Below are 54,688 nucleotides of genomic sequence, written 5' to 3'. Positions count from 1 at the left end.
TGCTTGGTGAAATCGATGCCGATCGCGGCCAGCGAGCCAAGATACAGCTCCTGCAGGTCGGGCGGGCTCGGCTTCAGGATCACCTGGTACTGGTAATAATGCTGGAGCCGGTTGGGGTTCTCGCCATAGCGGCCGTCGGTCGGGCGGCGGCAGGGCTGGACGAAGGCGGCGTTCCACGGCTCCGGCCCCAGCGCGCGCAGCGTGGTGGCGGGGTGGAAAGTACCGGCGCCCATGCGCATGTCATAGGGCTGCAGGATCAGGCAGCCGCGCGTGCTCCAATAGTCATGGAGCGTCAGGATCATGCGCTGGAAGCTGAGAGGTTCGGACAAGTTGGTCACCCTGTAAGGTTTGGAGAGCGCTTTGGCGCAGGGCGCCGAGGGGGTCAACCGGGAGGGGAAGCTGGCCGCTTCCCCGCAGCCGTCGTCACCCTACCTCTCCACTGTCATCCCAGCGCAAGCCTCCTTCGTCATCCCGGCGAAAGCCGGGATCCATTGGGGTCGCCAGTTCGGCTCCATCTTCAATGGAGTGGCGAATGGATCCCGACTTTCGTCGGGATGACGGCTTAAGGGATCGGGATGTCGACGTATTGGAGCCGTAGCGCCCCGTTGACTTCCCCGCCCTCGCGCCGCCAAGCCGCGCCCATGTTCCGCGCGCTCCTCCTCGCTACCCTGTTCCTCCTCGGTAGCTGCGGCGCCGCGCCGCGCGAGGCCAAGCCGGCGCTGTGGGCGTTGCGCGACGGCGACACCACCGTCTATCTGTTCGGCACCGTCCATTTGCTCCGCCCGGAGCTGCGCTGGTTCGACGGCCCGGTGCGCTCCGCCTTCGATGCCAGCGACACGCTCGTCCTCGAACTGGTGATGCCGCCGGAGGCCCAGACCCAGGCGCTGCTCGACAAGCTCGGCCGCACGCCGGGCGACCCGACCGTCGCCGCCCTGCCCGCGCCCGAACATGCGAAGCTCGAAGGCGCGCTCCGCCAGGCAGGGCTCTCGCCGCAGTCGCTCGACCGCGACGAGCCGTGGCTGGCCGCGCTCACCCTGTCGCTGCTGCCGCTCCAGAAGCTCGGCTATGACGATGCGAACGGCGTCGAGCAGGTGCTGCAGACCGCCGCGACGAAGGCGGGCAAGCAGGTGACGGGGCTGGAGACCGCCGAGGAGCAGTTCGGCTATTTCGACCATCTCTCCGCCGCCGCGCAAGGCCGCCTGCTCGGCGACACGCTGACCGGGCTGCCAGAAACCGGCGCGAATATCGATGCGGCGGTCGCCGCCTGGAGCAAGGGGGATGCCGATGCGCTGGCCCGCCTGCTCAACGCCGACCTCGCGCCCAATCCGGAGCTGCGCGACACGCTGCTGCTTCGCCGCAACCAGCGCTGGGCGGCGTGGGTCCAGGGCCGCATGCAGCGCCCCGGCACGGTGTTCGTCGCGGTAGGCGCAGGCCATCTCGCCGGCAGCGAGAGCGTGCTGGCGATGCTCGCCAAGGCCGGGCTAAAGGTCGAGCGGCTCCAGTAAGCAGCCGCCCGCCTGCTATTCAGTCCTGGCGCTCAGTCCTGCGGCGCGTCGATCACCACGATGCGGGTTAGCGAGGTCAGGAAGTCGATCCCGTCCCAGATCGCGTTGAAGTTCAGCGCGTGGCCGAACGGCACGATCCGGTCGATCCCCTGCGGCTGGGCGTTCAGCAGGAACGCCTGCCAGTCGCCCTTGGGCACGCCGAAGCTGGCGACCGTCTGCCAGTTGCGGCGCGCGCTGACCCCGAGTTCCTCCAGCGCCTCGACATGGAATTCGCGGAAGAAGCCGCCACCGGTGCCGTTGGGTTCGCCGAGCAGCGAAATCGGGCAGCGGACGACGCTGATGAAGTTGGTCTCCAGCGGCACCACGCTGGCGTGGACGCTGACCGCATTGTCCTGCTCGGCGAGCAGCTTGGCGACCGCACCGGCATCTTCCCAGCCCAGATTCGCCTCGCGCGCGCCGGCTTCGACATGGTGCCAGAAATCGGTGCTCGCCGCCGCGATATCGTCGGCAGACCCGCGCCACACCAGCGCGCGCGGGCTCGAACACGCCATCTGGCCGAACCACAGCGAGTCGTTGACGAAGTCGCGGGCAACCGGCGTCTTGGTATCGCTGGCCAGCCAGGCCTTGGCGTCGACCACTGCGAGCGAATATTTGTTCGGGAAGGTGAGTTCGGTGCCTCCCGGCGAGAGCGGGCTCTTGCGGATCAGTTCCACCGTGCCGTCGCCGCCCCAGACGACGCGGACGTCGCAGTGGCGCGAAAAGGCATCGGTGATCGACTGGTCATGCTCGTAGCGGACGATGCCGATGATCCCGCGCAGCCGCTCGCTCGACGCCTCGACCACCTGCTTGAGGATGTCGTTGAGCAGGTCCGACTGCTGCGCCGCGCGCGACGACATGCGTACCAGGTTCACATTGCCGGCAAGCATCGACAGCAGCAGCGAATAGACGAAGATCGTGTCGACGTTGGACGGCGCGATGTGGAACGCGAGGCCCCGGGCGAGCCGAAGCGCGTCCGGATATTGCGCGTCGAACCGGTCCTTCATTCGCTTGATGTTGGCGCCGCGCGCCCAGAAGCCGAGCGCGACCAGCTCCGGATGGCGGCGGGCCTGCGGGCTGGCCATCAGCGCCTTGCCCAGCCGCTCGATGAACTCGATCACAGCCGGATCGAACGGGGCGAGCGGGCGCTGCGCCAGCAAAGCGTCGATGTTCGCGCCCTCGGGGACGACGAACCGCACCTTGTCGAGACTGTTCATAGCTTGGCACTCACTCGCATGGTTCGATCGGGTCACTGGTTGCTGGCGAAGGTGTCGCTGCAGCCGCGCACTTCGGCCTTGGGCAGACGGCCATGGACCGCGAAATACTTGCCCTTGCGGCCGCAGGCGCAATCGTCCTCGCCGAGCAGCGTGCCCTGGTCCTCGGTCAGCAGCGAATGGCCGGGATAGCTGCGCGGCAGTACCGACACGACCTGGATCACCCCGGTCTCGCCGATGTCGCACTCGCTCCAGTCGACCGGGCGGCGGATCACCACGTCGGCGAACACCGGGGCGTGGAGATGCCCCGCCTCACACTCGACGAAGATCGAGCCGGTCTGCTCGACCATGCCGTAGAAATTATGGACGCGGCCGAAGCCGGCCAGGTCGCTGGCGCGCTGCTTGAAATGCTCGTTGGAGACCTTCTCGGCCTCCAGCTTCTTCCAGCCGCCCGAATGGATCAGGATCGCATTGTCGAACGGCAGCTTGCGGCCCGACTGCTCGAGCTGCTGAATGAAATAGCGCCACACCATGAAGGTGAAGCCGAAGGCGAAGATCGGCTGGCCGGCATTGGCCGCGGCGAAGGTCTCCAGCGCCTCCCAGTCGAGCTCCATCGTCTCGTCCTTCAGCGCGAAGACGTGCTGGCGGCCGAAGGTCATCATGCCGAGGATGCCGGCGCCGCGCGCGCTGAAGGTGCGGCGGTCCTTCACCACGCTGGGATGATCGATGATCAACATCGGCAGCCGCTTGGGGCCGATGAACGAGGTCATGATCTTGGTCAGCGCGCGGGTCTGCAGCCGGGCGGTGTCGGCGTCGAGGAAGATGCGCGACGGGCGCTGGCCGGTGGTGCCCGACGAGGTCATCGTCTTGAACACCTGGTCCTGCGGCACCGAGGACAGGTCGTGCAGCTTGAACATGCTGACCGGGATCAGCGGCGCGTCGGCCCCGCCCGGCAGGTCGCCCGGGCCATAGGCATCGAGGATCGCGCGATAGCCTTCGCATTCGGTGCCGTGGAACGCCGTCAGCTCGCGCAGCTCGGCCTGGAGCATTGCGTGCTTCTCCGCCTTGGGCAGATCGTAGACGGGAACCTCGAAAAAGGATTCAATCATCGCTTCAACTCCTTTTTCCGCGCCGACAACGCTATCGGCCCCGGCACCCGGCCGATATCTGGCATCGGCCAGGGCTGTTCAAGTCACGCAGGCTTGGAGGCCTGCTCCCACGCCGCCTGCAGCGCCGCCGCCGTCACCTTGCCGGAGGCGGTGCGCTCGACCGGACCGCCGCTGCGCACCTCGATGCCGCGCGGGGGCAGCGAGAAGGCATCGACGATCGCCTTGCGCACTTCGACCGGATCGAGGCTGCCATGGATCAGCACCTGCAACTTGTCGTCGGCGCCGAAGCAGAACACCTCAGCCTCGGGCGTGGCGATGCGGCGCTCGACCTCGTCGAGGTTCACGCGCAGGCCGAATACCTTGAGGATCCGCGAGCTGCGCCCGACGATGCGCAACAGCCCGTCCTCGCCCAGCTGCGCCAGGTCGCCGGTGGACAGCGTGCCGCCCAGTTCGTCGCCCTTGGCGAGATCGGCGCGCTCCAGCGCATAGCCCATCATCACCGCAGGGCTGTGGATCCGCATCTCGCCGGTCTCACCCGGTGCAGCCGAGGTGCCGTCCTCCTTGACCAGCGCGATCGTCACGCCCGGAATCGCGACGCCGATCGCGTCCGGATGCGCCGCGGCATGCTCGGGCGGCAGATAGGCGACGCGCGGGCCGGCCTCGGTCTGGCCGTACATCACGAAGAACTTGCGATCGGTCCGCGCCGCCCAGTCGCCGAAGAAGGAGACGATGCGCGGATCGAGCCGCCCGCCCGCCTGGGTGAGCGTCTTGAGGCTCGGCAGGCTCAGCTTGTCCTCGCCGAAGCGGCGGAGCGTCGTATAGTGGAACGGCACCCCGGCGATCGAGGTCGCGGCGTGCTGGCGCAGATCGTCCCAATAGCCCGGCTCCATCACCGTCTTGCGGGTGACGCAGATGCACGCGCCCACCGCGAGGTGCGAATGGATCACCGACAAGCCGTAGGAATAGCTCATCGGCAGATGGAGCAGCGGCCGCTCGTCGGCGGTCAGCGCCAGATACTCGGCGATGCTCTCGGCATTGGCGGTAATGCCGGCGAGGCGCTGGCGCACCAGCTTGGGCGAGCCGGTGCTGCCCGAGGTGGTGAGCAGCAGCGCCAGATCGCCATGGAGTTCGGCCGGAGGCGCATCGGTGACGGTCACGCTGCCCGCCACCGGATCGACGATCGCGTTGGGCTGATAGGCGGCATAGAGCTGCTCCGAGAGCAGCTCGGACAGATCGGCTTCCAGGAGCAGCGGCACATGGCCTGCCTGCAGCAGCGCCACATAGGCGGCGATCGATTCGGCCGAGACGCTGCACCGAAGAACGACCAGCGACCGCGTCGCCGGCAGGCCGGCGATCAGCCGCTGCCCGAGCGCCAGCGTGTCGGCATAGCTCAGCACCCGATCGCCATCGGCGATGCAGGGGTTGCTGGCGAATTCCTGGAAGACCCGGTCGAACATCCGCTTAGACCATCATCCCGCCGTCGACGCCGATCACCTGGCCGGTGATGTAGCTGGCGGTATCGCTGGCGAGGAAGACGCTGAGCCCGGCAACGTCCTCGGGGGTGCCGAGGCGACCCATGCCGATCGACGACACGGTTTCCTGCCGCTTCTCCTCCGACAGCCCCTCGATCAGCGCCGTGTCGATCGCGCCCGGCGCGATGGCATTGACGCGGATCTGGCGGGCGGCGAATTCCTTGGCGAGGCTCTTGGTCACGCCGATCACGCCGGCCTTGCTGGCAGCATAGACCGCCTGTCCGGCAAAGCCCTGCGCGCCCATGATCGAGGTCAGGTTGATGATCGACCCGCCGCCGTTCCGCGCCATCAGCCGCGCCGCATATTGCGAAGCGACCAGCACCGAACGCAGGTTCACCTGATAGGTCTCGTCCATCATCTCGACCGAGGCCATCTCGATCATCGACGCCTTCAGGATGCCGGCATTGTTGACCAGCACGTCGAGGCGACGATCGGCCTTCTGGATGGTCCCGAAAGCCTGCTTGATCGCCGCCGGATCGGCGACGTCGAAGTAGAGCGCGCGCGCTTCCCCCGCGCCGAGCGCGTTGAGCGTGGCGAGGGTCGCGTCCAGCGATCCTTCGGTCCGCGCGGCGAGCCAGACGGTGGCGCCGGCCTCGACCAGCCCCTTGGCGATCGCCGCACCGATGCCGCGCGACGCCCCGGTTACCAGGGCGACGCGGCCGGCGAGAAGGTCAGGCCTCGACATCATACTTCTTGAGGAGTTCGCGGATCGTGCCGACGCTCGACATCGCGACGATGTCGTCGGTGTCCAGCATCACGTCATAGGCAGCTTCCAGCTCGGCGATCAGCGCCATGTGCGCGACCGAATCCCATTCGGGGATCGAGTTGTACTTCAGATCGTCCGTGATGGCGGAACGATCGAGCATGAGGGCGCGCGCTACGATTTCGTGCAGGTCTTCGGCCATGTGTAGATCCTTGATGGGGAGAGAAAGAGATTATGCCGCGTCGGCGGGCGTGGAGGCGGCAGCCGGCGCTGCCGCAGCAGCCGCCGCCGCATCGGCGCTGGCGCGCGAAAGAATGAGGCCCCACTGCCCGGTGACGATGCCCTTTTCCATCACGCGCGCGGGGTTGCCGCCAGCGAGGCAGCCATCGGGAATGTCGCGCATCACCACGCTGCCGGCGGCGATGATGCAGCTGTCGCCGATCTTCACGCCCGGAAAGATGATCGAATGCGCGCCGATCTGGCAGCGTTCGCCGATGATCGTCTTCAGGTGCATCCGGCGCACATAGTCGTGCGTCAGGATGGCCGCGCCGAAGCTGACCGCCGTGTCCTTGCCGATCCAGACGCCGTCCGGGTGTGCCTTGTCCAGCTTCGAAGAGAGCGAGATGGCGCAACCTTCGGCGATATGCATGCCCCAGAACCTGTTGAGATACTGCCGATAGATCTCAACCGCATAGCGCCTGAGCTTCCGCCGGATGAGAGCCGCAGCTCCGAATTTCGCCATCTTAATCCCCCGAGCGCAATTTCAACCAATCAATACTTCGTTTCCGCCGATCGATTAGCTCAGACCACTACATCACCGTTCAAGCCGCCCCCTACGCCATAACGCACATGCACAAGGGCCACAGGATACCGCGCTTCGTCGTCCTTTTAGTCGGCGATCTTCCACCGCCGCAAGCGTCGATGTTCATCAATTATTATCTAATTGCACCGCCTACCCTCGGAATGCGGCCGTTCGTCGTCGACAATCGGCGCAATGCCGGAAGACCGGGCAGCGGCGAGGTATAACACTCGAAACCGGCTTCGGCTCCCAAAAAAATGTTGCGTCGCACCATGCTGGCCAACGGGGCAGTGCGCGTCTTGCGATTTCGCGGCGCTTCGGCTATAGGCGCGCGCTTGCCGTGGCAGGGTCATCCCTGGAGGCCTGCCGCTGCATGCACGTTGAAACATTTAGCGCATTGGAAATCGACACATGAGCGACACGCTTACGCTGTCGGCCGAAACGCGCGACCGGGCTGGCAAGGGAGCCTCCCGGGCGCTGCGTCGTGAAGGCCGCGTCCCCGCCGTGATCTATGGCAACAAGCAGGATCCGCAGAGCATCCACCTCAACGAGCGTGAGCTGCAGAAGCTGCTGAACACCGGCCACTTCTTCAACTCGGTGATCATGGTCAACGGCGAGCGCACGCTGGCCAAGGACGTCGCTTTCGACGTCGTGACCGAGCGTCCGCTGCACGTCGACTTCCTGCGCATCTCCGAGCACGCGACGGTCCACGTCGAAGTGCCGATCGTGTTCGTCGACGAAGAGCTGGCCCCCGGCCTGAAGCGCGGCGGCGTGCTCAACATCGTCCGCCACGAGCTGGAGCTGGTGGTCGACGCAGCCGAGATCCCCGAGCAGATCGAAATCTCGCTCGAGGGCCTCGAAGTCGGCGATTCGCTGCACATCTCGGCCGTGACCCTGCCCAAGGGCGCGACCCCTGCGATCACCGATCGCGACTTCACCATCGCCACGGTCGTCGCACCGTCGGCGCTGAAGTCGGCGGACGGCGAAGCGGAAGCCGAGTCGGCCGAGGGCTGATCGGCCTTCCCTTCACGGGTTCAAAAGATCGCCTCCGCACCCTAGGTGCGGGGGCGATTTTCTTTTCGGGAGTGTTAGGTGATGCAGCTATGGGTGGGTCTCGGCAATCCGGGGCCGCAATATGCGATGCACCGCCACAATGTCGGGTTCATGGTCCTGGATGCGCTGGCCGAGGTGCACGGCTTCTCCGCGCCCAAGAAGCAGTTCCAGGGCTGGACCCAGGAAGGCCGCATCGGCACCGAGAAGATCGTGCTGCTCAAGCCCGGCACCTTCATGAACGAGAGCGGCCGCGCCGTGCGCGCCGCGATGGACTTCTACAAGCTCAGCCCGGAGGACGTGACCGTCTTCCACGACGAGCTCGACCTGCTGCCGATGAAGGTGAAGGTGAAGCGCGGCGGCGGCACGGCGGGGCATAACGGCCTGCGCTCCACCGACGCGCATCTGGGGCCGGAGTTCCGCCGGGTGCGGCTGGGCATCGGCCATCCCGGGCACAAGGATCGGGTGACCGGCTATGTGCTGGGCAATTACGCCAAGACCGAGATCGAGCCGCTCAGCGACATGCTCGGCGCGATCGCGGCCGAGGCCTCCTGGCTGGCAGCGGGGGACGACGTCCGCTTCATGAACGAGGTGGCGCGGCGGATGCAGGACTGAGCGCCGGCCAGATTTCTCTGCACGTTCAGCGCCGTACCGCTTGCTACGGGCGACAGTCGTGGCATCCTGCCCGTCGACCTCGATGAAGGGATGCCCGATGCGCCTCGCCCTGCCCGCCCTGCTCGCTCTCCTGCCGCTCGCCGCACCCGCTTTGGCACAGACCGCCACCGCCCAGGCGCCGCAGCCGGTCTATGAGCTGCGCATCTATTATCCTGCCCCAGGCAAGGCCGAAGCGCTCAATGCCCGCTTCCGCAACCACACGCTCAAGCTATTCGCCAGGCACGGCATGCACAATGTCGCCTATTGGAACGAGCTGCCCCGCCCGGACGCGCCGGAGGGCCGGGTGGTCTACATCCTCTCCTACCCCAGCCGCGAGGCGCGCGAGGCGGACTGGAAGGCGTTCGGCGCCGATCCCGAATGGCAGAAAGTGGTCGCCGAGTCCGAGGCGAACGGCAAGATCGTCACCAAGGTCGAGAGCATCTTCATGACGATGACCGACTATTCGCCCGCACTCGCACCGGTCCGGTAAGCGGCAGGCGCTGAAGAAGGGCATCGGCTGCCTGCTCGTGCTCGGCCTGATCGCCTTGCCGTTCCTGCTCCTGCTCCGCTGACCGTCCAAAGAAAAAGGGGCCCGGTTGCCCGAGCCCCTTTCTTCATCTCTGCGGGCGAAGCGCGTTACTGCTTCAGGCCGACCAACTCGCCGACGATGCGGGTATCCGCGCCGTTGATCGTGCCGACCGCACCGAACACGATGCCGATGTTCACGCCCTTCGAGCCATAGAAGCTGCCGGCGATCGTGCCGGTCGCCGGGCTGCCGCTGGCGAAGCTGCCGGTGAACTGGTTGCCGGAGATCGGCAGTGCGCCCTGGGCGTTCAGCGTCACATACGGCGTCTCGGCACCGCTCGTCGGCACCGTCGTCATGTTGAGCGCGGTGGTAACCAGGCCGGTGGCGAAGTTCACCGTCACCGTCGCGGTGCCGCCCACGCGGTTGATCGTCGTCGCATTGTTGGCGACGCCCACCGCGCGGCCGACGATGCGGGCGTTGTAAGTGGCGGTGCCCGTAAGCGGCATGTCGTACGTAGCCGTCTGGTAGCCCCAGATCGAATAGGTCAGCCGCTTCTGGCCGGTGGTGGAATCGCCGCGCCACCAGTTGGCATAGCTCAACACGCTCAGCTTGCCGAGCAGGCTGTCCGTGGTCTCCAGGCTCGCTGCGGTGATGTTGTTGAGCACTTCCAGCTGGCTGAAATTGCCCGGCAGCGCGCCGGTGGCGGTGCTGACCAACCGGTACACGAACTCGTTGACCGTGGGTGCCGCGGTGACCGTCACGTTGGTGCCGGTGAAGCGCGATTCCTCGCTGCCCTCGTCGATGACGAAAATGCCGTTGGTCAGGTCCGCGGTGGCGGCGAGGTTGACGCGCGCACCGATCGTCTCGGTCGTGGTCAGGCCCAGCGTGACGGCACCGGCCGTGTCGTCGCCGGTATAGTTGGTCGTCGCGTCCAGCGTGTTGAAGTTCGCCGCCGCGGCCAGCGGGAACGCGGTGTAGGTCGCGCTGGGCGTCGGGGTGGGAGTCGCCGAGCCGGACGCCGTCGGCGTCGGCGTCGGGGTGGACGAGGAGCTTCCGCCACCGCAGCTGGCCAGCGCCGCCGCGGCCGCAGCCGTGCCCAGAATGACGATACGGCGAATCATACGAAAACTCCTCGTGAACCTGCGCCTGCAGGAAAGACCTTGCGGCCCCTGTACCCCAGATGAACGGCCCCACGTCAAGGCTAGACGCAAGGCGCACGCGTCGCACTGGAAAAAGCCGCGGCATGCGCCTATCGAGCGGGCAACCTTGCCGGCGCCTCCGCCGGCCCTTCATCACAGGATTGAACACCCATGGGTTTCCGTTGCGGCATCGTCGGCCTGCCCAATGTCGGCAAGTCCACGCTTTTCAACGCGCTGACCGAGACGGCCGCAGCGCAGGCAGCCAATTATCCGTTCTGCACGATCGAGCCGAACGTCGGCAACGTCGCGGTCCCCGATCCGCGGCTGAACAAGCTGGCCGAGATTGCCGGCTCGCAGAAGATCATCGAGACGCAGCTCGGCTTCGTCGACATCGCTGGTCTGGTGCGCGGCGCCAGCAAGGGCGAAGGCCTGGGCAACCAGTTCCTCGGCAACATCCGCGAGGTGGACGCGGTCGTCCACGTGCTGCGCTGCTTCGAGAATGACGACATCCAGCATGTCGACAACCGCGTCGATCCGATCGCCGATGCCGAGACGGTCGAGACCGAGCTGATGCTCTCCGACCTCGAGAGCCTGGAGAAGCGCGTGCCGAACCTCGCCAAGAAGGCGGCGCAGGGCGACAAGGAGGCCAAGGCCGCCGCATCGGTGCTCGGCCAGGCGCTGGACCTGCTGCGCGACGGCAAGCCCGCGCGTCTCACCCAGCCCAAGGACGAGGACGAGGCCCGCCACCTGCGCCTCGCCCAGCTGCTCACCGCCAAGCCGGTGCTCTACGTCTGCAACGTCAACGAGGAAGACGCGGCGAACGGCAACGAGCTCTCGGCCAAGGTCTTCGCTAAGGCGGCGGCCGAAGGCGCGCAGGCGGTGGTCGTCTCGGCGGCGATCGAGGCCGAGATCGCGACCATGCCGATCGAGGAGCGCGGCGAGTTCCTCGGCGAGCTGGGGCTGGAGGAAACCGGCCTCGCCCGCGTGATCCGCGCCGGCTACACGCTGCTCGACCTGCTGACCTTCTTCACCGTCGGCCCCAAAGAAGCACGTGCCTGGACCGTCCATCGCGGCGCCACCGCGCCCAATGCGGCCGGCGAGATCCACAGCGATTTCGAAAAGGGCTTCATCCGCGCCGAAACCATCGCGTTCGACGATTTTGTCGCGCTGGGCGGCGAAGCCAAGGCGCGCGAGGCCGGCAAGCTGCGCGCGGAAGGCAAGGCGTACATCGTCAACGACGGCGACGTGATGCACTTCCTGCACAGCTGAGCTTCTAAGCCCCTCTCCTTCAGGCGCATCAGGTCGGCGCTGCCCCCGGCAGCGCCTGAACAGCGCGGGGCGCTGTTCACCTGATGCGGGGTTGGGGTGGCGCAGTGTCTCACCGAGACCAACTTGCGTTCTGGAATCCCTCCACTTCCAACCCCTCCTCCCAGGAGGAGGGGCTTAAGAATTTACCCGCACGCCTTCACGATCAGCGCCGCGAGATGCTCGCGCAGGAACGGCTTGGCCAGCACAGGGCGCTCGCGATAGGCACCCTCCAGTCCCAGCGCGCCATAGCCGGTGGCGAAGGCATAGGGGATCGCGCGTTCGGCGAGGATGTCCGCGACCGGAAACGAGCGATGGCCGTCGAGATTGACGTCGAGGATAGCCAGGTCCGCCTCCACGCGCCGCGCCGCTTCCAGCGCCTCCGGCAGCCGCATCGCGATCTCCACCACTTCATGGCCGAGATCGGTGAGCATGTCCTCGATGAGGAAAGCGATCGTCATCTCATCTTCGACGATCAGGACACGCACGGCAACAATCCTACTCTACGGTCACAGCGGCGAGCGGCGCCTCGACGGTGCAGCGCAACCCCTCGGGCTCGAAGTAAAGCGTCACCTTGCCGCCAAGTTCCCCCGCCAGGCCACGTTCGATCAGCCGCGATCCGAACCCGCGCCGCGCCGGCGCCGCTACAATCGGCCCATCGCGTTCGCGCCATTCGAGCAGCAATTGGCCATTTGCCACCGACCAGGCGACCGCCACCCGGCCCGTTTCGTTCGACCAGGCACCATATTTCACTGCGTTGGTGGAAAGTTCGTGCATCGCCAGCGCCAGCGCCAGCGCGGTCTTGGGCGAGATGCGCACGTCCGGCCCCTGCAGCGTGCAACGCGCGGGATCATGCTGGTGCGGCCGCACCGCCTGGCCGATCGCCTCCTTCAGCGACGCGCCGGCCCAGCGCTCGCCGGTGAGCAGGTCGTTGGCCTGGGCGAGCGCAACCAGCCGCGCGGCGAACTGCTCCTGCGCCGCCGCCAGATCGGGTGCATCGCGGAAGGTGCGCATCGCGATCGCCTGCACCATCGCCAGCGTGTTCTTCACGCGGTGGTTGAGCTCGTTGATCACCAGCCGGAGATGCTCGTTGGTCCGCCGCTGCTCGGTGATGTCGGACGCGGCGCCGAACCATTCGACCAGATTACCCGCCTCATCGGTGAGCGGCACCGCGCGCGACGCCACCCAGCCGACGCTGCCATCCGCCTGGCGGACGCGGTGTTCGAGTTCGAGCGGCTGGCGGGTCGCCACCGCGGCGTCGATCGCCGCCTGCACGCGGTCTCGATCCTCGGGGTGGAGATAGGTTTGCACCCAGTCCGGCATCGCGGCATCGGTATCGGTAAGGAACGTGCCGCCGTCCATGTGAAGAAGTTCGGACCAGTCCGGGCTCATGCGATAGATCGCGTCCGACGTCGCCTCGACAAAGGCGCGCAGGCGGCGCTCACTTTCGCGCAGCTGGCGCTGGGCCAGCACCTTCTGGGTGGTTTCCACCACGATCGCGATCACGCCCGCCGGCGTGCCGGTCTCGTCGAGCACCGGCGAGTAATCCAGGTCCATCCACACCGGCTCCAGCTTGCCCCGCCGCTGCAGCGCCAGCTCCTGATCACGATAGGCCAGCGTGCCGCCGCCCAGGCCCACGCGCATCACGTTGTCGTTGAAATCGGCGACCTCCGCCCAGCCCTCCCGGACCTTGGAGCCCAGCAACGCCGGGTGCCGGCTGCCGGCGAATTCGGAATAGGCGTCGTTGTAGATCATCACGCCGTCCTCGCCCCACAGCAGCACGATCGGCACCGGCGAAAGCAGCAGCATCTGGGTGACGGACTTGAGGCTCTGCGGCCACTGCGACAATGGGCCGATCGCGGTGGCGGCCCAGTCGAAATCCCGGATCAACTGCCCTAGCTGCCCCCCGCCGATCGGGTAGCCTTCGTCGCCCATCCTAATCCCTCCCTGCAGCACACGCACCTTGCCCCGGTGGCGAGCACAATGTCTCTGCTCCGCAATCGTTCAATCCCTGATCCGGCGGCGCTAATTTGGGTCAGGCGCTCGGGCGGCAGCGCCATGCCGTACCGCGGCGTTCGGCAGGCTGGCAACAAATCTTCGCGTCGGTCGGCAACGCGCGAGAAATGTTTCTACAATGGGCCTGGGTCGGGGGACCTGCCGATCAAGGGGATCACATGACGATTACCGCGCGAGTTCGCAGCGGCGCGATTGCGCTCATCCTGCTTTTGGCCGTCGCCTTCGCGGTTTCGGCCTGGCGAATCCACGCCATCCGGATGGGCGGGCCGATGCACCGCGCGTCGATGGAAATCGCCGACCTCAACGCCGACATCCTGCCGCCGCCCGAATATATCATCGAGCCCTATCTGGAAGCGACGCTGCTGCTGGATCACCCCGAGCGGGTCGACGCCACCCGCACCCGCCTCGCCGAACTGCGCAAGGCCTATGACGAGCGCCACGCGGTATGGGAGCAATCGGAACTGCCCGATCGGCTGAAGCGCGCGATCCTGGCCGACACGCACACCCCGGCGATGCGGTTCTGGCAGGAGGCGCAAGGCGCGTTCCTCGACGCCATTGCCGCGAAAGACATGGTCACCGCCCGCGCCCGCTATGCCGTGCTCACGCAAGCCTATGAAGCCCACCGCAAGGCGATCGATGCGCTGGTCCGCGCCACCGCCGAAGAACAGGCCGCGTTCGGCGATCGCTCCGCCCAGTCGCTGGGCGTCTCGATCGGCGTGCTGACGCTGCTCGCGCTGGCGCTGTTCGGCACAATCGGCTGGTTTGCCTGGTGGCTCACCCGCCGCGTCGCCCAGCCGCTGGCCCAGGTCGCCCAGGCGACCACCACGCTGTCGCGCGGGCAGGACACCGCCATTCCCTATCGCGACCGCACCGACGAGCTGGGCGACATCGCCCAGGCCGTGGCCCGCTTCCACGCCGCTGCGCGCAGCCGCGCCGAGATGGACGCCGCACACCTCGCCGAACAGGAAAATGTCGGAGAGATGCTGGGCGCCGCGCTCGCCGCGCTCGAAAAGGGCGATCTGCGCCACCGCATCACCACCGCCTTCCCCGGCATCTACGAACCCGTTCGCCTGAATTTCAATCGCGCCGCCGCCGCGCTTTCGGAGATGCTGCGCACGGCGATCCACAGCGCGCGCAACATCGGCACCGGCTCCAGCGAGATCGCCACCGCCTCGGAGGACTTGGCACGCCGCACCGAAATGACCGCGAACACGCTGCAGGAAACCAGCGCCGCGATCCAGCTGATCGAAAACCGGCTGAAGAGCAGCAGCCTCTCGGCCGAGACCACGATGGAGCGCGCAGAGCATGCCGGCGCGATGGTCCATTCGGGCCGCAGCACCGCGCGGAACGCGGCGATGGCCATGAACAGCGTCTCCGAACGCGCCAATGCGATCGACACGGTGGTGGAAGGCCTGGACAAGATCGCATTCCAGACGCGCGTCCTGGCGATGAACGCCGCCGTGGAGGCCGGGCGCGCCGGTGAGGCCGGGCGCGGTTTCGCAGTGGTCGCCGATCTCGTCTCGGCACTCGCACTGCGTTCGGAGGAAGAGGCCAAGCGCGGCCGCGATCTGATCAACGAGACGCAGGTGGACGTCGCCACCGCCGCCAGCGAGGTCCGCGCGGTCGATACGGCGCTGGGCGAGATCGTCGAGAATTTCGACAGCGTGCAGGCGCTGCTCCAGGCGCTGCGCGAGGACAATCGCTCCCAGGCCAGCGCGATCTCCGGCATCACCCGCTCGGTGGTCGAGATGGAGACGGCCACCCAGCAGAACGCCGCGATGGTGGAACAGACCTCGGCGGCTGCCCGCTCGCTCGATCGCGAAGCAGCCACGCTGCTTGGCAATGCCGAGGCGTTCCGCGTGGTGGAGGAGGAGGCCCCCGCCTACCGCCATGCCGCCGCCGAACCCGCCTACGCGATGCTGGATTGAGCGGAGTCCCGGCCCGACACGCACGGCGGGCGTAGGGCGGCGGGGCCACCCCGCCCTTCCCCCCGCAACGAATCCGGCGCAAGGAGCCGCCATGCGCTGGACCAGCAGAATCGCCGCCGCCGCCCTCCTCGCGGTCCTTCAGGCCTGTGCCACCCCAGCGGCACCTACCCCGCCCCCGCCAGCCGCGCGCAACGAAGCTCGGCCGCCGGTGACGATCCTGATCTCGATCGACGGTTTCCGCGCCGATTATCTCCAGCGCGGCGTAACGCCCAACCTCACCCGCCTCGCCGCGCAGGGCATTACCGGGCCGATGCGGCCGAGCTTTCCGAGCAAGACCTTCCCCAATCACTGGACGCTCGTCACGGGCATGGTGCCGGACCATCACGGCATCGTCGGCAACCGGATGGAAGATGCTGCCCACCCGAACGAGACCTTCACCACCGCCAGCGACGCCCCCTATTGGTGGAACGCCGCCGCGCCGATCTGGGTGGAAGCGGAAGAGGCCGGCATCCGTTCCGGCACCGTGTTCTGGCCGGGCGCGAACGTCGCTTGGGGCAGCCTGGTCACCAAGCCCGATCACGGCGACTATGCCGGCGGCATCCGCCCGCGCGACTGGCTCCAGTACAACCAGGCGGTGAACGACACCCAGCGCGTCGATACCGTGCTCGACTGGCTGCGTCGCCCCGCCGCCAGCCGCCCGCGCTTCGTCACCCTCTATTTCGACCGCGTCGACGTGGTCGGCCACGAACATGGGCCGGACTCGCCCGAGGTCACCCGGGCCGCCGCCGCGGTCGACACGCAGATCGGCGCGCTGGTCGCGGGGCTCGCCGCGCTCCACCAGCCGGCCAACCTGGTCGTGGTCTCCGATCATGGCATGTCGGAGACCAGCGACACCCGCGTCATTCCGCTGGGTCTGCCCAAGGACAGCTACCACCTGATCGAAGCCGGCCCGTTCGCCGCGCTCAATCCCCTGTCCGGCAAGGAAAGGGAGGTCGAACAGGCATTGCTTCGCCCCCATCCGCACATGGAATGCTGGCGCAAGGCGGAGATTCCGGCGCGCTTCCACTACGGCAGCAACCCGCGGATCGCCGCGCTCTTCTGCCTCGCCGAACCGCGCTGGTTGATCGTCGAGAAGCTGCCCGACGCGCCCTTCACCCACGGCGAGCATGGCTATGACAATCAGGCGGCGGACATGGCCGCGCTGTTCATCGCCGCCGGCCCCGCCTTCCGCCACGGCAACGTGTCGGCGTTCGACAATGTCGACATCACCCCGCTGCTCCGCGACTTGCTCGGCCTGCCGCCGAAGTCGGCTCTCGACGGCGACGACGCGCCCTTCCGCGCGCTGCTCCAGCCCCGCTGAATCCGCTTGCCACCCTCCAGTTTCTGATTGAAACTCGTCGCCATGCGCTATTTCGACGATATCCAGCCCGGCGACCGCGCAAGCTTCGGTCGCTACGCCGTCACCCGCGAGGAAGTGCTCGCCTTCGCGCAAAAATATGATCCGCAGCCCTTCCACCTCTCCGACGAGGCGGCAGCGAAGACCCATTTCGGCCGGCTCGCGGCGAGCGGTTGGCACACCAGCGCGATGACGATGGCGATGCTGGTCGCGCACTATGAAGAGAACCCGATCGCCAGCCTAGGCGCGGCCGGCGTCGACGAATTGCGCTGGCTGAAGCCGGTCTATCCGGGCGACGTGCTGCGTTGCGAGACCGAGGTGCTGGAGGCCCGCGCCTCGCAGAGCCGCCCAACCATGGGCATCGTCCGCAGCCGGCTGACGACGTTCAACCAGCAGGACGAACCAGTACTCACCTTCATCGCCAACGCCCTGATCGCGCGCCGCACGACGGGGTGACCGAGCCGTCAGGCAACGGCAAACATGGGTGGAAAAATGCCGCTCCCGGGCGGCCGCCCGCGACCGAAGTTGTGGAAGTTTAGGCGTGCGCGCAATTCAGCGCGTTTCTCGATGCGCAGGCGCGGGTACGCTAAGTTTAGGAAGTTTAGGCTCGTGAACATTCGGCGTGTGCCGCGCGCCGAGACAGCAGATCGCAAAAAGCGCATCGCCTCGCCTCGCGCAGGAAAGCAGTACCAGCGGGGTCAAAGAGCCACCCGCCTAAAAGCGGGTTAGTACATATAGGGAACATTGCCGATGCTGCAAGACGTTCTTGCAGCGTTCGGGGTACGACCGATTATGGTGGGAAGCTGCCATTCGTCATCTCGCAGAGCGTGATCACCGAAAGGTCATGGCAGCGGCGAGATAGGCAAGGTGCAAAATCCCTACCAATAAAGACCACCCGTAACGCTTCGTTCGGAATAGGTAGACCACAACGGACGGAACGACAATCATCGCTACAATTTTCAAAATTATGAAGATTGCGTTAGGTTCTTCCAATATGAAGACGTTGAATACGGCCAATACGAGCAAGGCATAAGCTGCTAAAATGACATTTGCCAACGTCGATACGTTAGCTAAAACGAATAGGATGCGAGCCCTCATACCGCTCTTCAAACGTCAAACCGAACGAGCAACTCTTCACGTTGGGGCGATGCAACGATGCTAGTTCCAGTCCTGAGGGCGGAGCTTGGGCACATGGTGCCAGTGATCCAGGCAACCAGAGGCGCCGACGTTAGCGAACCGTGCTTCATGGAAGGCATCTTGAGCGAAATCGCGAAACGTCCGCAAGTGGGGCGATAGCGGACGTTCGGCCAATTGAAATTTCGTAAGCCGCATTGGCAAATGCGGCCGTTTTGAAGCGTGTTGCGCGAACCTCCGCGATGATCGGCACCGCGATCTTCCCAGGCGTGGGCACGGTGGTCGGGGGCCTGCTGAGGTGCATCGGCGGCGCGCTGGGCCGCGACAAGCTGGCGGGCGGTGCCTTTGATATGGTCAAAAGCCCATTCTGAGCCTGACGGCGCGCGCCCAGATGCGATAGGGTCCCGGCATGACAGGTTTGTGGAACAAGCTGCGCGGCAAGGGCGCGGAGTCGCAGGACGGCGCGGCGGCGCTGCAGCGCCGCTGCTCGCCCCTGGGACCGACGGCGCCGCAGCGGCGGCCGCGATCGATGGCTGGCTGAGCAGCACGCTGCCCCGCCGCAGCTTCTCACCGGTTTCGGGCGATCCGCAGCCGAACCCGGACTAGCGTGACTTTCGCGTCAGCGCGCGCACGGGCGCGGATCGCTACTATGCCTTTCTCGACGATCTCGGCTTGCTGGAAACCGAAGCGATCCGCCGCCGCGACCCCCGCTTTACCTGGACGGTCATCCGCTTGCCCGCGCTGGACGGGGACGGCCGCATCTGCCTGATCAAGCCCGGCACGACAGGCTGGGCACCGCTGGCGCTGGACATCGCGGCGCATCTGCTGACGGTCTGCCACGCCAGGATGGCGCCGGGCGGAGATAGCACCGGCCACCATTTAGGCGAACTGCTGGCCGCATCTCGCCGCGGCGACTTCGATCCCCGCGGCGTGGCAGGGTTGAGCATGCCGCTGCCGGTGCGCTGAGGGCTGGGCGCAGCGCAGCCGGACGCCGTCGCTCAGGCAGCCTCCAGCATCGCCGCGCGCCGCTTCGCCGCCCCGCGCTCGAGCTTGAAGGCACCGGTCTGGCCGCTCAGCACTTCCACTTCGCGGAGGAGGTGCGTCGTCGCCGCCGAGGTTTCCTCCACCATCGCGGCGTTCTGCTGGATGCCCGCTTCGATCGAGCCGAGCGCGCCGGAGACCGCCTTGGTGGCATCCGCCTGTTCGCGGCTGGCGCGGGCGATTTCGTCGGCGCGCCGCGCGCTGTCCTCGGTCGAGGTTTCGATCGTTCGGAACGCCTCATCGATCAGCCCGACCGCAGCCACGGCGGTGCCGATCTCGTCGCGCGCGCGGGTCAGCTGATCCTTGGCGCTGGCCGATTCGGTCTCGGCCCGCAGCGCGAGCGCGCTCACCAGATCGGCGACGACCGCAAAGCCACGGCCTGCCTCGCCGGCGCGCCCCGCCTCGACCGCGGCGTTCATCGCGAGCACCCGCGTCTGGAAGGCGATCTTCTCGAGGCCTTCGATCACCCCGTCGATTGCCGCCGAGCTTTCGGTCACCGCCTCCATCGCAACGGTGGCGGCGGTAGTGCGGTTTCGGCCCTCGGTCACTGCCGAGCGCGCCGAGTGGCTGGCGGCAAGCGACTGGTCGGCCGCGGCCGCCGTCTCGCGCACGCTGCCGGTAATCTGCTTCACGGCAACCGCAGTGTGGCTCAATTCGGCCGAAGCCTGTTCGGTCCGGCGGGCAAGGTTGCCCGAGGCCTGGGCGATCTCGCGGCTGCCGGTCTCGATCGACTGGGTACTGTCCATCAGTGCGTCGATCAGGTCGCGCAGCCGGTCGATCGCGCCGTTATAGCCGTCCTTGAGGTTGCTGAATTCTTCGGGATAGTGTTCGCCGATCTTGGCGCTGAGGTCGCCGTCGGAGAGCCGCTGGAAATAGACGCCCATGCCGCGGACCACCGCCGCATGTTCCTTGGCGAGCAGATTCTGCGCGATCTGCTCCTCGGCGGCCTGCTTGAAGCTGGCCATGGCGCGGGTGAGCCGCCCGACGCAATCGGTGAACTCGGTATAGCCGATCGGGCTTTGGAGATCCCCCGCCGCGAGCGCCTCCATGCGGACCACCGTGGTAACATAGGGTATCGCGATCGCCTCGCGCAGCCACCAGGCGGATACGATGGCAGCCAAGGTCAGTGCGGCATCGATTTCGAGCGACAGGGCCCAGGGCAGAATTGCGTCCACGGCAGTAACCACCAGCATGAACCCGACGAACAGCCCAAAGGCAATCAGCAGCTTCAGCCGAATCGGCGCGTTTGCCTTGAACCACCGCATACCCGCACACCTATTCCTTGATTTACGTCAAACCCATCATAGACGGATTAGCAGCAGCATCATGTGTCGGGGGCGCAAGTGGAAATTACGTATACCCCGGTGGGATGTCATTGTTCTCTCGAAACATTCTGGCGCTCGCGAAGTCGCGGCGCGGCCTTCCCGGGCGCCTTGACTTGCCCTCGTCTCATCAACTTTGACAGATGAAAACTACTTGCTGGATGCATACCAGCGCCGCTTGACCGCGCTTTCTCGGTTGCCACGGGATCACGCGGTCGCTTGCCGACGAATTGCAGGGGGTGCTTAGAGGCGCGCCGGTCAGCGCCGGCGCCATCCGCCCGGACGCACCCGGAAATCGCGCCAGTTGTTGCGCCAGCGCTGTTCGCCCCGCCAACCGCCGCGGCGCTGCTCCCAATAGGCGCGCTGACCATCGTTCCAGGCGTGACGATGCCGGTAGCGGTCGTACACATAGACGCCGGTGCCGGGATAATAATAGTCGTCGTACCAGCCCCAGTAGGGGCTGCCATAGCCCGCGCCATAGCCGACCGCGACACGCGATCCGCCATAGCCATAGCCGTCATCCATGCAGCCGCCGAGCGCCGCCGCCCCACCGAGCAGAGCTGCGCCGAGAATGGATTTCAAACCGATATGCATGGGTCACGCTCCTCTACCGGAGGCGCGCGGTGGGGCGATGCCCCATGGCCGCGCCCCTCGGGCGGAGAAGCGCACAACTGCCGGCCGGAGTTCCGTCAGTGCCCTTCGAACGCGACGAGCGACGCGACCTGGATGCCGTCGCCGCGCAGCGCATCGGCGCCGCCCAGATCCGGCAGGTCGACGACGAACGAGGCCTGGACGACCTCGGCCCCCGCCTTGCGCAGCAGCCGCACCGCCGCGCGCGCCGTGCCGCCGGTGGCGACCAGGTCGTCGACCAGCAGCACGCGGGCGCCGGGCACCAGCGCATCGGCATGGATGGCGATCCGGTCGGTGCCATATTCGAGGGCATAATCCTCGGCGATCGTCGCGCCCGGCAGCTTGCCGTCCTTGCGGATCAGCAGCACGCCGGTACCGAGCCGCACCGCCAACGCCGCGCCGAACACGAAGCCGCGTGCCTCGACGCCGGCGACAAGGTCGATCTTGCCGTCGACCTGCGCCGCCATCTTCTCGATCGTCAGCCGCAGCCCCTCGGGATCGAGCAGCAGCGTGGTAATGTCGCGAAACAGGATCCCCGGCTTCGGAAAGTCGGGGATCGTGCGAATGCGACTACGGATGTCTTCGTTCTGCTGGGTGTCCATCAATGCTTCATGCCGCGCCAAACCGTGAGGTACGCGCCATAGGCGAGCCCGGTGGCAAACAGCAAGAAGATCACGACCGCCACGCCCGCCTGGTGGCGCGTCTGCAGCGTCGGTTCGGCGGTCCAGACGAGGAAGGCGGAGACGTCCTTCGCCATCTGGTCGACGGTGGCGAGCTTGCCGTCGTCATACTGGACCTGCCCGTCGCTCACCAGCGGCGGCGGCATCGCGATGTTGAGATTGGCGAAATAGGGGTTGAAGTGCATGCCCTCGGGCGTCTTCATCGCCTCCGGGAAGCGCGCCGCCACTGCAGGATCGGGCTTCTCGCCATAGCCGGTCAGCAGCGAATGGACATAGGCTGCGCCGTCATGCCGCGCCTTGGTGATCAGGCTGAGGTCCGGCGGGTTGCCGGTGCCGGCATAATAGACCTTGGGGATGCGATCCGACGGAATGTTGTCGCGCTCGCCCCAGGTGCCGGCCTTCTCGTCGAACACCGGCTGCTTGTTCGCCCATTCCTTGGCGATCTTCTTCACCTGGGCATCGCTGTACCCCAGGTCCTTGAGGTTGCGGAAGGCGATCATGTGCAGCGAGTGGCACGCCGCGCAGACTTCCTTGTACACCTTGAAGCCGCGCTGGAGTTGCGCCGTATCGAACTTGCCGAGCGGCCCGTTCGAGGGGAGGCTCAGTTCCTTCGGATGCTTGTGCAGCGCCTGCTCGGCGGTTTCCTTCGCCGGCTCCTTGATCACGCCGGTGATGCTGCCGATCAGGGCGAGCAGCAGCACGAAGACGAAGCCGGCACCGATCAGGAACTTGATCGAGCGGAAAAAGATCGACGTCATGGTCCCCGGCCCCCTTATGCCGTCGCCGCGGTGGCGGTGATGCGCGATCCGCCTTCATTCCCGAGCACCGCTTCGGTGATCGAGTTGGGCAGCGGGCGCGGCGTCTCGATCCGCGAGATGATCGGCACGATGATCAGGAAGTGCGCGAAATAATAGGCAGCGGCGATCTGGCTGATGATCACATACTTCGCCTCCGCCGGAGACCCGCCGCACCAGCCGAGGATCAGCACGTCGGCGACCAGCACCCAGAAGGCGATGCGGTACATCGGCCGGTAATTGGCCGAGCGCACCGGCGAGCGATCGAGCCAGGGCAGGAAGAACAGCAGCAGGATCGAGCCGAACATCGCCAGCACGCCCCACAGCTTCGCCGGCAGGATGAAGTCCGCGGTGAAGGCACGCAGGATCGCGTAGAAGGGCCAGAAATACCATTCGGGCACGATATGCGCCGGGGTCGAGAGCGGGTTGGCGACGATGTAGTTGTCCGGGTGGCCCAGATAATCCGGATAGAAGAAGATCAGGATCGAGAACAGGATCAGGAACACGCCCACCCCGAACCCGTCCTTGGCGGTGTAATAGGGGTGGAACGGGATCGTGTCCTGCTCGCCCTTCACCTCCACCCCGGTCGGGTTGTTCGAACCCGGGATGTGCAGCGCCCAGATGTGCAGGATGATCACGCCCGCGATCACGAAGGGCAGCAGATAGTGGAGCGAGAAGAAGCGGTTGAGCGTCGCATCGTCCGGCGCATAGCCGCCGAGCAGCCACACGCGGATCCAGTCGCCGACCACCGGGATCGCCGAGAAGAAGCCGGTGATCACCTGCGCCCCCCAGAAGCTCATCTGCCCCCAGGGGAGCACATAGCCCATGAAGGCGGTGGCCATCATCAGCAGGAAGATCACCACACCGAGCAGCCACACCATCTCGCGCGGCGCCTTGTACGAACCGTAGTGCAGGCCGCGGAAGATGTGGATGTACACCACGATGAAGAACATGCTGGCGCCGTTGGCGTGGGCGAAGCGCAGGAACCAGCCCGCGTTCACGTCCCGCATGATCGTGCCGTTCACCGATTCGAAGGCGCCGGCGGCCGAGCTGTGAAAGTGCATCGCCAGCACGATGCCGGTGACGATCTGGATTACTAGCGAAAGCCCGGCAAGGATGCCGAAATTCCAGAAGTAATTCAGGTTGCGCGGCACCGGATAGCCGGCGCCGATCGCGTTATAGACGAACCGCGGCAGCGGCAGCCGATCGTCCACCCATTTCATCACCGGGTTTTTCGGCTCGTAATGGCGCGCCCAGGGAAAGCTCATCCAGGTCTCTCCTCACCCGACTGTGACAACCGTGTCGGACGTGAAATTATATTTTGGTACTTCGAGATTCTTCGGTGCCGGCCCCTGGCGGATACGGCCGGCGGTATCATAGGCCGAGCCGTGGCACGGGCAGAAATAGCCGCCGAACGGTCCGCGATTCTCGCCCTCGCCCGCGCCCAGCGGCACGCAGCCGAGATGGGTGCACACGCCGAGCGTGATCAGCCAGTTCTTGTGGCCTTCCTTGGTGCGCTGGTCGAGCGTCTGCGGGTCGCGCAGGCTCGAGACCGGCACCGCATCCGCCTCGGCGATTTCCTTCGGGGTGAGGTTGCGCACGAACAGCGGCTGCTTGCGGAAGCTGGCCTTGATCGCCTGGCCGGGTTCGATCGCGGCGAGATTCACCTCGGTGGTCGACTGCGCCAGCACGTCGGCCGACGGATTCATCGAATTGACGAGCGGGAGCACCACCACGCCTGCGCCAACGGCCGCGACGGCCGGGGCGGCGTACAGCAGATAATCGCGACGGCGGGGATTCTCGAGGATTTCGCCGCCTGGGCCTACGGTCTGATCGGGAGTAACGCCTTCTTCAAACGTTGCCATGCTCTAGCCCTTGCACTTCGGGAACTCTTCCGCGCGAAAAACCGCGGAGAGGAACGCGGACGAAACGAAGCTCAGTGCCGGCCGGATTTCCGGTGGCGTTACAAGTTTGATAGACGGCACACTGCAGCTTTGCCAACAGGGTTTTTCATCTTCTCGTCTGCAAGGCCTTAATGTTGCACTGCAAAATGACTTCGCCTTCCACAATTCGCGTTGCGTTGTTCCAGCCTGAAATGGCTGGAAATGTCGGCACTATCTTGCGGCTGGCGGCATGCATGGGGGTGGCGGTGGACCTGATCGAACCTATGGGTTTTCCCTGGGGCGATCGCGCCCGCAAGCGCGCGGCGATGGACTATGAACCCGATACGGTCCGTCATGCCGACTGGAGCGCGTTCGCGGCGCGAATCCCCGGCCGGCTGGTGCTGTTCACCACCCGCGGCGGCACGCGCCTGCCCGAGGCGCGGTTCGCGCCCGGCGACACGCTGCTGTTCGGCGCCGAGAGCAGCGGCGTACCCGATTTCGTGCACGACCGCGCCGATACTACAGTGCGGATACCGCTCCGACCCGAACTCCGCTCCTTGAACCTCGCCGTCGCAACGGGCATCGGGCTGGCCGAGGCGCTACGCCAGACGGAGGGATTCCCGCAGTGATTGAGCTCGACGAACAGCAGCAGCGCGCCCGAACCTGGTTCGAAGGCCTGCGCGATTCGATCTGCGCCGAGTTCGAGGCGATCGAACGCGAGGCCGGCTCCGATGCGTCGTTCGAATACCTCGCCTGGGACCGCGTCGACGCGAGCGGCGCCCCCGGCGGCGGCGGCGTGCGCGGGGTGATGAAGGGTCGCGTGTTCGAGAAGGTGGGCGTCAACGTCTCCACCGTCGGCGGCGCCTTCGAGGGCGATTTCGCCAAGACTATCCACGGCGCGGGCGAGGACCCCAGCTTTTTCGCCACCGGCATCAGCCTGGTCGCGCACATGGCCAATCCGCATGTGCCCGCGGTCCATATGAACACGCGCTTCCTAACAACCACCAAGCGCTGGTTCGGCGGCGGCGCCGATCTCAATCCGCCCTTGCCCTACGACGAAGACACTGCCGACTTCCACGCCCGGCTGCAGGCCGCCTGCGACGCGCACGACCCTGCTTATTATCCGCGCTTCAAGGCTTGGGCCGACGACTATTTCTACATCCCCCACCGCAAGGTGCATCGCGGCGTGGGCGGCATCTTCTACGATCACCTCGAAGGCGATTGGGAGGCGGATTTCGCCTTTACCCAGGATGTCGGCCGCGCGTTCCTCGACATCTACCCCGCGCTGGTGCGGCGGCGGATGGACCAGCCGTTCGACGATGCCGATCGCCAGCGCCAGCTCGAATGGCGCGGCCGCTATGCCGAGTTCAACCTGATCTACGATCGCGGCACGCTGTTCGGCCTCAAGACCGGCGGCAATGTCGACGCGATCCTGATGAGCCTGCCGCCGATGGCCGCCTGGAGCTGACCCCATGGGCCTGCTGCCCGTCGCGAACGACCACCTCGCCACCATCGTCACCACGCTGGAGATGTGCGAACGGCCCAAGCCCGGGCCGGTGCCGCCCTCTCCGTTCCGGCTGGTCCATTGGCCGGCACCCGAGAGCGAGAAATATCGCGCGCTGTTCCGCCGGGTGGGTGGGCCGTGGCTGTGGTTCTCGCGGCTGGTGATGGACGAGGCGCGGCTGCGGTCGATTCTCGACGATCCGCAGGTCGCGGTCTACGCGGTGGTGGATCGCGCGGGCGTCGAGGTCGGCATGCTGGAGCTCGATTTCCGTGACAAGGCCACCTGCGAGCTTTCCTATGTCGGACTGGTGCCGGAGATCACCGGCAAGGGCCATGGCAGCTGGCTGATGGCGCAGGCGCTGGCCTTTGCCTGGCGCAAGGACGTGACCCGCGTCTGGGTGCACACCTGCACGCTGGACCACCCCGCCGCGCTCGGCTTCTACCGCCGCCACGGCTTCGTGCCGACCAAGCGCACGATCGAGACCTTTCCCGATCCGCGCCTGCTCGGCGCGCTACCCGCGGAGGCGGCGCCTCACATCCCCTGCCTCGGCTCGGTCGCGCGATAGGCGGCGACGCGCAGGATCACCAGCGCCGTCCACACGCCCGCGCCGATCACCGACAACAGTAGATAGCCGAGGAACTCCGGCACCGCGCCGCCGCCCGCCGCGGTCGCGAGCAGCCCGGTGAAGACGCTTACAACCGCCATCGCGCCAATGCCCCCGGCAAAGACCATCGCCGCGACCAGCAGGAAGAGCAGCCCGGCAAGGCCGCTGCTGCGCACCCAACCCTGCTTGAACGCCTCGCCCAGCCCCGCCTCGGGCTTGGCGGCATAGGCCGGCGCCGCCAGCCAGGTTCGCGCGAACAGGAAGAGCCCCGGCGCGACAAACAACGAGAAGCCGAGCTGGAAGCCGATGCTCACTGCCACTTCCAGCACCAGGAACGGGAACAGCCGCCGCAGCGCCGCCTTCATCACTTGCCCCAGCGTCTGCCCCTGCCCGCGCAGATAGAGGCTGAACAGCGCCAGGATGCCGTAATCGACCGCCAGATAGGCCAGCGCGATCGGCACGATATTGGCCTCGACGAACTTCTGGTAGAAGGCGAGCAGCACCGCCTGATCGGAAAGCGACTCCAGATCGGGTGCGCCCTGCACCATCAGCAGCAGGATGCCGAGGCTCGGCAGCAGGAAGAACAGCCCCGCGACCGGCAGCACCAGCGTCCGCTCACGCTGCCAGAGGGTCTTTGCATCGGCGAACAGGCCGGCCAGGCGCAGCGTCATGCCGCCCACACCGAATCACGCGTCGTCAGCGCGACGTAGAGCCGGCCCTGGAATGCCGCGAGCAGCAGCATCACCACGGCCTGCACGCTGGCGGTAACGATGGTGGTGAGCACCATCGCGGTGGTGAGGCCCGGCGCATTGCCGAAGAACAGGGCAAAGACGCTGCCGAACACCAGCTTCGCGGCGAGCTGCGCGACCCCGCCGATCAGCGCGAACAGCAGCAACAGGCCGAAGATCCGCCAGCCATGCCCGCGGGTGAGCGCCCAGGAACGACCGATCGCGCCGAACAGCGCGCCCTCGCGCAGCACCACCGTGCTGACCAGCAACAGCCGCGTGAACAGGAAAAAGAAGGCAAGGATCAGCACCAGCCCCCATAGCGCGACCATGCTCGAGGTCTGCGGGTCGACGACGATGTTCGCCCCCTGCCCCGCGGCGATCGCCAACACGTTATAGCCACGCGCGGCGAGGATCAGCGGCACGGGCAGCGTGGCAATCGCCGCGGCAATACCGATCACGATCGCGACAAGCAGCGCCGCCGGCAAGCGCCGCGCCGCCACCCGCCCCGCATCCGCCAGGCTCCCCGCGCCGGTCGCCAGCGCGATCACGGTGAGCGAGCCCCAGAAGGAGAGGATCGACAGCAGGACGGCCAGCGCCCCGGCCGAGAGGCGCACGCCCGGGCTCGCCGTCACGGCTGCGGCGGAGGCGCAGCTGCTGAGCACGCTCGGCACGACGAACGCCGCCAGCGCCAGCGGCACCAGCGCGCCGAGATGCTCCCCGACGAACGCCGTCGTTCGATCCCAGACGATGCTCATTTTTGCCATGCGGCGAAGTCCTTGCGTGAGGGACCCGGGGTGTTAGCCGGGGGGCACCGCCTTGCCAATGCTTGCCTTGGGGCACGGAAGGGCGCAAGCGGCGGCGATCATGCACGAAACCATCGAATGGCGGGTCGAGCCCCGGCCGATCGACTATGCCGAAGCCCATGCCGCAATGGAGGCGCGCGCCGCCGCCGTAACCGCGCACACGGCGCCGGAACTGGTCTGGCTGCTCGAGCATCCGCCCGTCTACACCGCCGGCACCAGCGCCGATCCCGCCGAGATGCTGGATCCGCGCTTCCCGGTCCACCGCACCGGACGCGGCGGCCGCTACACCTATCACGGCCCCGGCCAGCGCATCGGCTATGTCGTGCTCGATCTGCGCGAGCGGCTGCGCGACGTGCGCAACTATGTCCATGCGATCGAAGGATGGGTAATCGCGGCGCTCGGCGAATGCGACATCGAGGCGTTCCGCGCGCCCGGGCGGATCGGCATCTGGACGCTCGATCGCGGGGTGGAGGCAAAGATCGGGGCGATCGGCGTGCGAATCCGCCAGTGGGTGACCCTGCACGGATTCGCGATCAACCTCGATCCCGATCTGACCCACTTTACCGGCATCGTACCCTGCGGAATCGCCGAATTCCCGGTCACCAGCGCCGCCAAACTGGGCAAACCGATTGCGACGGACCGCTTCGATCAGGCCCTACAGGCCACATTTTTGCCATTTTTGGACGCTCTGGATCGCGCGGGATAAATTCGAGTCTTGAGGGTGTCCCCCGAACCGTCTAATGTCCAGCACGGTTTGGGTATTAACGGCGCACAAGCGTCGTCCAAATCCATTATCTAGGGAGCTATTACATGCGTGCAGTCCTTTCGAAGATCGTTGCTGGCTCGATGATCGCCGGCGCGGCCCTCCTGGCTTCGGCTTGCAGCAGCAACACCGAGACCAACGTCAACAACACCACCGAAGTCGTGGCTCCGGAAAACACCACCGACGCTTCGGTCACCAACGTTGACGTCGCTGCTCCGGCTGACAACGGCGCGATGGTCGACAACGGCACGATGAACGCTTCGAACGCGATGTAATCATCGCGCTTCGGCGTACGTTACGAAAGGGCCGCCCGGGCAACCGGGCGGCCCTTCTCGTTTCGGCGCCGGCCCCGCCCTGCACCCCACGGATCGTCGTGTTTGGAAAAAAGGGGCTTGGGCGACGAATCGAAACGCCCTAACGAACATCTCTCATAGCGGTATCAAGAGGATGGGATGCTCGGTCGGCGTATCACTTTGGGCATGGCTGCCCTCGCGGCAATGTGCGTTTCGGCGCCTGCTTCGGCGCAATTCTTCTTCAAACCGGTGGACCTGTCCGGTCCGCCCGTAACCGGCGCCGAGCCCGGCATGATCGCCCAGGCACTGCCCGGCGCCACGCCTGCGGAATATCGGGCGGCGTTGGTGTGGAGCCTCCGCGCCGCGCTCAACGTTGCTGCACTGCAATGCAAGTTCGAGCCGACGCTGCTTGCGGACGACAACTATGTCGCAGCCCGCAAAGATCACGAGGAAGAGTTCAATAAAGCATATGATACGCTTGAGAAATATTTCCTAAAAACGACGAAGACGAAAAAGGCCGCACAGAACGCGCTCGACGTGTTTTCAACCCGCGTCTATTCGAGCTTTTCGACTGTCTCCGGACAGCTGTCTTTCTGCCAGACGACTGCCTCAATCGGCCAAGACGTGGTGTTCGCGCCGCGCGGCACCGTGGGCGACGTGGCGGTGAAGCGGATGCGCGAGCTGCGCGAGAGCCTCAAGGCTTGGGGCGAGCAGCATTTCCGCACCCGCCGCGTGGTCTTCGTCTGGCCGGTCCTGCGCCCGCTGCCGCAGTTCGGCAACGAGAAATGTTGGCGCAAGGGCGAGTATCAGGCCCGCAAATGCGGTTCCTTGGGCTGAATCAATCCTCAACGGATTTAAATGACGAGGGGTGGCCGCCGCGCCACCCCTTCTTTTTTGCTCAGCGCAGGCCGAGCAGCTTGTGCGTCTGGAGGGTGAGCCGCCAGCGCGGCCGCTCCATCGCCACCGCGATCGCGGCGCGGGTGTTCGCCTCCGCCTCGGCGCTGTCCATCGGCTGGATCAGGAAATGGGCGAAGTCCCAGCCTTCGATCGCCTCCAGGTCGGTACCCGCCTGCGGCCAGACCAGCTTGAGCTCGTCGCCGCGTCGCTGGACGACTTCGCTACCGGCCTTGGGGCTGATGCACACCCAGTCGATGCCGGGATGCACCGGCAGCGTGCCGTTGCTCTCGATCGCGATGCGGAAGCCGCGGGCATGCAGCGCCTCGACCAGCGCATCGTCGATCTGGAGCATCGGCTCCCCACCGGTCAGCACCACGAAGCGCTTGTCGTGGCCGGGTCCCCAATGGCCCTCGACTGCCGACACCAGCGCCCCGGCATCCGCGAAGCGCCCGCCGCCAAGCCCATCGATCCCGACGAAATCGGTGTCGCAGAAGCGGCACACCGCCGTCGCGCGATCCTCCTCGCGGCCGGACCAGAGGTTGCAGCCGGCGAAGCGGACGAACACCGCCCGCGCGCCGGCATTGACGCCCTCTCCCTGCAGGGTGAGGAACATCTCCTTGACGGCATAGCTCATGGGTGGGTGGCGTAGCGGGTCGGATCGGGCAGCCCGGCTTCCTCGAACCCGCGCGAGCGCAGCCGGCAACTGTCGCACAGCCCGCAGTGCAGCCCCTCGGGCGTCGGATCGTAGCAGGACCAGCTGAGCCCGGCATCGAGCCCCAGCCGCGCCGCCTCGCGAACGATATCGGCCTTGCTCATGTTCTGGAGCGGCGCCTGGATGCGGAAGGGCTCGCCCTCCACGCCCGCCTTGGTCGCCAGCTCGGCCAGTTTCTCGAAGCCGGCGATGAATTCGGGCCGGCAGTCCGGATAGCCCGAATAGTCGAGCGCGTTGACGCCGATATACAGGTCGCGCGCCCCCGCCGCCTCGGCCCAGCCGAGCGCGAGGCTGAGGAAGATCGTGTTGCGCGCCGGCACATAGGTGACCGGGATGTCGCTGCCGACACCGGTTTTGGGCACGTCGATATCGGCGGTGAGCGCCGAACCGCCGAACGCGCGCAGGTCCAGCGGCAGCACGACATGGCGCTCGGCGCCGAGCAGCGCGGCGATCTTGGCAGCGGCTTCCAGCTCGACCTTGTGGCGCTGGTTATAGTCGATCGACAGGGCGAGCAGGCGGTGGCCGTCCTCGCGGGCACGCGCGGCGGAGACCATGGAATCGAGTCCGCCCGATACCAGGGCGATGGCAATGCTTTGAGTCATCGGCGGCATGTAGGCGCTTTCGCCGGCAAAAAAATGGCCGCCCCCGAAGGGACGGCCGGAAAGGATAGAAATGGGAAAACCAAACCAGGGAGAGACACCTCCCTGGGGACCTCATCTTTCTATCCGCAACCGGTTAACGAATGGTAACCAAGCCGATCAGGAACAGTCCCCGATACGCTTGGCGTCATAGGTTTCCGCAAAGGGCTGGCCGTCGATCACGCCCTGCATCTCCACGGTCACCTGGCGCGGCGTGTCGGTAGTGATGCGGGTGAGCATCGTGCCATGGCCGGTGCAGACGCTGCGCACCGTCGCGCGGCTGGCAGCGCTTTCCATCACCACATTCTGGCACGGCGTGGTGACCTTTTCGGGGCGGAGAATCTGATACGGATCGCGCACGCACATCACGCGCTCGCTACCCTCGCTATCGCGCACCGCCCATTTGCCTTTCTGGATGAGGTTGATAGCCGGCACGTCCACCGGCCGCGCCGTCGCCCCGGCCCCCGGCCGCTGCTGGGCCGACGCACCCGTCGTCACCAGCGCCAACCCGGCCACCGCCATCCACACCACGCGTTTGTTCACCCGTTTCAACTCCCGTTCGGGGACGTCACCGCTCCCGCGGCACCGTCCACCGATTGCCATATCATAGGAGGATTACGGCTTTACAACGACGGCGGAACGAAATCGGCGAGCGCCACCGGGAACTGCTTGGAGCAGAAGGCGCAGTCGACCTTGATCACGCCGCCGTCGTCGGCCATCGCCGCGCGCTCTTCCTCGGGGAATTTGGCGAGCACCTGCTGGATATAGTCCGCCCCGCAGCGGCAGCCGCGCGACAGATCATGCCCGGCGAGCATGCGCACCTCGCTCTCCTCGTTGAACAGGCGCCACACCAGCCCTTCCAGCGAAATCGCCGGATCGGCCAGTTCGTCGGCGCCCATCGTGCCGCCCAGCGCCTCGACATGCTGCCATTCGGGATGGTCGAGCCGCACGTGCAGCCGCTCGCGCCCCACCTCGCCTTCGGGCAGATGCTGGAGGAACAGGCCGCCGGCGACGATCTTGCCGGTTTCCTTGTCCTTGTGCACGCCCAGGCGCACCAGCGTCGGGATCTGTTCGGACTGAAGGAAGTAGCTTTGTGCCGCCTCGGCGATCGAGGTGCCTTCCAGCGGGACGATGCCCTGATAGCGTTCGTTGGTGAGCGCCTGGTCGAAGGTCACCGCCAGATAGCCGCCGTTGAACAGCGCGCTGAGCGACGGGTTCTTGCCGAGCCGGCTCAGCCGCGTGGCATCGAACTGCACATAGCCGCGCAGCTCGCCATTCTTGTAGTCGCACACCATCAGGCTGACGATGCCGCGCTGGGTCTGCGCCTGCAGCGTCATCTGCCCCTCGGCATCCTTGAGCGTGCTGCCGAGTAGCGCGGTGAGGGTCAGCGCCTCGGCCAGCAGCTTCTCGATCGGCGCGGGATAGGCGTGGGCCGAGAGGATCTCGTTCAGCACCGGCCCCAGCCGCGTGACGCGGCCGCGGACATGGCGCTCTGGGATGGCAAAGCCGGTCACGCGATCGAGATCGGCGGCGGGAACGGGGTGAGTCACGATACGTCTCCGGCATTCGTTTGCGGCCGCGAGAAGTCCGGGTGACTCCGCGCGTTCCGACGAACGCATTTTCTGGGTTCGGAGGTGTAAATAGGGGTTTGGCGGCCGGAAACAATGTGGGCCGTGCCGGCAGGCCGTCGCCGCAGCGAGGCCGCGCGCGGGCGACGCGCAGCAAAGGGTTGCGCGCATCGCTGGATACGACAAGGGGAACGCCTGCGCGCTCCCCTGTTCGTCAGGACTTCAGCGTGGTCATCTCGACCGGCTTGCCCTTGGTGCTGGGATTGGACGCGTTCTGCTTCGGTGCCTTTTCGGCCTTCGGCTTGCGCGCTTCCTTGTTCGACTTCTTCTGGCTCTTGGCCATAGCTACTCCTGTGGCTTGCGCCGTCGCGACCCTAGGGCCGCGATCGGATCAGCGGGCGCGCTTGTTGGCCTTGCGGGCTGCGTAGCGCGCATCGCGTGCCGCCTTGCGATCCGCCTCGGTGGGTGCCGGGACGGCGGCCGCGGCTTCTAGCGCGCGGATCGCTTCCGCCTTGCTCTCGCGCTTGGCAGCAGCGAGGGCCTCGCGCTCGGCGAGGGCCGCTGCGCGCTTTTCGGCGTTGGCCATTTCGGCCGCCAGACGACGCTCCTTGGCTGCTGCCAGGGCATCGGCATCGGCGACGGGCCTTGCCCGCAGCATCGCCAGCGCCCGGCTCTTCGCCGTAGCCGACGCGCTCGCGCGCTCCTGAAATCCTGGTGCTGTGTATGCTACCATGGTCTTACAGACTCCCCATACGCGTCGGCACGCGAACGACGGCGCCGGTGATCACCTTGCGGCCATAGGCCTTGGCGATGATCGCCGTATCGGCGGCGCTGTTCATCACAACGCGCGTGCCGCCGGACTGCAGCGTCTCGATCGCGCTGATGACGATGCTGCGCTTGGCGCAGGTCGCGACGACATGCTCTTTCGCGGCGCTGACGTTGATTGCTCTGGACATGACGTCCTCCATTTCCTGAAGCAGGGGGTTCCCGCTCGATCCAAATGGAAACGGGCGAGCATGTGCATGCCCGCCCGATCCGCGGTGCTTCAGGCCGACTGAAGATTGACGGCCGAGGTCTTGCCCCGACGGTCCGTCTCCAGCTCGTAGGAAACGCGCTGGTCCTTATCGAGCGTGTGCATGCCTGCGCGCTCGACGGCCGAGATGTGAACGAAGGCGTCGCCGCCGCCGGTTTCCGGCGCGATAAAGCCATAGCCCTTGTCGTTATTGAAGAATTTTACGGTTCCGGTGATCATATGGGCATCCTTTGTCCCAGGCATGACGGGCATGCGCCAACAGCGGCGCATCCCGGCTTCGGTGAGGCTAGAAAGGGACAAAGGGAGGAGCCTAAGCGGCCCAATATCCGTCGCATGCGACGTCAGCGCTATTCATATGGGGTGCCCGACAAGGATTGTTAGGGTCTGCACCACATTTTTTGCAGGACCCCGTCGATTATTTGGCAGTTCGAGCGGATACGGGCGGCTGCGCCGTTCATCTCGACATCCGGCGCGCGCCAATATTTGAAGATTTACGTAGTTTAACGGCTGCGTGCGAACCACGGCGCGCATCTCCTTCTATGAAGGGAAGATGAAGCTCCCTGCCGTCTCCTTCTCCGCCCTGGCGTCGATGGCGCCGCCGCGCAGCACCGGCGCCGGCGCCCCGACCGGCGCCTCGGCCGATACAGTCTCTTCCAAGCAGGAGGAGATGGCCGCGCGCAAGTTGCAGCAGGCGAAGGACGCCGTCGCAACCCTCAAGGCGGTCAAGACCAAGACGGACGACGACCAGAAAGCGCGCGCGGCGCAGAAGGTGAAGGAGCTGAAGGCGCGGCTCCAAGCGCTGAAAATGATCTACGCGGGCGACCCCAAGAAGCTGGCCCGCGCCGCCGCGCAGATCGCGCGCGAACTGGCCGGGGCGGTGAAGAGCTATACCAGCGCCGGCGGCAGCCCCGCAGAGCTGGGCGGCACGGACTCGGGCGATGCTTCGTCCGCCGGGGCGGCGCCGGCAGGCGAGACCAAGGCGGAAGGCGCGGATGCCGGCGAAGCGACGCCCGCTGTCGAGACCGCCGAGAAGGACAAGGCGGCGGCCGACGGCGACGCGGCCAAGCCCGAAGCAGCGACAGCGGGCGCGACCCAGTCGGTCGACGCCAAGCGCGCCGCCGATGCCGAGCGCGCCAAGGCCGAGGACGAGTTCAAGAACGATGCCCGCGCGCTCGCCCGCGAGCTCAAGGCTGCACTCCGCCGCAAGGACCACAAGCATCGCGACGACAGCCCCGGCGATGCCAGCGACAAGCAATCGGGGGAGCAGGCGCTGGCCTCGGTCGAGCAGGCGGTCGGCGCGCTGCCGATGGCCGATGTCGCCGCAGTGAGCGCGCTGGCGGGTATTTGAACCAGCACCCCCCCCCGCCAGGGGGAGGTGGCGCGCACCGCGCGACGGAAGGGGAGGTCAGCGACCAACCAGCCGCCGTGCTTCCTCCCCCTCCGTCAGGCTGCGCCTGACACCTCCCTTGGCGGGGGAGGATCAGGCTTGCTTCAAAGCTGCCCGAAGCACCAGCGCAGGACGGACTTCTGCGCGTGCAGCCGGTTCTCGGCCTCGGGCCAGATCAGCGATTGCGGGCCGTCGATCACCGCATCGGTCACTTCCTCGCCGCGGTGCGCGGGCAGGCAGTGGAGGAAGCGGGCGTCGGGCTTGGCCGCGGCCATCAGCGCCTCGTCGACCTGGAAGGGCATCATCGCCTTGAGTTTGGTCTCGGCATGGGCCTGGCCCATCGAGATCCAGGTATCGGTGACGATGATGTCGGCGCCTTCCACCGCTTCGCGCGCGGTACCGACCACGCGGGCGCGGCCACGCCCACGGGCGACGTCGGCGTCGCTCGGCTGATAGCCCTGCGGGCAGGCGGCGACGACGTCGAACTGCATCAGCCCGCCGGCTTCCATGATCGAGGCGAGCACGTTGTTGCCGTCGCCCAGCCAGGCGACCTTCAGGCCGGGCAGCGCCTTGCCGTTCTCGAGGATGGTCAGCAGGTCCGCCATGATCTGGCAGGGGTGCGAGGCATCGGTGAGGCCGTTGATCACCGGCACGCTGGCGTGCTTTGCCATGTCGAGCACCTTCTGGTGATCGTCGGTGCGGATCATGATCGCGTCGACATAGCCCGAGAGCACGCGCGCGGTGTCGGCGATGCTCTCGCCGCGGCCGAGCTGCATCGAGCCGGCGTCCATCACGATGCTGGTGCCGCCGAGCTGGCGGATCGCCATATCGAACGACACGCGGGTGCGGGTGCTGTTCTTCTCGAAGATCATCGCGAGCACGTGGCCGGCGAGCGGCGCGTCGGCATCCGGCTTGCCCTTGGGCCAGCCGGCGCGCGCGGTCTTGCGGGCCATCGCGTCGTTGAGCATCGCCGCGATCGCGTCGGGGCCGGCATCGGTGAGATCGATAAAGTGGCGCATCTTGGTAGCTCCGCAATTCGGCAGGGCGGGTGCGAGGAAAACGGTCTTCAATTCCTCCCCTGGAAGGGGAGGTGGCAGGCCGCAGGCCTGACGGAGGGGTGTCCCCGCTGGAGAAGCTGGTCCGCCGTCACCGGCCGGGACACCCCTCCACCGCCCTGCGGGCGGTCCCCCTCCCCCTCCGGGGGAGGATCTGCGGGTTGCCCTCCCCCGCTGCCGCGGGGGAGGAAACGCTTAGTTGGCCGGGGCGAAGCTGCGCGCGCCGGCGCTCAGCTTGTCGACGGCTTCGGCGATGTGGCTCTCGTCGATCACCAGCGGCGGCAGCACGCGGAACACATTCTCGCCCGCCGCCACGGTCAGCAGCCCGTGATGGTCGCGCAGATGGGCGACAAATTCGCGGCTCACCACGCTGTCCTTCATCTTGATGCCGAGCATCAGGCCCTTGCCCCGGATCTCCTCGAACAAATGATCATGGTTGGGGATCATCTGCTCGAACGCCTGGCGGAGCCGCTCGCCCATGCGGGTGACATGCTCGAGGAAGCCGGGCTCCTCCATCACGTCGAGCACCGCCATGCCCGCCGCCATCGCCAGCGGGTTGCCGCCATAGGTGGAGCCATGGGTACCGGCGACCATGCCCTTTGCCGCCTCTTCGGTCGCGAGGCAGGCGCCGAGCGGGAAGCCCGCGCCGATGCCCTTGGCCGAAGTCATGATGTCCGGCGTGATGCCGTAATGCTCATAGGCCCACATCTTGCCGGTACGGCCATAGCCGCACTGGATCTCGTCGAGGATCAGCAGCAGGCCGTGCTCGTCCGCGGCCTTGCGGAGGCCCTGGATGAACTCGGGCCGGCCGGCGGTCATGCCGCCTTCGCCCTGGATCGTCTCGACCAGGAAGCCCGCGGTCTCACCGTCGATCTTGGCGATCGCACCTTCGAGATCGTTGAACGGCACATAGTCAAAGCCCGGCAGCAGCGGCTCGAACCCGTCGCGCATCTTGCCCTGGTCGGTCGCCGAGATCGCGCCCAGCGAACGGCCGTGGAAGGCGTTCTTGAAGGTGATCAGCTTGTGCCGCTGCGGGTTGCCATTGGCATAGTGATAGCGGCGCGCGGTCTTGATCGCGCACTCGATCGCCTCGACGCCCGAATTGGTGAAGAACACCGTATCGGCGAAGCTGTGCTTCAGGATCCGTTCGGCCAGCGCCTCGCCTTGGGGGCTGCCGTAGAGGTTCGAGACGTGCATCAGCGTGGCCGCCTGGTCGGCGATCGCCTTCACCAGATGCGGGTGGCCATGGCCCAGCGCGTTGACGGCGATACCGGCGGCGAAATCGAGATAGCGTTCCCCTCGTTCTCCGATCAGGTAGCAGCCCTCGCCTCGCACCGGCCGCACACCGCACCGCGGGTAGACGGGCATGAGCGGGGTGATGGTCATGGGAACGATACTCCTTGACGAAAAAGGGTTGGGAAAACTCCAGAAACGCAAAAGGGCGACCTATCCGGGCCGCCCTCTCTCATATCTAGGGCCGCTTGGGGCCACAGGTCAACCTGCCTTTATGCCCGTCCTATGGCTGTGCCGCCACGCGGTGGTTCCACTGCGCGATCGTGCCGCGCGAACGGCCGTAATCCGCGGTGCACGCCATGTACCGGGGATAGAATTGGATCGGCTTGGCCGCGGCATCGATCGCCTGCCACTGGCTGCAGCTCTTCCCGTCGAACGCATGTGCCTCGGGCGGTTCGCCGCCGGGGATGCCGCCATTGCTCAGCACCGCCATGTTCAGCCCGCCCTTCGCGACCCCCAGATCCGCCACCGCCGCGGCCGAGAAGACATAGACCTGCGTCTCCATCAGATCGACCGCGCGCAGCGCCGCGCTGACCACCGACCAGCGCTGCATCGGCGCGCCGTCGGCGCTCCACGGCCCGGCGGCCATCGAGGTGTTGACCACCAGCGTGACCTCGGCCGGGCGGTCCTCCCCCGCCGCGCGCCGCGCCGCCAGCACCGGCTCCAGGAACATGCCGAAGCGCGCGCCGCCGTCCATGTACATGCTGGTGCTGCGATCGGTCTGCAGCGTCACCGGCGGCACACCCGGCGGCACCGAGGCGGAGGCGAGCAGCGCATCGACATAGCAGCCCTGGATGCGCGCGAGATCGCCCGCCGCGCTCGTCGACAGCGTCCGCGAGGCCAGCTCGGTCATGTCGATGCCATAGCCGTCCCCATCGTCGAGATTGCTGACGCCGACGAACAGCTGGCGCTTGTTCGCCACCCATTCCTGCCCGACCGCGCGCAGTGTGCCGATCGTCATGATCTGCAGCAGCCGGTCACGCAGCGGCGCGAAGCTGGCGCTCGATCCCTTGAGCAGCGCGCCCGTTACCGCCCCGCCCCGGCGGACCCGCATCAGATCGGCTTCCTTGGCGATCGAATAGGCGAGCACGAGATCGCCGACATTGGATTCGCCCGGCGGCACCACCAGCCCGGTGGCCCCGTCCTTGCCGGACATCGGCCCGTCCACCCAGCCGTAGCTGCGGTCGCTCGGCACCGGCTGGTTGGCGAGGAACAGCAAGGTGCTCTGCAGCGAGCCGGTGCTGACGCCGGTAACGATGTCCCAGGTCGGCAGCGACTCCTGCTTCGCCCGCGCCGCAGCCTGCATGCCGTAGAAGAAGCCCGCGCCGAACGCGCCGTGCTGGCCGCCGCCGCTGAGCGCAAGGAACTGGTCGCGCGGCCCGCCCTCGCTCGCCACGCGCCGTACTCCCGCCTTGAGCAGGCGGCGCGCCTGCAGCGCCCGGCCCAGCGCCGCCGCTTCGGGATCCTCGGCCTGTTCGAGCACGGCCGCGGCGGTGGCATCGGCCCCGCGCCACGGCTGCTTCCACTTCGGGCCGACGGTGAGCGGGATGACCTTGTAGTTGCAGCCGGCAATCGGCTTGGGCCGCGGCTGGCTGCAGCCGGCCAGCAACGATCCCGCAGCCGCGAACAGCAGCAGCAGCGAACGAACCATGCGCATCAATATCCCCTCGCATCGAGCCCGCCCCCCGGCGGGATCTTTCCCGATGCGCCTTATGCGTCGATTCGTTGGTTTTTCGTAACGGTGTCGCTCAGCTCTTGATCTTCCATCCGCGGCGCAGCAGCCCGTAGCAGAACAGCCCCAGCACCACATCGAGCCCCAGGATCACCCCGGTGCCGAGCAGGATGGGCGAATCGGCGACGCCGAGGAAGCCGTAGCGGAAGCCCGAGATGATGTAGAAGAACGGGTTGGCATGGCTGATCGCGCGGAACACCGGCGACAGGTTCTCGACCGAATAGAAGGTGCCCGAGAGCAGCGACAGCGGCGCCACGACGAAGTTGGTGATCGCCGCGGCATGATCGAACTTCTCCGCCCAGATCGAAGTCAGCACGCCCATCAGCGCGAGGAACAGCGAGCCGAGGAAGCCGAACCACAGCACCGCCCACAGGTGCGCCGGGAAGACGTGGACGCCCCACAGCGCCATCGCCAGCCACACCGTGCCGCCGACGCAGAAGGCCCGCGTCACCGATCCGCCGGCCAGCGCCGCCAGCATCTCGCCGGTGGAGAGCGGCGGCATCAGATAGTCGACGATCGTCCCCTGAATCTTTCCAACCAGCAGCGAGAAGCTGGCATTGGCGAAGGCATTCTGCAGCATGCCCATCACGATCAGGCCGGGGGCGATGAAATCGGCGTAGTGAATCGGGACACCGTCGAGTGTCACGGTCCGCCCGCCGCCCCCCAGCGCGACCGTGAAGATCACCAGATATAGCAAGGTGGTGACGGCCGGTGCCCACACCGTCTGGAGCTGCACCTTGAAGAAACGGCGCACCTCCTTGATATAGAGGGTGCGCAAGCCTCCCCAGTTGACGTTGCGAATCACCGGAACGCCCGGCTCGGGAAGCTGTGAACCGATTTCGGGGTGGCTGCTCATGACGCGATCGCGTACCCGCTGACGCTGCCGCCCGCAAGACGAAGGAACCGAAGTGAGCTGGACCGACGAGCGTATCGAAACGCTGAAGAAGATGTGGGACAGCGGCCTGACCGCGACGCAGATCGCCGAGGAGCTGGGCGGCGTGTCGCGCAACGCGGTGATCGGCAAGGCCCATCGCCTCGGCCTGCCCTCGCGCCCCTCGCCGGTGAAGTCCAACGAAGCCAAGGCGGCCGCGGCGGCGGCGGCACCTGCTGCTGCAGCACCGGCCGAGCCCAAGCCGGCACCCGCACCCAAGCCGGCGCCCGCGCCAGCAGCACCGCGGCCCCAGGCGGCGGCGCCCGCACCGGCACCGCGCCCGGCGCCCCCCGCGCCTGCGGCACCCGCGCCCGTCGACGACGCCGATTTCGACAGCGACTCCGAGGCTGCCGAGCCCGCAGCGCCGCGTGCGCCGCAGCCGGTGCTCCGGTCGGTCGGCCCGGGCGGCTTCATCCGCCAGAATCCGGGCGAGCAGGCCCCGCCGAGCACCCCCGCCCCGCCCCGCCGCCTCGTCCCCGCCAAGCCGAGCGAGGCGATCGCGGGCAAGACGACGCTGCTCGATCTGAACGACAAGATCTGCAAATGGCCGCTCGGTCACCCGGGGGAGCCGGACTTCCACTTCTGCGGCGACAAGGTGAACCCGGGCTTCCCCTATTGCGTCGCGCATTGCGGCCACGCCTATCAGGCGCAGCTGCCCCGCCGCGACCGTCGCCCGGCCCCGACCATGCCCTTCGGCGGCACGCCCCGCCCTCGCTGAGCGGCGCAGCAGCCTGAGCGCGAAAGGCGCGGCAACCCCGGTTGCCACGCCTTTTTTCACGTTTTCAGCAGAAAGGCTCAGGCGGCGGCGATGGCCTCGCCGCCGAGCACCGCCGCCTCGGCCAAGCGGTAGCCGGCCTGCTGCTCGAAGCCCAGTTCGCGCAGGCTTGCTGCCTCTACCTGGAGCAATTCAATGTCCTCCGGGAAGCGGATGCGGCCAGCCGCACAGAGCGCTACCCGGCGGGAGGGATCTGCGCCCGCGTCGCGAATGGCCTCGCGCAGTGCCTCCCGGCTATAGCCCGTCCCCAAAGCGTCCGATGGCAGCACCGTTTCGAATGCGAGCGTCCGCAGGCTGGCGACGTCGTAGAGATGCGCAACCGGATCGCCCAGCGCCGGATGCCGAAGCGTTTCGAGGAACGCGGTGTACAAGACGTGCCCCGGATCGCCGACGTTCTTGCGGGTGAAGTGCGGTGCAAGATGGCCGCCGGTGTTCTGCATCATGTACATCCGCATCGAATCCGCCGACAGCCGCTTGGTCAAGGCCACCAAGGCCGGCATCTCGTGGTAATTGTCGAGCTGGATGGTCGCGTTGAGATGAAATTCGCAGAATTCCCCCTTTACGCGCTTCGCTGCAATAAATTCGAGGTTCGGGAGCAGCTTGTCCCATTTGCCCGGCCGGCGAACGACGTCATATACCCAGGGCGTGCAGGAATCGATCGATACGTCGACCAGCGGTCGATAGCGGTCGAGACCTTCATATTGCGCCCAGCGCTTCTCGCCCATGAGCAGCGCATTGGAGTGGATGTGCAACTCCACGTCCAGCGCGTTGTCGGCAAGGTAGCGCAGGATTGAGCGGTAATGCGGACTCGACCACGGATCGCCTTGGCCGGAGATCGAAATACGGGTGCGGCCTTCGGCGTTCAGCATCGGCTGAAACACCTTCTGTTCTATGATCTCGAAACGGCGTTCCTGCGCTTCGTCCGCGACCTCGATACCGCCGCGGCAGGACGGACAGGCGAGATTGCAGGTGACGTCGTGCGCCAGGAACAGCCAGCGTGGCGGCTCGGCCAAATGCGTACGGTGCTCATCAATCGCGGAGCGGAGAAGCGGATCGACGACGTCAGTCGTCAGCGGCAGCGTGTCCTCGTTGATATAGGTGCAGCGAAGCTTGTTACAGTAGCGATAGGAACCGTCGAGAATGCTTTCGCGCATTGCCTGAGCGTTGGGGCTGTTCCAGATCTCCTCGAAGGTCTCCCCTTCGAGATGCCCGAGCCGTTGCTGTGTCCAGATTGAACAACACGGTGCAACCGCACCGTCCATCAGCGTTTCGAACTTGACGAACGGCTTTTCGCAAAATCGCGCCGACAGATCGGCGGACTTGTCGGTCCCGAAGCGCTCCACGAAGAAAATCGCGCCGGCGGTCAGCGCGCAGTGCGGCGACTGCGCCAGCAACTCGCGCAGGAAGGTAATCCCGCGGGTGCGACCGACCGACAAGGCGTGCAGCACGCCGCCGATCACGTTCAGGACCTTGCGGACGCCGCCCTCCTGCACCGGTTCCAGCACCTCTACGAGGCTGCGCAGCTCCGCGACATCGTCATACTGGCAGGCATCGGCGAGCAGTGGCCATACTTCGGGATGGTCCAGTTCGTCCTGAAGTCGATCAACCAGGTTGCTGATGACCGGATAAAAGCGGCTTTCGCTCGGTTGAATGGCTGTGGCGGCAGCCTGCTCTTGCTGCTGTTCGGTACCGCCAGGCAAGTAAGACATGAGTTTCTCCGCTATACTTGCCTCATTTTAGGAAGCGGCGGATGCGACGGTGAAAACATAGGCAATATTTTCCTACTAACGGCAGGCTTTGCCGGGTGGGCAGCAGCACCGCCTGGACGCGAGCCGCACCGCATTCCGACGCACGCTCCCCGCCTTGCGCGCGCCCCCCCGCACCCCCTATACGTTCCGCATGTCCGAAGACCTCTTCGCTGCGCCCTCCGTCCCCGCCGGCACCTATGACGCCTCGTCGATCGAGGTGCTCGAGGGGCTGGAGCCGGTGCGGCGGCGGCCGGGCATGTATATCGGCGGCACCGACGAGCGCGCGCTGCACCATCTCGCCGCCGAAGTGCTCGACAATGCGATGGACGAGGCGGTCGCGGGCCACGCCAACCGCATCGAGGTGACGCTCTCCGCCCCCAACCGCATCACCATCGTCGACAATGGCCGCGGCATGCCGGTCGATCCGCACCCTCGATTCCCGGACAAGTCGGCACTCGAGGTGATTCTCTCGATGCTCCACTCGGGCGGCAAATTCTCGGGCAAGGCCTATGCCACCTCGGGCGGCCTGCACGGCGTCGGCATCTCGGTGGTCAATGCGCTGTCGGTGGACACGGTGGTCGAGGTCGCGCGCGACAAGCAGCTCTATCGCCAGCGCTTCAGCCAGGGCCAGACGCTGGGCCCGCTGGAGAAGCTCGGCGGCACGCCCAACCGGCGCGGTACCAGCGTCGCCTTCACCCCCGATCCCGAGATTTTCGGCGAGATGCTGTTCAAGCCCGCGCGGCTGTACAAGCTCGCCCGCTCCAAGGCCTATCTGTTCGCCGGCGTCGAGATTCGCTGGAAGTGCGATCCCGCGCTGATCACCGACGATACGCCGGCCGAGGCGGTGTTCCAGTTCCCCGGCGGCCTCGCCGATCACCTCAAGGAACAGGTCGGCACGCGCGAATGCGCCACCGCCGATTTCTTCGCGGGCACCCAGGAGTTTCCGGATTCGCAGGGCCGCGTCGAATGGGCGGTCGCCTGGCCGCTGTGGAGCGACGGCAGCTTCAGCTGGTATTGCAACACCATCCCCACGCCCGATGGCGGCACCCATGAGCAGGGCCTGCGCCAGGCGCTGGTGCGGAGCCTGCGCAGCTTCGCCGATCTGGTACACAACAAGAAGGCCAAGGACCTCAGCCCCGACGACGTCGTCACCGGCTCCGAGGTGATGCTCTCGGTGTTCATCCGTGAGCCGCAATTCCAGAGCCAGACCAAGGACCGCCTGACCAGCCCCGAGGCGACCGCGCTCGTCGAAAAGGCGGTGCGCGACCATTTCGACCATTATCTCACCGACAATATGGAACGCGGCAAGGCGCTGCTCGGCTATGTGCTGGAGCGGATGGACGATCGCCTGCGCCGCAAGCAGGAGCGCGAGGTCAAGCGCAAGTCGGCCACTACCGGCCGCAAGCTGCGCCTGCCGGGCAAGCTCACCGACTGTTCGACCGACAGCCCCGAGGGCACCGAGCTGTTCATCGTCGAGGGCGATTCGGCCGGCGGCTCGGCCAAGCAGGCGCGCGACCGCAAGACGCAAGCGATCCTGCCGATCCGCGGCAAGATCCTCAACGTCGCCAGCGCCACCTCGGCCAAGATCCTGGCCAACCAGGAAATCGCCGACCTGATCCAGGCGCTGGGCTGCGGCACCCGCAAGGACTGCGACGCCGCCCATCTGCGCTACGAGCGCGTCATCATCATGACCGACGCAGACGTCGACGGCGCCCACATCGCGACGCTGCTGATGACCTTCTTCTTCCAGGAAATGCCGGATCTGGTGCGCAAGGGGCATCTCTACCTCGCCCAGCCGCCGCTCTACCGGCTGACCGTCGGCTCCAAGAGCCTCTATGCCCGCGACGACGCGCACCGCATCGAGATCGAGAAGACGGCGTTCAAGGGCAAGAAGGTGGAAGTCAGCCGGTTCAAGGGTCTCGGCGAGATGAACCCGAACCAGCTCAAGGAAACCACCATGGACCCCAAGACGCGCGGCATGCTGCGCGTGACGCTGCCCCAGGAATATGAGGAGCGCGCGGGGGTGAAGGATCTGGTCGACCGGCTGATGGGCAACAACCCCGCCCACCGCTTCGCGTTCATCCAGGAAAATGCGGCGCGGCTCGACGAAGAGGTGATCGACGCCTGAGGCGCATCGGCGCATTGCGCGCCGCCATGCTACGTGTACCATCCTCCTACGACAGGGGGAGATACCGTTCATGCGTGCCGTCGCCTTTCTCGCGCCGCTGCTTGCCTGCGCCACGCCGTCTTTGGCGCAGACCACGCCCGTCGCTCCCGCTGCTCCCGCCGCCGCCGTGCAGCCGGCCAAGGAATTCCGCGATCGCGTCAACCAGCTGCCGGACCTGCTGCAGGGCAAGGGCGATTATGACGCCGCCTTTTCCGACGTGTTCCGCACACAGGTGCCCAAGGCCAAGTTCGATGCGGTGCTCCAGCAGATCGCGGCTGCTGCCGGCCCCTATTCCGACCTGCAGACGCTGGATGCGAAGACGCCGTGGAGCGGCACGCTGACGGTGGAGTATCGCGACGCGATCGCCACCGTCGCCATCGACGTCGATCCGGCCGGCGACCACCGCATCACCGGGTTGCTGGTGCAAGGCCTCACCGCCCGCGAGGCGAGCCTCGACGCCGTCGAAGCGGCGCTCAAGGGGCTGCACGGTCGCACCGGCTATGCGCTGGCAAGGCTGGGAGACGGCAAGCCGCAGCTGCTTCGCCAGCACAATGCCGACCAGGCCTTCGCGATCGGTTCCGAGTTCAAGCTGGTGATCCTGGCCGAGCTGATCCGTGCGACCAATGCCGGTGAGCGCAGCTGGGACGACATGGTCACGCTCGACGGCAGCGAACTGCCCGGCGGCGGCTATACGACCAAGCCGGCAGGCACCAAGGTGTCCCTGCGCGAACTGGCCACGCAAATGATCTCGATCAGCGACAACAGCGCGACCGACATCGTCCTCAAGACGCTGGGCCGCGCAAAGGTGGAGGCGATGATGCCCGTGCTCGGCATCGCCGATCCCGCGCGCAACCGGCCCTTTCTCGGCACGGGCGAGCTCTTCAAGCTGAAGACCATCCCGGCGTTGCGCGACCGCTATCTTGCCGCGAACGAGGCCGGGCGCCGCGCACTGCTCGCCGGCGAGGTGGCCGCGACGCCGCTTACCAAGGTGGATGTCGGCCTGTTCGCGGCCGGCAAGCCGCTGTCGATCGACACGCTCGAATGGTTCGAGACACCCGCCGATCTCGTCCGGGTGATGGACTGGATTCGCCGCAACACCGAAGGCCCCAAGGGCAAGGACGCGCGCGCGGTGCTGTCCAAGAACCCCGGCATCCCGCCGCTGGCCGCCGGCAAATGGAGCTATGTCGGCTACAAGGGCGGGTCCGAGCCGGGCGTAATCGCAATGACGCTGCTGCTGCAGAGCAAGGACGGCGGCTGGACCGTCCTCTCCGCCAGCTGGAACGACCCCGCGCAAGAGGTCGAGCAAGGCCGCTTCGCCGGGCTGATCGGCAAGGCGGCCGAGCTCGCCGCCCCGCCTCAATAAGCGATCCGCACCGATCCGCGCACCGTGCGCGGGGCGCCGGGATAGACCCACAGGCTGCTGTACGAGCTCATCGAATAGCGCGCGTCGAACAGATTGTCCGCCTCCAGTCGGACGGTCACGCGGCGCGAGAAGGCGTATTCCGCCGCTGCCTTGGCCTTGACGTAGCCCGGCAGCACCAGCCCGCTGCCGTCGATCGCGCCGATACGGTCGCCGACATAGGCGAGGCCGCCGCTCACCGAGGGGCCCTTCCCGTCCGCATCGAGGAAGCGGCCGAGCAGGAAGACGGTGCCGGCATGGGTCGGCACGTCGAGCACCCGGTCGGTGGCGAAGCTGCGGTCGAGCGTGCGGGCATGCGTCCAGGCATAGTTGGCGACGAGCTGCCAGTGGCGGCCGAGCTTGGCCGATCCGTCGAACTCGATGCCGTGGCTGCGCAACCGCCCGACGGGCGCGTTGAAATTGGGGTCGACGGGATCGTTGGTCAGGATGTTGCGCTTCTCGATGGAGAACCAGCTGGCCGATAGGTCCACGCCTGGCAGCCGCGCCGAGGCGCCCAGCTCATAGCCCTTGCCCGTCTCCGGCGCGAAGCCGCTGCCGTCGCGGCCGGTGCCGGAGTTGAGCACGAAGTTCTCGCCCCAGTTCGCGTGCAGGGCGAAGCGCGGGTCGAGCCGATACTGCGCGCCGACGCGGAAGTTCACCGGATCGTCCACCGCCCGGCCCACCGCACCGGTGCGGTTGTTGGCGATGCGCTGGCGATAGGGATCGTAGCGGACCGCGCCGCTCAGCGTCAGCCGATCGGTCACTTCCCACAGATACTGGAGATAGGCGGTCGCCGCCCAGCGCTTCTCGCGATTGTCGGTGAAGGGCGTGAGCGGCAGCGCGGTGCCACCGTACACGGGGGCGAACACGTCGATCGCATAGGGCGCGACGGGGCTCGGGTTCCGGCGCAGCAGCCCCTCGCGATAGTCGAGCACCGTGCCCTTGAGGCCGACGCTGAGCTGGTGGCGGGCGATCCGCCCGGTCAGCTCCATCCGGGCGGAAAGATCGTCGACCGTATAGTCGCGCTGCCGCCGCTGCCGCCACAGGCTGCCCCCCACCAGCCGGGACTGGTCCGCCGAGAAGCCGTTCAGCGATCCCGTGCGCCACGCCACCCCGCCATTGAGCGCCCAGCCGCCGCCGAGCGCGAGCTCGCCGGTCAGCTGGTGACGCTCGTTGCGGAAGCGGGTGACGCCGTTGCTCGGCTCGCCGAAATAGCGATTGCGCGGCAGCGCGTTGGCGTCGCCGGCGATGGCCGGCATGCCGCGATCGAACGGCGTGTCGAAGCGCGTGATCTCGCCGACATAGGTGAGTTGCACACCCGCGGTCGGCCGCCAGGTGACCGAGGGTGCGAGCGTACGGCGCTTGAGCGTCACGAAATCGCGCCAGCCGTCGCTATCCTCCACCGCGCCCACGACACGCACTGCCAGCGTGGCCGTAATCGGCTGGTTGACGTCCAGCTCGGCGCGCTTGGTGTTGAACGAGCCATAGGTGAGCGTGGCACTGCCCGTTGCGACCGTTCCCGGCGTCTTGCTCACCAGGTTCACCCGCCCGCCGGGATCGGCATCGCCGAACAGCGCGCCCATCGGCCCCTTGAGCAGCTCGATCCGCTCGGTCGTCGCCGGATCGCGCGGCGGGGCCATGCCGCGATTAGCGAGGAATCCGTCGACATAATATTCGCCGCCGCCGTCGGGCGTGCCGAGAAAGCCGCGGATCGCGAAATTGTCCATCACGCCGCCGCGGTTGTTCTGGTTGCTGACGCCGCTGACCAGCTCCAGCGCATCGGACAGGCGATAGCTGCCGGCGGCGGTGAGCAGGTCGCGCTCCAGCACCCGGCTGGATTGCGACATGCGCTCGGTCGCCGGGTCGGCGGACAGCGTGCGGTCCGTGTGCTGCTCGCGGGTGCCGAGCACGACGATTTCCTGAGCGGCGGGATCGGTGTTCGGATCGCGCTCGTCGGCAGCAGCGGGAGCGATCGCGCCGAGCGAAAACAAGGCGGCCGTGGCGAGTGTCACGCGCAAAATAGGTTGCCCTTTGTGTGATGTTGTATCATTGCGCTGCAATATGTTGCAGCGCTTGTCAACCATTGCCCCGGACGTGTCCGCCCGCCCCCGCATCCGCTCGATCGACGCCCTGCGCGGGCTGGTGATGCTGCTGATGCTGGTCGATCACACCCGCGAGACCTTCTACTCCACCGTGCCGGTCGCCGACCCGCTGGGGCCCGAGACGCCGACCGCGCTGTTTCTCACCCGGCTCACCGCGCATTTCTGTGCGCCGGTGTTCGTGTTCCTCACCGGGCTGGCGGCGTGGCTCTATGCGCAGTCGCGGGGTGGGGCGGCGGCGGCGTCCGACTTTCTGTGGAAGCGCGGGCTGTTCCTGGTCGTGCTCGAGCTGACCGTGGTCAACTTCGCCTGGGGCTTCGATCTCACCCCGCCGATGCTGTATCTGCAGATGATCTGGGTGATCGGGTTGTCGATGCTGGCGCTGGCGGTGCTGGTCCACATGCCCCGCCCCGCGTTGATCGCGCTGGGGCTGGCGATCGTGCTGGGGCACAATCTGCTCGACGGCGTGCATGTCGCGGGTGCGCCCGGCCCTGCGGTGTGGGCGGTGCTGCACGAGCGCAGCATCTTCGACCTGCCCTGGGGCGGGCGGCTGCGGATCAGCTATCCGCTGCTGCCGTGGATCGGGGTGATCGCGCTCGGCTATGCGCTGGGGCCGTGGTTCGCCGCCGCGGCCGACGCAACGACCCGCCGGCGCAAGCTGGTGGCGACGGGGCTCGCCGCGCTGGCGCTGTTCGTGCTGCTGCGCGCGACCAACGTCTATGGCGACCTGCATCCGTGGCAGGCGGGCGCGGACGCGCTCCGCACCGCGCTGCAGTTCGTCAACCTCACCAAATATCCGCCCTCGGCCGATTTCGTGCTGGCGACGCTGGGCGTGGGGCTGATCGTGCTGGCCGCGTTCGAACACCTGCCCCAGCGGGCGGCGCGGCTGCTGGTGGTTCTGGGCGGCGCGCCGCTGTTCTTCTACCTGTTCCACCTCTACCTGCTGCGGGCGCTGAACCTTGCGGCGGGTGCGGCGCTGGGCGTGGCGGGGCCGGTGAGCGTGCCCAACGTCGCCGCGCTCTGGCTGCTGGCGGCAACGGTCGCGGTGCCGTGCTGGTTCGCTACCCGCGCCTTTGGCAGCCTCAAGCGCCGGAGCGACGCCTGGTGGATGCGCTATCTATAGGTCGCCGCGCATCCGCCGCTGGTGGTATTTTACCCGCACGGTGATGCCGAGCACCATCAGGAAGAAGGCAAGCCCCAGCACCGCCGCCGGTACCGCGATCGGCATCGGCCAGACCTTCGCCCGCAGCGCCGCGAGCAGCGCGCCGAGCACCGCCAGCCACACCGCCCCCATCCGCAGCGGCCGCGCGATCTGCTTCAGCTCGGCCTTGTAGGCGGCGCGCTCGGCCGGATCGTTCAGGTTTGGCGGGGTCGGCATGTCCAGTCTTCCTTCAACAGCCCGTAGAGCGTGGTGTCACGCACGCCGATATGGGTCTCCCACTCGGCGCGCAGCACGCCCTCCAGCCGGAAGCCCAGCCGTTCGAGCAGCCGGCGCGAATACACATTGTCCGGGTCCGTGTCCGCAAAAACCCGCCGGTGCGCCTCGGCGAGGAAGAGCTGGTCGAGCACTGCGCCGATCGCCTCCTCGGCGATCCCCTGCCCCCAATGCGGCCGGGCGAGCAGATAGCCGATCTCGCTGACCGCCGGCCGCTTCTCGCCCACCGCGACATAGCCGATGGCGGTGTCGTCACCGGCATGCGTGATCGCCCAGACGCGCCAGGCCGGGTCGCCGCGCGACAGGCTGGCGCGGGTCTGCTCGACGGTTTGGTGGGGCGCGTGGCTCCACCAGGTCATCAGCTCGGCGTCGGAGAGGCTGGGGAACAGCGCCTCGGCATCGTCCACCGTCCGCGGCCGCAGGCGCAGCCGCGCGGTGGTAAGCACGGGCGTGTCCGCCATCTCAGCGATTGCCGCCGATGAAGTCGCCCAGGCCGCCCAGCACCGAACCCTCGCCGCGATTATGCCCGCCGCCATTGGCCGCGGCGAGCATGCGGCCCGCCAGCCGCGCGAAGGGCAGCGACTGGATCCACACCTTGCCCGGCCCGCGCAGCCGGGCGAAGAACACGCCCTCGCCGCCGAACAACATGCTGCGCACGCCCCCGACCGAGACGAGGTCGAAGTCCACCGATGGCGTCAACGCAGCGAGGCAGCCGGTATCGACATGGAGTTCCTCGCCCGGCGCCAGCTCGCGCTCGACGATCGCGCCGCCCATCTGGACGAACACCCAGCCGTCGCCGTCGAGCCGCTGCATGATGAAGCCCTCGCCGCCGAACAGCCCGGTCATCACCCGGCGCTGGAAGGCGATGCCCATCTGCACGCCCTTGGCGGCGGCGAGGAACGCGTCCTTCTGGCAGATCAGCGTGCCGCCGATATCGGCCAGCCGCAGCGGCACGATCGCGCCGGGCACCGGCGAGGCGAAGGAGACGCGTGCCTTGCCGCTGCCCTGGTGGGTGAAGACGGTGGTGAATAGGCCTTCACCCGTGACCAACCGCTTTCCCGCGCCGAGCAGCTTGTCCATGATTCCGCCGCCGGCGTTGCTGCCGTCGCCGAACACGGTCTGCATGGTGATCGCGGCGTCCTTCCACACCATCGCGCCGGCCTCGGCCACCGCGCTTTCGCCGGGATCGAGCTCGATCTCGACGAACTGCAGCTCCTGGCCCTTGATCTCGAAATCGATGTCGTCGGCATAGCCTTCGCGGCGCGTGTGCGACCAGGGGCTGATCGGCGGCATGGCAGTCTCTCCGTCACGTGTTGCAGCGGCATACTACACCAACTGCAGCGTGGCGCGAAGCCGGATCAGCCGCCCTTCGCACGCTCGGCGAGCAGATCCTGGGTCAGCACCTGGGGCAGCACCTCGGGGGCGTCCTGCCCCGGCTCGTACCAGAGGTAGAGCGGCACGCCGGCGCGGTTATGCGCCTCGATGAATCGGCCCAGCGTCGCATCACCATTGGTCCAGTCGCCGACCAGCACCGCGACCTTGCCGTCCCGCAGCGCCTGCTCGACGGCGGAGGTCTCGATCACCGCCTTCTCGTTGACCTTGCAGGTGAGGCACCAGTCGGCGGTGAAATAGGCGAAGACCGGCCGCCCCTGCGCGCGCAGCGCGGCGAGCCGGGCCTCGCTGAACGGCTCGGCCTCGGCCATGGCGGCCGGCGTTCCACCCGCCGCCCCCGGACGGACCAGCGCAACGCCGCCGAGCGCCAGCAGCACCAGCGGCAGCGCCGGCAGCCAGGCGCCGCTCCGCCCCTTGGCCTGGCGCACACCCGCCCACCACAGGCCGAGCGTCGCCAGCAACGTCGCCGCCAGCCCGATGGTCATCCCGTCCACCCCGGCCTGCTTGCCCAGCACCCAGGCAAGCGCCAGCGCGGTGAGGAACATCGGGATGGAGAGGATGTGCCGCATCGTCGCCATCCAGGCGCCAGGCTTGGGCAGCTTGCGCCGGAACGCCGGCACGAAGCCGAGCAGCAGGAAGGGCAGCGCGATGCCGAGGCCCAGCCCGCCGAAGATCGCCAGCCCGGCAAACCAGGGCAGCACCAGCGCCGCGCCCAGTGCCGAGGCCATGAACGGCCCGGTGCACGGCGTGGCGATGAACGCCGCCAGCGCGCCGGTCGCGAACGCGCCGCCATGCCCGTTGCTCGCCGCGCGGTTGACGAAGGCTGGGGTGGTGATCTCGAACAGCCCGGCAAGATTGAAGGCGATGCTCGCGACCAGCAGCAGCAGCACCAGGATGACGCGCGGATCCTGCAGCTGGAACGCCCAGCCCACCGTTGCCCCCGCCGCCCGCAGCCCGAGCAGCAGTCCGCCGAGGGCGAGGCACACCGCCACCACGCCCGCGGTATAGGCGAGCGCCTCGGCCCGCGGGCTACCGGCCTCGTTATTGGCCTTGGCGAGGCTCAGCGCCTTGAGGCTGAGGATCGGGAAGACGCAGGGCATAACGTTGAGGATCAGCCCGCCCAGCACCGCCGCGAAGAACGCGCCGATCGCCGCCAGCCACGGGGTCGCGGCCGGCTTGACCGCCGCTACGGCACCCGGCTTGGCGGTGACGATCAGCCCCTGCCCGTCGATGGCCAGCACGCCTTCCAGCGCCGCCGGTGCGGTGCGGGCCTTGATCTCCAGCACCAGCCGGTCGCCGTCGCGGGTGACGGTCTGCGGCGCGGCATAGTCGACCGCATTGGCCGTCAACGGGTAGAAATACACGTCCTTCGCCGCCGCACCCGCCGGATAGGGCACCGCGATCCGCAGCGTGCCGCCAGCCGCCTGGAAGGTCGCCGGGGTGCTCAGCGGCTTGGGCAGCTTGGCCCGCCAGCCGTCGAACTTGGCCCGTGCCGCGGGATCGATCGCGCCGTCGCCGATGGTGAGGCTCGTCTCCAGCTCAGCCTTTTCGGGCACGCACAGCGTGTCGGTGCAGACGAGGTAATCGAGCTTGAGCTTCACCGGCAGCACGCCCTTGGCGTCGGCGGGGATGTGCAGCGTGGTCAGCCGGACGAAGGTGCCTTCGTAGACATAGTTCATCAGCCCGGCGATCAGCAGCCGCTGCGGGAGCGGATAGCGGAAGGCATCGGCGGTGGCGCCGGCCCGCAGCGTCCAGTGCGCCTCGGCGGGCAGCCCGGCATCGCCCGGGTTCTGCCAATAGGCGTGCCATTTCGGATCGGGGGTGGAGACCAGCGCCAGCGTCACGTCGCTGCCCGGCTTCGGGGTCGCCGTCTCCGCCACCAGTTCGCTGTGGACATGCGGCCCCTTGGCGAACCCCTGCGCCATCGCGGACGCGCCGCCCATGAGGAAGATCAGGAGCGACATCAAAGCGAAACGAAGCTGGGCCATGGCGCCGTCCTTGCCCAGTTCGCCGCGTTCGACAATAGCTGGGTGTACCAACGTCCACCCGTGCCTGGAGCCGGCCCCGAATGAAATTGCTTGCCCCCCTCGCCGCCCTCGCGCTGGCCGCCACCCCCGCACTCGCCCAGCAGAGCGCACCGGCCCCCGCGGCCGCGCTGCCCGCGACGCCGCCCAAGCTGGTGGTGGTGATCTCGGTCGACCAGTTCTCGGCCGACCTGTTCGCAGAATATCGCAGCCAGTTCAGCAGCGGCTTCGCCCGGCTGATGACCGGCGCGGTGTTCCCGGCGGGCTATCAGAGCCACGCCGCGACCGAGACCTGCCCGGGCCACTCGACGATCCTCACCGGCGACCATCCGTCGCGCACCGGCATCATCGCCAATGACTGGACGGATTTCGCCGCGCCGCGCGCCGACAAGACCGTCTACTGCGCCGAGGACGAGACCTTGCCGGGCTCGGATTCGACCCACTACACCGTCTCCGACAAGCATCTGAAGGTGCCGACGCTCGGCGAGTGGATGAAGCAGGCCGATCCGCAGTCGCGCGTCGTCTCGGTTGCGGGCAAGGACCGCGCGGCGGTGATGATGGGCGGCCATAAGGTCGACGAGCTCTGGTGGTGGGACGGCAAGGCCTTCGTGTCCTATGCCGGCCGCACCGCCCCCGAGGCGGTGACCAGGATCAACGCCGCGACCACCGCCCGCATCGCCGAGGCGCAGCCCGCGCTGGACCTGCCGGGCTTCTGCAAGCTCCGCAGCCGCGCGATCCCGGTCGGCGGCAACAAGACGGTGGGCGACGGCCGCTTTGCGCGCGCTGCGGGCGACGCCAAGGCGTTCCGCGCCTCGCCCGAGATCGACGACGCGGTGCTGGCGCTGGGCGCCAAGCTCGCCACCGACATGAAGCTCGGCCAGCAAGGCCATACCGACCTGCTGATCCTCGGTGCCTCGGCCACCGACTATGTCGGCCACAGCTATGGCACCGAAGGCAGCGAGATGTGCCTGCAACTGCTCTCCCTAGACCAGACGCTGGGCCGGTTGTTCGAGGCGCTCGATCGCACGGGCGTGGGCTATCAGGTGGTGCTGACCGCCGACCATGGCGGCCATGACCTGCCCGAACGCCACCGCGAACATGGTGCGCCGACCGAGCAACGCGTCACCCCCGAGGTGACCACCACCAGCATCAGCCGCGCGCTCGCGGGCAAGCTGGGGCTGACCGGCCCGGTGCTGGTCGGCGGTCCGGGCGGCGACGTGTATGTCACGCCGTCGGTGCCGCAGGCCAAGCGCGCGGCGGTGCTCGCCGAGGCAGCGAAGCTCTACGCGGCCAACGCCCAGGTGCAGGCGGT

59 protein-coding genes (2 of these 59 only partly in view) are annotated in these 54,688 nt (G+C 67.2%); 23 read left to right on the top strand and 36 right to left on the bottom strand.

Translation table 11 applies throughout. The features are described from left to right. Positions 1–302, bottom strand: the 5' end (the start) of a protein-coding gene (locus ACTJKY_RS07390) for a glycine--tRNA ligase subunit alpha (protein ID WP_440845246.1). The gene continues 565 nt to the left of window position 1, outside the view; the window shows 302 of its 867 coding nt (coding positions 1–302); it begins with the start codon at positions 300–302; its stop codon lies off the left edge, out of view. Positions 303–641: 339 nt separating this feature from the next. On the opposite strand from ACTJKY_RS07390, the gene ACTJKY_RS07385 reads away from it, so the two are divergent. Beyond that, the gene (locus ACTJKY_RS07385) at positions 642–1,505 is read left to right on the top strand and encodes a TraB/GumN family protein (RefSeq protein WP_440845093.1); all 864 of its coding nucleotides are present in this window, start codon (positions 642–644) and stop codon (positions 1,503–1,505) included. Between the two features lie 32 nt (positions 1,506–1,537). Here the strand turns inward: ACTJKY_RS07385 and ACTJKY_RS07380 are convergent, their stop codons facing one another. The 6 genes from ACTJKY_RS07380 to ACTJKY_RS07355 all read right to left on the bottom strand — a co-directional run bounded on the left by ACTJKY_RS07380 (position 1,538) and on the right by ACTJKY_RS07355 (position 6,748). Further along, a complete protein-coding gene (locus ACTJKY_RS07380; RefSeq protein ID WP_440845091.1) occupies positions 1,538–2,758 on the bottom strand; it encodes an acyl-CoA reductase in 1,221 nt (406 codons plus the stop codon). Between the two features lie 32 nt (positions 2,759–2,790). Beyond that, complete coding sequence (locus ACTJKY_RS07375) at positions 2,791–3,864, bottom strand: LuxE/PaaK family acyltransferase (RefSeq protein ID WP_440845090.1); 1,074 nt, start codon at positions 3,862–3,864, stop codon at positions 2,791–2,793. An 83-nt stretch (positions 3,865–3,947) separates the two neighbouring features. Then, positions 3,948–5,321: an AMP-binding protein gene (locus ACTJKY_RS07370; RefSeq protein WP_440845088.1), complete on the bottom strand. Its 1,374-nt coding sequence runs from the start codon at positions 5,319–5,321 to the stop codon at positions 3,948–3,950. 4 nt (positions 5,322–5,325) lie between these two features. Further along, positions 5,326–6,081: an SDR family NAD(P)-dependent oxidoreductase gene (locus tag ACTJKY_RS07365; RefSeq protein ID WP_440845087.1), complete on the bottom strand. Its 756-nt coding sequence runs from the start codon at positions 6,079–6,081 to the stop codon at positions 5,326–5,328. After that, positions 6,068–6,301, bottom strand: coding sequence for an acyl carrier protein (locus ACTJKY_RS07360; RefSeq protein WP_440845086.1), 234 nt, complete (start codon positions 6,299–6,301; stop codon positions 6,068–6,070). Before ACTJKY_RS07360 ends, ACTJKY_RS07365 begins: the two co-directional genes overlap by 14 nt. Positions 6,302–6,331: 30 nt before the next feature. Beyond that, positions 6,332–6,748, bottom strand: coding sequence for an acyltransferase (locus ACTJKY_RS07355; RefSeq protein ID WP_440845085.1), 417 nt, complete (start codon positions 6,746–6,748; stop codon positions 6,332–6,334). A gap of 561 nt (positions 6,749–7,309) precedes the next feature. Here ACTJKY_RS07355 and ACTJKY_RS07350 point away from each other — a divergent pair. The 3 genes from ACTJKY_RS07350 (at position 7,310) to ACTJKY_RS07340 (ending at position 9,092) form a co-directional block, all read left to right on the top strand. Next, positions 7,310–7,912, top strand: a complete 603-nt coding sequence (locus tag ACTJKY_RS07350) for a 50S ribosomal protein L25/general stress protein Ctc (RefSeq protein WP_440845083.1) — start codon at positions 7,310–7,312, stop codon at positions 7,910–7,912. An 81-nt stretch (positions 7,913–7,993) separates the two neighbouring features. Continuing rightward, a complete protein-coding gene (pth, locus tag ACTJKY_RS07345; RefSeq protein ID WP_440845082.1) occupies positions 7,994–8,563 on the top strand; it encodes an aminoacyl-tRNA hydrolase in 570 nt (189 codons plus the stop codon). Positions 8,564–8,660: 97 nt separating this feature from the next. Then, on the top strand, positions 8,661–9,092 hold the full coding sequence (locus tag ACTJKY_RS07340) for an NIPSNAP family protein (RefSeq protein ID WP_440845081.1): 432 nt from the start codon (positions 8,661–8,663) through the stop codon (positions 9,090–9,092). A 146-nt stretch (positions 9,093–9,238) separates the two neighbouring features. Here ACTJKY_RS07340 and ACTJKY_RS07335 read toward each other — a convergent pair whose 3' ends face one another. Further along, positions 9,239–10,249 (bottom strand): transferrin-binding protein-like solute binding protein, encoded by a 1,011-nt coding sequence (locus tag ACTJKY_RS07335; RefSeq protein WP_440845080.1) that lies wholly within the window; start codon positions 10,247–10,249, stop codon positions 9,239–9,241. A 189-nt stretch (positions 10,250–10,438) separates the two neighbouring features. Between ACTJKY_RS07335 and ychF the strand changes: the two genes are divergently transcribed. Further along, a complete protein-coding gene (ychF, locus tag ACTJKY_RS07330) occupies positions 10,439–11,536 on the top strand; it encodes a redox-regulated ATPase YchF (RefSeq protein ID WP_440845078.1) in 1,098 nt (365 codons plus the stop codon). Between the two features lie 182 nt (positions 11,537–11,718). Here the strand turns inward: ychF and ACTJKY_RS07325 are convergent, their stop codons facing one another. Continuing rightward, the gene (locus tag ACTJKY_RS07325; RefSeq protein ID WP_440845077.1) at positions 11,719–12,060 is read right to left on the bottom strand and encodes a response regulator; all 342 of its coding nucleotides are present in this window, start codon (positions 12,058–12,060) and stop codon (positions 11,719–11,721) included. Between the two features lie 10 nt (positions 12,061–12,070). Further along, complete coding sequence (locus tag ACTJKY_RS07320; protein WP_440845076.1) at positions 12,071–13,507, bottom strand: sensor histidine kinase; 1,437 nt, start codon at positions 13,505–13,507, stop codon at positions 12,071–12,073. Positions 13,508–13,746: 239 nt separating this feature from the next. On the opposite strand from ACTJKY_RS07320, the gene ACTJKY_RS07315 reads away from it, so the two are divergent. The 6 genes from ACTJKY_RS07315 (at position 13,747) to ACTJKY_RS07290 (ending at position 19,012) form a co-directional block, all read left to right on the top strand. After that, positions 13,747–15,516, top strand: coding sequence for a methyl-accepting chemotaxis protein (locus ACTJKY_RS07315; RefSeq protein ID WP_440845075.1), 1,770 nt, complete (start codon positions 13,747–13,749; stop codon positions 15,514–15,516). 91 nt (positions 15,517–15,607) lie between these two features. After that, positions 15,608–16,876, top strand: coding sequence for an alkaline phosphatase family protein (locus ACTJKY_RS07310; protein ID WP_440845074.1), 1,269 nt, complete (start codon positions 15,608–15,610; stop codon positions 16,874–16,876). A gap of 42 nt (positions 16,877–16,918) precedes the next feature. Continuing rightward, positions 16,919–17,368, top strand: coding sequence for a MaoC family dehydratase (locus ACTJKY_RS07305; RefSeq protein WP_440845073.1), 450 nt, complete (start codon positions 16,919–16,921; stop codon positions 17,366–17,368). Between the two features lie 920 nt (positions 17,369–18,288). Then, on the top strand, positions 18,289–18,417 hold the full coding sequence (locus tag ACTJKY_RS07300) for a hypothetical protein (RefSeq protein ID WP_440845072.1): 129 nt from the start codon (positions 18,289–18,291) through the stop codon (positions 18,415–18,417). A 49-nt stretch (positions 18,418–18,466) separates the two neighbouring features. After that, the gene (locus ACTJKY_RS07295; protein WP_440845071.1) at positions 18,467–18,652 is read left to right on the top strand and encodes a hypothetical protein; all 186 of its coding nucleotides are present in this window, start codon (positions 18,467–18,469) and stop codon (positions 18,650–18,652) included. Positions 18,653–18,718: 66 nt separating this feature from the next. Next, entirely contained in the window at positions 18,719–19,012 is a 294-nt protein-coding gene (locus ACTJKY_RS07290; RefSeq protein WP_440845070.1) for a hypothetical protein, read from the top strand. 32 nt (positions 19,013–19,044) lie between these two features. Here ACTJKY_RS07290 and ACTJKY_RS07285 read toward each other — a convergent pair whose 3' ends face one another. The 6 genes from ACTJKY_RS07285 to petA form a co-directional block, all read right to left on the bottom strand. Then, positions 19,045–20,352, bottom strand: coding sequence for a methyl-accepting chemotaxis protein (locus ACTJKY_RS07285; protein WP_440845069.1), 1,308 nt, complete (start codon positions 20,350–20,352; stop codon positions 19,045–19,047). A gap of 315 nt (positions 20,353–20,667) precedes the next feature. Next, positions 20,668–21,003 carry a hypothetical protein gene (locus ACTJKY_RS07280; RefSeq protein ID WP_440845068.1) on the bottom strand — a complete coding sequence of 112 codons (336 nt, stop codon included), beginning with the start codon at positions 21,001–21,003 and terminating at the stop codon, positions 20,668–20,670. Positions 21,004–21,098: 95 nt separating this feature from the next. Continuing rightward, the gene (locus ACTJKY_RS07275; protein WP_440845067.1) at positions 21,099–21,641 is read right to left on the bottom strand and encodes an adenine phosphoribosyltransferase; all 543 of its coding nucleotides are present in this window, start codon (positions 21,639–21,641) and stop codon (positions 21,099–21,101) included. Next, complete coding sequence (locus ACTJKY_RS07270; protein WP_440845065.1) at positions 21,641–22,477, bottom strand: cytochrome c1; 837 nt, start codon at positions 22,475–22,477, stop codon at positions 21,641–21,643. Before ACTJKY_RS07270 ends, ACTJKY_RS07275 begins: the two co-directional genes overlap by 1 nt. A 14-nt stretch (positions 22,478–22,491) precedes the next feature. After that, entirely contained in the window at positions 22,492–23,781 is a 1,290-nt protein-coding gene (locus ACTJKY_RS07265; RefSeq protein ID WP_440845064.1) for a cytochrome b, read from the bottom strand. 12 nt (positions 23,782–23,793) lie between these two features. After that, positions 23,794–24,378: a ubiquinol-cytochrome c reductase iron-sulfur subunit gene (gene petA, locus ACTJKY_RS07260; protein ID WP_440845063.1), complete on the bottom strand. Its 585-nt coding sequence runs from the start codon at positions 24,376–24,378 to the stop codon at positions 23,794–23,796. 203 nt (positions 24,379–24,581) lie between these two features. Here petA and ACTJKY_RS07255 point away from each other — a divergent pair, with 203 nt between their 5' ends. From ACTJKY_RS07255 to ACTJKY_RS07245, 3 genes are read left to right on the top strand one after another with little or no spacing between them, the layout of a single operon-like run. Beyond that, positions 24,582–25,025 carry a tRNA (cytidine(34)-2'-O)-methyltransferase gene (locus ACTJKY_RS07255; RefSeq protein WP_440845244.1) on the top strand — a complete coding sequence of 148 codons (444 nt, stop codon included), beginning with the start codon at positions 24,582–24,584 and terminating at the stop codon, positions 25,023–25,025. Further along, positions 25,022–25,864, top strand: coding sequence for an oxygen-dependent coproporphyrinogen oxidase (hemF, locus tag ACTJKY_RS07250; RefSeq protein ID WP_440845062.1), 843 nt, complete (start codon positions 25,022–25,024; stop codon positions 25,862–25,864). Before ACTJKY_RS07255 ends, hemF begins: the two co-directional genes overlap by 4 nt. Positions 25,865–25,868: 4 nt before the next feature. Further along, positions 25,869–26,465, top strand: a complete 597-nt coding sequence (locus ACTJKY_RS07245) for a GNAT family N-acetyltransferase (protein WP_440845061.1) — start codon at positions 25,869–25,871, stop codon at positions 26,463–26,465. Here ACTJKY_RS07245 and ACTJKY_RS07240 read toward each other — a convergent pair. Then, positions 26,432–27,175, bottom strand: coding sequence for a hypothetical protein (locus tag ACTJKY_RS07240; RefSeq protein WP_440845060.1), 744 nt, complete (start codon positions 27,173–27,175; stop codon positions 26,432–26,434). The genes ACTJKY_RS07245 and ACTJKY_RS07240 overlap by 34 nt on opposite strands. After that, positions 27,172–27,996, bottom strand: coding sequence for a hypothetical protein (locus tag ACTJKY_RS07235; protein WP_440845059.1), 825 nt, complete (start codon positions 27,994–27,996; stop codon positions 27,172–27,174). Before ACTJKY_RS07235 ends, ACTJKY_RS07240 begins: the two co-directional genes overlap by 4 nt. 100 nt (positions 27,997–28,096) lie before the next feature. Here ACTJKY_RS07235 and lipB point away from each other — a divergent pair, with 100 nt between their 5' ends. From lipB to ACTJKY_RS07220, 3 genes are all read left to right on the top strand, one after another. Next, complete coding sequence (gene lipB / locus ACTJKY_RS07230) at positions 28,097–28,741, top strand: lipoyl(octanoyl) transferase LipB (protein ID WP_440845058.1); 645 nt, start codon at positions 28,097–28,099, stop codon at positions 28,739–28,741. Between the two features lie 104 nt (positions 28,742–28,845). Further along, entirely contained in the window at positions 28,846–29,073 is a 228-nt protein-coding gene (locus ACTJKY_RS07225; protein WP_440845057.1) for a hypothetical protein, read from the top strand. A gap of 204 nt (positions 29,074–29,277) precedes the next feature. Next, positions 29,278–29,928, top strand: coding sequence for a hypothetical protein (locus ACTJKY_RS07220; protein ID WP_440845055.1), 651 nt, complete (start codon positions 29,278–29,280; stop codon positions 29,926–29,928). Between the two features lie 61 nt (positions 29,929–29,989). On the opposite strand, the gene queE is transcribed toward ACTJKY_RS07220, so the two are convergent. From queE to ACTJKY_RS07180, 8 genes are all read right to left on the bottom strand, one after another. Further along, complete coding sequence (gene queE, locus ACTJKY_RS07215) at positions 29,990–30,622, bottom strand: 7-carboxy-7-deazaguanine synthase (protein WP_440845054.1); 633 nt, start codon at positions 30,620–30,622, stop codon at positions 29,990–29,992. After that, complete coding sequence (gene queC, locus ACTJKY_RS07210) at positions 30,619–31,311, bottom strand: 7-cyano-7-deazaguanine synthase QueC (protein ID WP_315383801.1); 693 nt, start codon at positions 31,309–31,311, stop codon at positions 30,619–30,621. Before queC ends, queE begins: the two co-directional genes overlap by 4 nt. 147 nt (positions 31,312–31,458) lie before the next feature. Continuing rightward, positions 31,459–31,881 carry a DUF3617 family protein gene (locus tag ACTJKY_RS07205; protein WP_440845053.1) on the bottom strand — a complete coding sequence of 141 codons (423 nt, stop codon included), beginning with the start codon at positions 31,879–31,881 and terminating at the stop codon, positions 31,459–31,461. 80 nt (positions 31,882–31,961) lie between these two features. Then, on the bottom strand, positions 31,962–32,888 hold the full coding sequence (locus ACTJKY_RS07200) for an Hsp33 family molecular chaperone HslO (RefSeq protein ID WP_440845052.1): 927 nt from the start codon (positions 32,886–32,888) through the stop codon (positions 31,962–31,964). 232 nt (positions 32,889–33,120) lie between these two features. After that, positions 33,121–33,249 carry a hypothetical protein gene (locus ACTJKY_RS07195; protein WP_277600124.1) on the bottom strand — a complete coding sequence of 43 codons (129 nt, stop codon included), beginning with the start codon at positions 33,247–33,249 and terminating at the stop codon, positions 33,121–33,123. A gap of 48 nt (positions 33,250–33,297) precedes the next feature. Then, positions 33,298–33,639, bottom strand: coding sequence for a DUF6481 family protein (locus ACTJKY_RS07190; RefSeq protein ID WP_440845051.1), 342 nt, complete (start codon positions 33,637–33,639; stop codon positions 33,298–33,300). A gap of 4 nt (positions 33,640–33,643) precedes the next feature. Further along, on the bottom strand, positions 33,644–33,862 hold the full coding sequence (locus ACTJKY_RS07185) for a hypothetical protein (protein ID WP_440845050.1): 219 nt from the start codon (positions 33,860–33,862) through the stop codon (positions 33,644–33,646). Between the two features lie 89 nt (positions 33,863–33,951). Beyond that, positions 33,952–34,158: a cold-shock protein gene (locus ACTJKY_RS07180; RefSeq protein ID WP_093294641.1), complete on the bottom strand. Its 207-nt coding sequence runs from the start codon at positions 34,156–34,158 to the stop codon at positions 33,952–33,954. A gap of 331 nt (positions 34,159–34,489) precedes the next feature. On the opposite strand from ACTJKY_RS07180, the gene ACTJKY_RS07175 reads away from it, so the two are divergent. Next, entirely contained in the window at positions 34,490–35,287 is a 798-nt protein-coding gene (locus ACTJKY_RS07175; protein ID WP_440845049.1) for a hypothetical protein, read from the top strand. A 143-nt stretch (positions 35,288–35,430) separates the two neighbouring features. On the opposite strand, the gene argF is transcribed toward ACTJKY_RS07175, so the two are convergent. The 4 genes from argF to ACTJKY_RS07155 form a co-directional block, all read right to left on the bottom strand. Continuing rightward, complete coding sequence (gene argF / locus ACTJKY_RS07170) at positions 35,431–36,345, bottom strand: ornithine carbamoyltransferase (RefSeq protein WP_440845048.1); 915 nt, start codon at positions 36,343–36,345, stop codon at positions 35,431–35,433. A 231-nt stretch (positions 36,346–36,576) separates the two neighbouring features. Continuing rightward, a complete protein-coding gene (locus ACTJKY_RS07165; protein WP_440845047.1) occupies positions 36,577–37,767 on the bottom strand; it encodes an aspartate aminotransferase family protein in 1,191 nt (396 codons plus the stop codon). A 130-nt stretch (positions 37,768–37,897) separates the two neighbouring features. Then, complete coding sequence (locus ACTJKY_RS07160) at positions 37,898–39,331, bottom strand: patatin-like phospholipase family protein (RefSeq protein WP_440845046.1); 1,434 nt, start codon at positions 39,329–39,331, stop codon at positions 37,898–37,900. Between the two features lie 91 nt (positions 39,332–39,422). After that, positions 39,423–40,262 carry an ABC transporter permease gene (locus ACTJKY_RS07155; protein ID WP_440845045.1) on the bottom strand — a complete coding sequence of 280 codons (840 nt, stop codon included), beginning with the start codon at positions 40,260–40,262 and terminating at the stop codon, positions 39,423–39,425. A gap of 52 nt (positions 40,263–40,314) precedes the next feature. On the opposite strand from ACTJKY_RS07155, the gene ACTJKY_RS07150 reads away from it, so the two are divergent. Then, positions 40,315–41,055: a GcrA family cell cycle regulator gene (locus tag ACTJKY_RS07150; protein WP_440845044.1), complete on the top strand. Its 741-nt coding sequence runs from the start codon at positions 40,315–40,317 to the stop codon at positions 41,053–41,055. Between the two features lie 77 nt (positions 41,056–41,132). On the opposite strand, the gene ACTJKY_RS07145 is transcribed toward ACTJKY_RS07150, so the two are convergent. Further along, complete coding sequence (locus ACTJKY_RS07145) at positions 41,133–42,821, bottom strand: SPASM domain-containing protein (RefSeq protein ID WP_440845043.1); 1,689 nt, start codon at positions 42,819–42,821, stop codon at positions 41,133–41,135. A gap of 190 nt (positions 42,822–43,011) precedes the next feature. Here ACTJKY_RS07145 and parE point away from each other — a divergent pair, with 190 nt between their 5' ends. Then, positions 43,012–44,988, top strand: coding sequence for a DNA topoisomerase IV subunit B (gene parE, locus ACTJKY_RS07140; protein ID WP_440845042.1), 1,977 nt, complete (start codon positions 43,012–43,014; stop codon positions 44,986–44,988). A 70-nt stretch (positions 44,989–45,058) separates the two neighbouring features. Further along, complete coding sequence (locus ACTJKY_RS07135) at positions 45,059–46,390, top strand: serine hydrolase (protein WP_440845040.1); 1,332 nt, start codon at positions 45,059–45,061, stop codon at positions 46,388–46,390. Here the strand turns inward: ACTJKY_RS07135 and ACTJKY_RS07130 are convergent. Beyond that, positions 46,384–48,438 (bottom strand): TonB-dependent siderophore receptor, encoded by a 2,055-nt coding sequence (locus ACTJKY_RS07130; RefSeq protein ID WP_440845039.1) that lies wholly within the window; start codon positions 48,436–48,438, stop codon positions 46,384–46,386. The two genes, ACTJKY_RS07135 and ACTJKY_RS07130, sit on opposite strands and share 7 nt — an antisense overlap. 82 nt (positions 48,439–48,520) lie before the next feature. Here ACTJKY_RS07130 and ACTJKY_RS07125 point away from each other — a divergent pair, with 82 nt between their 5' ends. Further along, positions 48,521–49,648 carry a DUF1624 domain-containing protein gene (locus tag ACTJKY_RS07125; protein WP_440845038.1) on the top strand — a complete coding sequence of 376 codons (1,128 nt, stop codon included), beginning with the start codon at positions 48,521–48,523 and terminating at the stop codon, positions 49,646–49,648. Here ACTJKY_RS07125 and ACTJKY_RS07120 read toward each other — a convergent pair. The 4 genes from ACTJKY_RS07120 to ACTJKY_RS07105 form a co-directional block, all read right to left on the bottom strand. Next, positions 49,643–49,903, bottom strand: a complete 261-nt coding sequence (locus ACTJKY_RS07120; RefSeq protein WP_121074649.1) for a hypothetical protein — start codon at positions 49,901–49,903, stop codon at positions 49,643–49,645. The two genes, ACTJKY_RS07125 and ACTJKY_RS07120, sit on opposite strands and share 6 nt — an antisense overlap. Continuing rightward, positions 49,882–50,421, bottom strand: a complete 540-nt coding sequence (locus tag ACTJKY_RS07115) for a GNAT family N-acetyltransferase (RefSeq protein WP_440845036.1) — start codon at positions 50,419–50,421, stop codon at positions 49,882–49,884. Before ACTJKY_RS07115 ends, ACTJKY_RS07120 begins: the two co-directional genes overlap by 22 nt. A 1-nt stretch (position 50,422) precedes the next feature. Then, the gene (locus ACTJKY_RS07110; protein ID WP_440845035.1) at positions 50,423–51,253 is read right to left on the bottom strand and encodes a TIGR00266 family protein; all 831 of its coding nucleotides are present in this window, start codon (positions 51,251–51,253) and stop codon (positions 50,423–50,425) included. Positions 51,254–51,318: 65 nt separating this feature from the next. Beyond that, the gene (locus ACTJKY_RS07105) at positions 51,319–53,340 is read right to left on the bottom strand and encodes a protein-disulfide reductase DsbD family protein (protein WP_440845033.1); all 2,022 of its coding nucleotides are present in this window, start codon (positions 53,338–53,340) and stop codon (positions 51,319–51,321) included. A gap of 80 nt (positions 53,341–53,420) precedes the next feature. On the opposite strand from ACTJKY_RS07105, the gene ACTJKY_RS07100 reads away from it, so the two are divergent. After that, positions 53,421–54,688, top strand: partial view of an alkaline phosphatase family protein gene (locus ACTJKY_RS07100; protein WP_440845031.1) — the 5' portion only. It continues 376 nt past the right edge of the window; 1,268 of the gene's 1,644 nt are visible here — the first part of the coding sequence; it begins with the start codon at positions 53,421–53,423; the stop codon falls past the right edge of the window.

It is taken from the genome of Sphingomonas sp. 22176 (assembly GCF_052045505.1).
GTDB lineage: Bacteria > Pseudomonadota > Alphaproteobacteria > Sphingomonadales > Sphingomonadaceae > Sphingomonas.
Note: the sequence above shows the minus strand (reverse complement) of the source record. Positions and strands in the feature narration are given on the sequence as shown.

Bases quoted from the DNA above. Each gene is read 5' to 3' on its own strand.
- ACTJKY_RS07265 (WP_440845064.1), bottom strand. From the start codon at position 23,781: ATGAGCTTTCCCTGGGCGCGCCATTACGAGCCGAAAAACCCGGTGATG.
- lipB (WP_440845058.1), top strand. From the start codon at position 28,097: ATGCACGAAACCATCGAATGGCGGGTCGAGCCCCGGCCGATCGACTAT.
- ACTJKY_RS07190 (WP_440845051.1), bottom strand. From the start codon at position 33,639: ATGGTAGCATACACAGCACCAGGATTTCAGGAGCGCGCGAGCGCGTCG.
- ACTJKY_RS07370 (WP_440845088.1), bottom strand. From the start codon at position 5,321: ATGTTCGACCGGGTCTTCCAGGAATTCGCCAGCAACCCCTGCATCGCC.
- ACTJKY_RS07160 (WP_440845046.1), bottom strand. From the start codon at position 39,331: ATGCGCATGGTTCGTTCGCTGCTGCTGCTGTTCGCGGCTGCGGGATCG.
- ACTJKY_RS07195 (WP_277600124.1), bottom strand. From the start codon at position 33,249: ATGGCCAAGAGCCAGAAGAAGTCGAACAAGGAAGCGCGCAAGCCGAAG.
- ACTJKY_RS07220 (WP_440845055.1), top strand. From the start codon at position 29,278: ATGGCTGCCCTCGCGGCAATGTGCGTTTCGGCGCCTGCTTCGGCGCAA.
- ACTJKY_RS07310 (WP_440845074.1), top strand. From the start codon at position 15,608: ATGCGCTGGACCAGCAGAATCGCCGCCGCCGCCCTCCTCGCGGTCCTT.
- parE (WP_440845042.1), top strand. From the start codon at position 43,012: ATGTCCGAAGACCTCTTCGCTGCGCCCTCCGTCCCCGCCGGCACCTAT.
- ACTJKY_RS07360 (WP_440845086.1), bottom strand. From the start codon at position 6,301: ATGGCCGAAGACCTGCACGAAATCGTAGCGCGCGCCCTCATGCTCGAT.
- ACTJKY_RS07280 (WP_440845068.1), bottom strand. From the start codon at position 21,003: ATGCATATCGGTTTGAAATCCATTCTCGGCGCAGCTCTGCTCGGTGGG.
- ACTJKY_RS07355 (WP_440845085.1), bottom strand. From the start codon at position 6,748: ATGCATATCGCCGAAGGTTGCGCCATCTCGCTCTCTTCGAAGCTGGAC.
- petA (WP_440845063.1), bottom strand. From the start codon at position 24,378: ATGGCAACGTTTGAAGAAGGCGTTACTCCCGATCAGACCGTAGGCCCA.
- ACTJKY_RS07110 (WP_440845035.1), bottom strand. From the start codon at position 51,253: ATGCCGCCGATCAGCCCCTGGTCGCACACGCGCCGCGAAGGCTATGCC.
- ACTJKY_RS07305 (WP_440845073.1), top strand. From the start codon at position 16,919: ATGCGCTATTTCGACGATATCCAGCCCGGCGACCGCGCAAGCTTCGGT.
- argF (WP_440845048.1), bottom strand. From the start codon at position 36,345: ATGCGCCACTTTATCGATCTCACCGATGCCGGCCCCGACGCGATCGCG.
- ACTJKY_RS07365 (WP_440845087.1), bottom strand. From the start codon at position 6,081: ATGTCGAGGCCTGACCTTCTCGCCGGCCGCGTCGCCCTGGTAACCGGG.
- ACTJKY_RS07270 (WP_440845065.1), bottom strand. From the start codon at position 22,477: ATGACGTCGATCTTTTTCCGCTCGATCAAGTTCCTGATCGGTGCCGGC.
- ACTJKY_RS07245 (WP_440845061.1), top strand. From the start codon at position 25,869: ATGGGCCTGCTGCCCGTCGCGAACGACCACCTCGCCACCATCGTCACC.
- ACTJKY_RS07175 (WP_440845049.1), top strand. From the start codon at position 34,490: ATGAAGCTCCCTGCCGTCTCCTTCTCCGCCCTGGCGTCGATGGCGCCG.
- ACTJKY_RS07375 (WP_440845090.1), bottom strand. From the start codon at position 3,864: ATGATTGAATCCTTTTTCGAGGTTCCCGTCTACGATCTGCCCAAGGCG.
- ychF (WP_440845078.1), top strand. From the start codon at position 10,439: ATGGGTTTCCGTTGCGGCATCGTCGGCCTGCCCAATGTCGGCAAGTCC.
- queC (WP_315383801.1), bottom strand. From the start codon at position 31,311: ATGCCGCCGATGACTCAAAGCATTGCCATCGCCCTGGTATCGGGCGGA.
- ACTJKY_RS07300 (WP_440845072.1), top strand. From the start codon at position 18,289: ATGATCGGCACCGCGATCTTCCCAGGCGTGGGCACGGTGGTCGGGGGC.
- ACTJKY_RS07135 (WP_440845040.1), top strand. From the start codon at position 45,059: ATGCGTGCCGTCGCCTTTCTCGCGCCGCTGCTTGCCTGCGCCACGCCG.
- ACTJKY_RS07145 (WP_440845043.1), bottom strand. From the start codon at position 42,821: ATGTCTTACTTGCCTGGCGGTACCGAACAGCAGCAAGAGCAGGCTGCC.
- ACTJKY_RS07340 (WP_440845081.1), top strand. From the start codon at position 8,661: ATGCGCCTCGCCCTGCCCGCCCTGCTCGCTCTCCTGCCGCTCGCCGCA.
- ACTJKY_RS07285 (WP_440845069.1), bottom strand. From the start codon at position 20,352: ATGCGGTGGTTCAAGGCAAACGCGCCGATTCGGCTGAAGCTGCTGATT.
- ACTJKY_RS07225 (WP_440845057.1), top strand. From the start codon at position 28,846: ATGCGTGCAGTCCTTTCGAAGATCGTTGCTGGCTCGATGATCGCCGGC.
- ACTJKY_RS07315 (WP_440845075.1), top strand. From the start codon at position 13,747: ATGACGATTACCGCGCGAGTTCGCAGCGGCGCGATTGCGCTCATCCTG.
- ACTJKY_RS07275 (WP_440845067.1), bottom strand. From the start codon at position 21,641: ATGGACACCCAGCAGAACGAAGACATCCGTAGTCGCATTCGCACGATC.
- ACTJKY_RS07115 (WP_440845036.1), bottom strand. From the start codon at position 50,421: ATGGCGGACACGCCCGTGCTTACCACCGCGCGGCTGCGCCTGCGGCCG.
- ACTJKY_RS07180 (WP_093294641.1), bottom strand. From the start codon at position 34,158: ATGATCACCGGAACCGTAAAATTCTTCAATAACGACAAGGGCTATGGC.
- pth (WP_440845082.1), top strand. From the start codon at position 7,994: ATGCAGCTATGGGTGGGTCTCGGCAATCCGGGGCCGCAATATGCGATG.
- ACTJKY_RS07235 (WP_440845059.1), bottom strand. From the start codon at position 27,996: ATGGCAAAAATGAGCATCGTCTGGGATCGAACGACGGCGTTCGTCGGG.
- ACTJKY_RS07385 (WP_440845093.1), top strand. From the start codon at position 642: ATGTTCCGCGCGCTCCTCCTCGCTACCCTGTTCCTCCTCGGTAGCTGC.
- ACTJKY_RS07335 (WP_440845080.1), bottom strand. From the start codon at position 10,249: ATGATTCGCCGTATCGTCATTCTGGGCACGGCTGCGGCCGCGGCGGCG.
- ACTJKY_RS07155 (WP_440845045.1), bottom strand. From the start codon at position 40,262: ATGAGCAGCCACCCCGAAATCGGTTCACAGCTTCCCGAGCCGGGCGTT.
- ACTJKY_RS07120 (WP_121074649.1), bottom strand. From the start codon at position 49,903: ATGCCGACCCCGCCAAACCTGAACGATCCGGCCGAGCGCGCCGCCTAC.
- ACTJKY_RS07350 (WP_440845083.1), top strand. From the start codon at position 7,310: ATGAGCGACACGCTTACGCTGTCGGCCGAAACGCGCGACCGGGCTGGC.
- ACTJKY_RS07105 (WP_440845033.1), bottom strand. From the start codon at position 53,340: ATGGCCCAGCTTCGTTTCGCTTTGATGTCGCTCCTGATCTTCCTCATG.
- ACTJKY_RS07185 (WP_440845050.1), bottom strand. From the start codon at position 33,862: ATGTCCAGAGCAATCAACGTCAGCGCCGCGAAAGAGCATGTCGTCGCG.
- ACTJKY_RS07380 (WP_440845091.1), bottom strand. From the start codon at position 2,758: ATGAACAGTCTCGACAAGGTGCGGTTCGTCGTCCCCGAGGGCGCGAAC.
- ACTJKY_RS07165 (WP_440845047.1), bottom strand. From the start codon at position 37,767: ATGACCATCACCCCGCTCATGCCCGTCTACCCGCGGTGCGGTGTGCGG.
- ACTJKY_RS07240 (WP_440845060.1), bottom strand. From the start codon at position 27,175: ATGACGCTGCGCCTGGCCGGCCTGTTCGCCGATGCAAAGACCCTCTGG.
- queE (WP_440845054.1), bottom strand. From the start codon at position 30,622: ATGAGCTATGCCGTCAAGGAGATGTTCCTCACCCTGCAGGGAGAGGGC.
- ACTJKY_RS07320 (WP_440845076.1), bottom strand. From the start codon at position 13,507: ATGGGCGACGAAGGCTACCCGATCGGCGGGGGGCAGCTAGGGCAGTTG.